This window comes from Streptomyces sp. NPDC037273, from assembly GCF_055603625.1.
The window spans coordinates 170,035-227,705 of the sequence record NZ_JBVJVO010000007.1; the positions used below are offsets into that span (position 1 = coordinate 170,035).

Annotated in this window: 47 protein-coding genes and 2 tRNA genes (1 of these 49 running past the window's edge); 9 read left to right on the top strand and 40 right to left on the bottom strand. The window is 72.2% G+C overall.

From position 1 onward, the window contains the following. Window positions 1-74 precede the first annotated feature (74 nt). Entirely contained in the window at window positions 75-2,951 is a 2,877-nt protein-coding gene (gene leuS / locus ACZ7G1_RS20460) for a leucine--tRNA ligase (protein WP_470873028.1), read from the bottom strand. 411 nt (window positions 2,952-3,362) lie between these two features. After that, a tRNA-Ala gene (locus ACZ7G1_RS20465) sits at window positions 3,363-3,435 on the bottom strand. Window positions 3,436-3,559: 124 nt separating this feature from the next. Here ACZ7G1_RS20465 and ACZ7G1_RS20470 point away from each other — a divergent pair. Beyond that, on the top strand, window positions 3,560-4,828 hold the full coding sequence (locus ACZ7G1_RS20470; protein WP_470873027.1) for a glycosyltransferase 87 family protein: 1,269 nt from the start codon (window positions 3,560-3,562) through the stop codon (window positions 4,826-4,828). 54 nt (window positions 4,829-4,882) lie between these two features. On the opposite strand, the gene ACZ7G1_RS20475 is transcribed toward ACZ7G1_RS20470, so the two are convergent. Together ACZ7G1_RS20475 and ACZ7G1_RS20480 are read right to left on the bottom strand one after the other, a co-directional pair. Further along, on the bottom strand, window positions 4,883-5,116 hold the full coding sequence (locus ACZ7G1_RS20475) for a hypothetical protein (protein WP_017239283.1): 234 nt from the start codon (window positions 5,114-5,116) through the stop codon (window positions 4,883-4,885). Window positions 5,117-5,253: 137 nt separating this feature from the next. Continuing rightward, window positions 5,254-6,690, bottom strand: coding sequence for an MFS transporter (locus ACZ7G1_RS20480; RefSeq protein WP_470873025.1), 1,437 nt, complete (start codon window positions 6,688-6,690; stop codon window positions 5,254-5,256). A gap of 101 nt (window positions 6,691-6,791) precedes the next feature. On the opposite strand from ACZ7G1_RS20480, the gene ACZ7G1_RS20485 reads away from it, so the two are divergent. After that, complete coding sequence (locus ACZ7G1_RS20485; RefSeq protein ID WP_470873023.1) at window positions 6,792-7,658, top strand: helix-turn-helix transcriptional regulator; 867 nt, start codon at window positions 6,792-6,794, stop codon at window positions 7,656-7,658. Window positions 7,659-7,751: 93 nt separating this feature from the next. On the opposite strand, the gene ACZ7G1_RS20490 is transcribed toward ACZ7G1_RS20485, so the two are convergent. The 7 genes from ACZ7G1_RS20490 to ACZ7G1_RS20520 form a co-directional block, all read right to left on the bottom strand. Next, window positions 7,752-7,824, bottom strand: a tRNA-Ala gene (locus ACZ7G1_RS20490). A gap of 104 nt (window positions 7,825-7,928) precedes the next feature. Further along, entirely contained in the window at window positions 7,929-8,582 is a 654-nt protein-coding gene (locus ACZ7G1_RS20495; protein ID WP_470873357.1) for a histidine phosphatase family protein, read from the bottom strand. Beyond that, window positions 8,579-9,046, bottom strand: coding sequence for a ribosome silencing factor (gene rsfS, locus ACZ7G1_RS20500; RefSeq protein ID WP_470873021.1), 468 nt, complete (start codon window positions 9,044-9,046; stop codon window positions 8,579-8,581). The genes ACZ7G1_RS20495 and rsfS overlap by 4 nt, the downstream gene beginning before the upstream one ends. A gap of 83 nt (window positions 9,047-9,129) precedes the next feature. Beyond that, on the bottom strand, window positions 9,130-10,851 hold the full coding sequence (locus ACZ7G1_RS20505) for an LCP family protein (RefSeq protein ID WP_470873020.1): 1,722 nt from the start codon (window positions 10,849-10,851) through the stop codon (window positions 9,130-9,132). Window positions 10,852-10,870: 19 nt separating this feature from the next. Beyond that, window positions 10,871-11,491: a nicotinate-nucleotide adenylyltransferase gene (gene nadD, locus ACZ7G1_RS20510; protein WP_376486072.1), complete on the bottom strand. Its 621-nt coding sequence runs from the start codon at window positions 11,489-11,491 to the stop codon at window positions 10,871-10,873. A 52-nt stretch (window positions 11,492-11,543) separates the two neighbouring features. Then, window positions 11,544-11,708: a hypothetical protein gene (locus ACZ7G1_RS20515; protein WP_470873018.1), complete on the bottom strand. Its 165-nt coding sequence runs from the start codon at window positions 11,706-11,708 to the stop codon at window positions 11,544-11,546. An 83-nt stretch (window positions 11,709-11,791) separates the two neighbouring features. After that, window positions 11,792-12,025: a hypothetical protein gene (locus ACZ7G1_RS20520; RefSeq protein ID WP_470873371.1), complete on the bottom strand. Its 234-nt coding sequence runs from the start codon at window positions 12,023-12,025 to the stop codon at window positions 11,792-11,794. 128 nt (window positions 12,026-12,153) lie between these two features. Here ACZ7G1_RS20520 and ACZ7G1_RS20525 point away from each other — a divergent pair, with 128 nt between their 5' ends. Beyond that, a complete protein-coding gene (locus ACZ7G1_RS20525) occupies window positions 12,154-13,260 on the top strand; it encodes a M48 family metallopeptidase (protein ID WP_470873016.1) in 1,107 nt (368 codons plus the stop codon). Here ACZ7G1_RS20525 and ACZ7G1_RS20530 read toward each other — a convergent pair. The 7 genes from ACZ7G1_RS20530 to ACZ7G1_RS20560 form a co-directional block, all read right to left on the bottom strand. After that, entirely contained in the window at window positions 13,245-14,333 is a 1,089-nt protein-coding gene (locus ACZ7G1_RS20530; protein WP_470873014.1) for an SCO2583 family membrane protein, read from the bottom strand. The genes ACZ7G1_RS20525 and ACZ7G1_RS20530 overlap by 16 nt on opposite strands. Before the next feature lie 95 nt (window positions 14,334-14,428). Next, window positions 14,429-15,025, bottom strand: coding sequence for an SCO2584 family spore wall biosynthesis protein (locus ACZ7G1_RS20535; protein ID WP_470873012.1), 597 nt, complete (start codon window positions 15,023-15,025; stop codon window positions 14,429-14,431). Between the two features lie 86 nt (window positions 15,026-15,111). After that, entirely contained in the window at window positions 15,112-16,395 is a 1,284-nt protein-coding gene (locus ACZ7G1_RS20540) for a glutamate-5-semialdehyde dehydrogenase (RefSeq protein ID WP_470873010.1), read from the bottom strand. Between the two features lie 106 nt (window positions 16,396-16,501). Continuing rightward, window positions 16,502-17,023, bottom strand: coding sequence for a hypothetical protein (locus ACZ7G1_RS20545; protein WP_470873008.1), 522 nt, complete (start codon window positions 17,021-17,023; stop codon window positions 16,502-16,504). A gap of 169 nt (window positions 17,024-17,192) precedes the next feature. After that, on the bottom strand, window positions 17,193-18,296 hold the full coding sequence (proB, locus tag ACZ7G1_RS20550) for a glutamate 5-kinase (protein WP_470873355.1): 1,104 nt from the start codon (window positions 18,294-18,296) through the stop codon (window positions 17,193-17,195). A gap of 124 nt (window positions 18,297-18,420) precedes the next feature. After that, window positions 18,421-18,951, bottom strand: a complete 531-nt coding sequence (locus ACZ7G1_RS20555; RefSeq protein WP_470873006.1) for a GtrA family protein — start codon at window positions 18,949-18,951, stop codon at window positions 18,421-18,423. Next, window positions 18,951-19,946, bottom strand: a complete 996-nt coding sequence (locus tag ACZ7G1_RS20560; protein WP_470873004.1) for a glycosyltransferase family 2 protein — start codon at window positions 19,944-19,946, stop codon at window positions 18,951-18,953. The genes ACZ7G1_RS20555 and ACZ7G1_RS20560 overlap by 1 nt, the downstream gene beginning before the upstream one ends. A 251-nt stretch (window positions 19,947-20,197) precedes the next feature. Here ACZ7G1_RS20560 and ACZ7G1_RS20565 point away from each other — a divergent pair, with 251 nt between their 5' ends. Then, window positions 20,198-21,742 (top strand): hypothetical protein, encoded by a 1,545-nt coding sequence (locus tag ACZ7G1_RS20565; RefSeq protein WP_470873002.1) that lies wholly within the window; start codon window positions 20,198-20,200, stop codon window positions 21,740-21,742. Window positions 21,743-21,822: 80 nt separating this feature from the next. On the opposite strand, the gene galE is transcribed toward ACZ7G1_RS20565, so the two are convergent. The 20 genes from galE to folC all read right to left on the bottom strand — a co-directional run bounded on the left by galE (window position 21,823) and on the right by folC (window position 50,132). Beyond that, window positions 21,823-22,815 carry a UDP-glucose 4-epimerase GalE gene (gene galE, locus ACZ7G1_RS20570; RefSeq protein WP_470873001.1) on the bottom strand — a complete coding sequence of 331 codons (993 nt, stop codon included), beginning with the start codon at window positions 22,813-22,815 and terminating at the stop codon, window positions 21,823-21,825. A gap of 156 nt (window positions 22,816-22,971) precedes the next feature. After that, complete coding sequence (locus ACZ7G1_RS20575) at window positions 22,972-24,129, bottom strand: glycosyltransferase (protein ID WP_470872998.1); 1,158 nt, start codon at window positions 24,127-24,129, stop codon at window positions 22,972-22,974. After that, window positions 24,122-26,905 carry a bifunctional glycosyltransferase/CDP-glycerol:glycerophosphate glycerophosphotransferase gene (locus tag ACZ7G1_RS20580; protein WP_470872995.1) on the bottom strand — a complete coding sequence of 928 codons (2,784 nt, stop codon included), beginning with the start codon at window positions 26,903-26,905 and terminating at the stop codon, window positions 24,122-24,124. Before ACZ7G1_RS20580 ends, ACZ7G1_RS20575 begins: the two co-directional genes overlap by 8 nt. A 206-nt stretch (window positions 26,906-27,111) precedes the next feature. Continuing rightward, window positions 27,112-28,749, bottom strand: coding sequence for a glycosyltransferase family 2 protein (locus tag ACZ7G1_RS20585; RefSeq protein WP_470872993.1), 1,638 nt, complete (start codon window positions 28,747-28,749; stop codon window positions 27,112-27,114). A 146-nt stretch (window positions 28,750-28,895) separates the two neighbouring features. Next, entirely contained in the window at window positions 28,896-30,335 is a 1,440-nt protein-coding gene (gene obgE, locus ACZ7G1_RS20590; RefSeq protein ID WP_470872992.1) for a GTPase ObgE, read from the bottom strand. 107 nt (window positions 30,336-30,442) lie between these two features. Then, window positions 30,443-30,697 (bottom strand): 50S ribosomal protein L27, encoded by a 255-nt coding sequence (gene rpmA, locus ACZ7G1_RS20595; RefSeq protein ID WP_003976205.1) that lies wholly within the window; start codon window positions 30,695-30,697, stop codon window positions 30,443-30,445. Window positions 30,698-30,710: 13 nt separating this feature from the next. After that, window positions 30,711-31,031, bottom strand: a complete 321-nt coding sequence (rplU, locus tag ACZ7G1_RS20600) for a 50S ribosomal protein L21 (protein ID WP_015033583.1) — start codon at window positions 31,029-31,031, stop codon at window positions 30,711-30,713. 243 nt (window positions 31,032-31,274) lie between these two features. Then, window positions 31,275-35,048, bottom strand: coding sequence for an Rne/Rng family ribonuclease (locus ACZ7G1_RS20605; RefSeq protein WP_470872990.1), 3,774 nt, complete (start codon window positions 35,046-35,048; stop codon window positions 31,275-31,277). Between the two features lie 233 nt (window positions 35,049-35,281). Further along, window positions 35,282-36,073: a TIGR03936 family radical SAM-associated protein gene (locus ACZ7G1_RS20610; protein ID WP_470872988.1), complete on the bottom strand. Its 792-nt coding sequence runs from the start codon at window positions 36,071-36,073 to the stop codon at window positions 35,282-35,284. Between the two features lie 123 nt (window positions 36,074-36,196). After that, window positions 36,197-37,699 (bottom strand): hypothetical protein, encoded by a 1,503-nt coding sequence (locus tag ACZ7G1_RS20615; RefSeq protein WP_470872986.1) that lies wholly within the window; start codon window positions 37,697-37,699, stop codon window positions 36,197-36,199. Window positions 37,700-37,774: 75 nt separating this feature from the next. Next, window positions 37,775-39,703: a TIGR03960 family B12-binding radical SAM protein gene (locus ACZ7G1_RS20620; RefSeq protein WP_470872984.1), complete on the bottom strand. Its 1,929-nt coding sequence runs from the start codon at window positions 39,701-39,703 to the stop codon at window positions 37,775-37,777. 52 nt (window positions 39,704-39,755) lie between these two features. After that, entirely contained in the window at window positions 39,756-41,300 is a 1,545-nt protein-coding gene (locus tag ACZ7G1_RS20625; protein WP_470872983.1) for a CYTH and CHAD domain-containing protein, read from the bottom strand. Between the two features lie 18 nt (window positions 41,301-41,318). Beyond that, window positions 41,319-42,518, bottom strand: coding sequence for a rod shape-determining protein RodA (rodA, locus tag ACZ7G1_RS20630; RefSeq protein WP_470872981.1), 1,200 nt, complete (start codon window positions 42,516-42,518; stop codon window positions 41,319-41,321). 14 nt (window positions 42,519-42,532) lie between these two features. After that, a complete protein-coding gene (gene mrdA / locus ACZ7G1_RS20635; protein ID WP_470872979.1) occupies window positions 42,533-44,755 on the bottom strand; it encodes a penicillin-binding protein 2 in 2,223 nt (740 codons plus the stop codon). Window positions 44,756-44,774: 19 nt separating this feature from the next. Continuing rightward, window positions 44,775-45,443, bottom strand: coding sequence for a rod shape-determining protein MreD (gene mreD / locus ACZ7G1_RS20640; RefSeq protein WP_470872977.1), 669 nt, complete (start codon window positions 45,441-45,443; stop codon window positions 44,775-44,777). After that, complete coding sequence (mreC, locus tag ACZ7G1_RS20645; RefSeq protein ID WP_470872975.1) at window positions 45,440-46,429, bottom strand: rod shape-determining protein MreC; 990 nt, start codon at window positions 46,427-46,429, stop codon at window positions 45,440-45,442. The genes mreD and mreC overlap by 4 nt, the downstream gene beginning before the upstream one ends. A gap of 62 nt (window positions 46,430-46,491) precedes the next feature. Next, complete coding sequence (locus ACZ7G1_RS20650; RefSeq protein ID WP_017239313.1) at window positions 46,492-47,511, bottom strand: rod shape-determining protein; 1,020 nt, start codon at window positions 47,509-47,511, stop codon at window positions 46,492-46,494. A gap of 234 nt (window positions 47,512-47,745) precedes the next feature. Beyond that, on the bottom strand, window positions 47,746-48,159 hold the full coding sequence (ndk, locus tag ACZ7G1_RS20655) for a nucleoside-diphosphate kinase (protein WP_470872973.1): 414 nt from the start codon (window positions 48,157-48,159) through the stop codon (window positions 47,746-47,748). Between the two features lie 66 nt (window positions 48,160-48,225). After that, complete coding sequence (locus ACZ7G1_RS20660; protein WP_470872972.1) at window positions 48,226-48,591, bottom strand: DUF4233 domain-containing protein; 366 nt, start codon at window positions 48,589-48,591, stop codon at window positions 48,226-48,228. Between the two features lie 5 nt (window positions 48,592-48,596). Further along, window positions 48,597-50,132 carry a bifunctional tetrahydrofolate synthase/dihydrofolate synthase gene (folC, locus tag ACZ7G1_RS20665; protein WP_470872970.1) on the bottom strand — a complete coding sequence of 512 codons (1,536 nt, stop codon included), beginning with the start codon at window positions 50,130-50,132 and terminating at the stop codon, window positions 48,597-48,599. A 65-nt stretch (window positions 50,133-50,197) separates the two neighbouring features. Here folC and ACZ7G1_RS20670 point away from each other — a divergent pair, with 65 nt between their 5' ends. Further along, window positions 50,198-51,220: a rod shape-determining protein gene (locus ACZ7G1_RS20670; protein WP_470872968.1), complete on the top strand. Its 1,023-nt coding sequence runs from the start codon at window positions 50,198-50,200 to the stop codon at window positions 51,218-51,220. Between the two features lie 47 nt (window positions 51,221-51,267). Here ACZ7G1_RS20670 and ACZ7G1_RS20675 read toward each other — a convergent pair whose 3' ends face one another. Next, the gene (locus tag ACZ7G1_RS20675; protein WP_470872966.1) at window positions 51,268-52,407 is read right to left on the bottom strand and encodes a sensor histidine kinase; all 1,140 of its coding nucleotides are present in this window, start codon (window positions 52,405-52,407) and stop codon (window positions 51,268-51,270) included. 102 nt (window positions 52,408-52,509) lie between these two features. Here ACZ7G1_RS20675 and ACZ7G1_RS20680 point away from each other — a divergent pair, with 102 nt between their 5' ends. The 4 genes from ACZ7G1_RS20680 (at window position 52,510) to ACZ7G1_RS20695 (ending at window position 57,104) form a co-directional block, all read left to right on the top strand. Continuing rightward, window positions 52,510-53,688 carry a PAS domain-containing sensor histidine kinase gene (locus tag ACZ7G1_RS20680; RefSeq protein ID WP_470872964.1) on the top strand — a complete coding sequence of 393 codons (1,179 nt, stop codon included), beginning with the start codon at window positions 52,510-52,512 and terminating at the stop codon, window positions 53,686-53,688. Beyond that, the gene (locus ACZ7G1_RS20685; protein WP_470872962.1) at window positions 53,685-54,416 is read left to right on the top strand and encodes a response regulator transcription factor; all 732 of its coding nucleotides are present in this window, start codon (window positions 53,685-53,687) and stop codon (window positions 54,414-54,416) included. The genes ACZ7G1_RS20680 and ACZ7G1_RS20685 overlap by 4 nt, the downstream gene beginning before the upstream one ends. A gap of 131 nt (window positions 54,417-54,547) precedes the next feature. Next, the gene (gene wecB, locus ACZ7G1_RS20690) at window positions 54,548-55,723 is read left to right on the top strand and encodes a non-hydrolyzing UDP-N-acetylglucosamine 2-epimerase (protein WP_470872960.1); all 1,176 of its coding nucleotides are present in this window, start codon (window positions 54,548-54,550) and stop codon (window positions 55,721-55,723) included. Window positions 55,724-55,763: 40 nt separating this feature from the next. Then, entirely contained in the window at window positions 55,764-57,104 is a 1,341-nt protein-coding gene (locus ACZ7G1_RS20695; RefSeq protein WP_470872959.1) for a glycosyltransferase family 2 protein, read from the top strand. 76 nt (window positions 57,105-57,180) lie between these two features. On the opposite strand, the gene ACZ7G1_RS20700 is transcribed toward ACZ7G1_RS20695, so the two are convergent. Continuing rightward, window positions 57,181-57,671, bottom strand: partial view of a valine--tRNA ligase gene (locus tag ACZ7G1_RS20700; protein ID WP_470872957.1) — the end only. Its footprint extends 2,137 nt past the window's final position; only the last 491 of its 2,628 coding nucleotides appear in the window; its start codon lies beyond the right edge, outside the window; the stop codon is at window positions 57,181-57,183.

Sequence of the window (57,671 nt, forward strand, 5' to 3'; positions counted from 1 at the left end):
GGTAAACGGAACGGGCAGGTTGGGGGTTCCCTTCGGAACCCCCAACCTGCCCGTAGGGGAAACCCCTATGCGCCCTAGCCTGCGACGATGTTGACCAGCTTCGGCGCGCGCACGATCACCTTGCGGATCTCCGCGCCGCCCAGCGCCGCGACGACGTGCGGGTCGGCCAGTGCCAGCGTCTCCAGCTCCGCGTCGGTGATCGACGGGGAGACCTCCAGGCGCGCCTTGACCTTGCCCTTGATCTGCACGACGCAGGTCACGGTCTCGTCGACGACGTACGCCGGGTCGGCGACCGGGAAGTCCTGGTGGACGACCGAGTCGGTGTGACCCAGCCGGCGCCACAGCTCCTCGGAGATGTGCGGGGCCAGCGGGGCGACCAGCAGCACCAGCTGCTCGGCGACCGGCCGGGAGATCGCGCCGCCGGCCTTCGTCAGGTGGTTGTTCAGCTCGGTGATCTTGGCGATGGCGGTGTTGAAGCGCATCGCCGCCATGTCCTGGGCGACGCCGTCGATCGCCTTGTGCAGGGCGCGCAGCGTGTCCTCGTCGGGCGCGTCGTCGACGACGGTGACCTCGCCGGTCGCCTCGTCGACGATGTTGCGCCACAGGCGCTGCAGCAGGCGGTACTGGCCGACCACCGCGCGCGTGTCCCACGGACGCGAGACGTCCAGCGGGCCCATGGCCATCTCGTACAGGCGCAGGGTGTCGGCGCCGTACTCGGAGCAGATCTCGTCCGGGGTGACCGCGTTCTTCAGGGACTTGCCCATCTTGCCCAGGACGCGGCTGACCTTCTCGCCCTGGTACCAGAAGCCGCCGTCGCGCTCCTCGACCTCGGCCGCCGGTACGGCGATCCCGCGCGCGTCCCGGTAGACGAAGGCCTGGATCATGCCCTGGTTGTAGAGCTTGTGGAACGGCTCGGCCGAGGAGATGTGGCCCAGGTCGAACAGCATCTTGGACCAGAAGCGCGCGTACAGCAGGTGCAGCACGGCGTGCTCGGCGCCGCCGACGTACAGGTCGACGCCACCGGTCGGCATGCCCTCGCGCGGGCCCATCCAGTACTGCTCGACGGCGGGGTCGACCAGCTTCTCGGAGTTGTGCGGGTCCAGGTAGCGCAGCTCGTACCAGCAGGAGCCGGCCCAGTTGGGCATGGTGTTGGTCTCGCGGCGGTACGGGCGCGGGCCGGCGCCGTCACCGAGGTCCAGGGTCACGTTGACCCAGTCCTCGTTGCGGGACAGCGGGGTCTCGGGCTGGGTGTCGGCGTCGTCCGGGTCGAAGGTGCGCGGCGAGTAGTCCTCGACCTCGGGCAGCTCCAGCGGCAGCATCGACTCGGGCAGCGAGTGGGCGACGCCGTCCTCGTCGTAGACGATCGGGAAGGGCTCGCCCCAGTACCGCTGGCGGCTGAACAGCCAGTCGCGCAGGCGGAAGTTGACGGTGCCCTCGCCGATGCCGCGGTCGGCCAGCCAGGCGGTGATCTTCGCCTTGGCGTCGACGACGCCCAGGCCGTCCAGGGAGATCTGGTCGTTGGTGGAGTTGACCAGCTTCGCCTCGTACGAGGCGAAGGCGTCGTCCCAGGTCGACGGGTCGGTGCCGCGGTCGTCGCTCGGCTCGACGACACAGCGCATCGGCAGCTCGAAGGCGCGCGCGAAGGCGAAGTCGCGGGTGTCGTGCGCGGGGACGGCCATGATGGCGCCGGTGCCGTAGCCCATCAGGACGTAGTCGGCGATGAAGACGGGGACCTGCTCGCCGCTGACCGGGTTGGTCGCGTACGCGCCGGTGAAGACGCCGGTCTTGTCCTTGGCCTCGGCCTGGCGCTCGACGTCGGACTTGGAGGCGGCCTGCTTGCGGTAGGCGTCGACGGCCTCGGACGGGGTGGCGTGTCCGCCGGTCCACACGTCGTGGGTGCCCTCGGGCCAGGCCGCCGGGACGATCTTCTCGACCAGGTCGTGCTCGGGCGCCAGGACCATGTAAGTGGCGCCGAACAGCGTGTCCTGGCGGGTGGTGAAGACCGTGATCGCGCCGGTGTCGCCGACCTGGAAGTCGACGCGGGCGCCCTCGGAGCGGCCGATCCAGTTCCGCTGCTGCAGCTTGATCGCCTCGGGCCAGTCCAGGCCGTCCAGGTCGTCCAGCAGGCGGTCCGCGTAGGCGGTGATCCGCATGTTCCACTGGCGCAGCTTGGACTTGAAGACGGGGAAGTTGCCGCGCTCGGAGCGACCGTCGGCGGTGACCTCCTCGTTGGCCAGAACCGTGCCCAGGCCGGGGCACCAGTTGACGGGGGCCTCGGAGGCGTACGCCAGGCGGTACTCGCCCAGGACGTCGGAGCGCTCGGCGGCGCTCAGCTCGCTCCACGCGCGCGTGGTGCCCGGGACCTCACGGGTGCCGTTCTCGAACTGCTCGATCAGCTCGGCGATCGGACGGGCCTTCTTGGCCTCGTCGTCGTACCAGGCGTTGAAGATCTGCAGGAAGATCCACTGGGTCCACTTGTAGTACTCCGGGTCGATCGTGGCGAACGACCGGCGCTTGTCGTGGCCCAGGCCCAGCCGGCGCAGCTGGACCTTCATGTTCTCCATGTTGGCCTCGGTGGACACGCGCGGGTGCGTGCCCGTCTGCACGGCGTACTGCTCGGCGGGCAGGCCGAAGGCGTCGAAGCCCAGGGTGTGCAGCACGTTGTGGCCGGTCATGCGCGCGTGGCGGGCGAAGACGTCCGTGGCGATGTAGCCGAGCGGGTGGCCGACGTGCAGGCCCGCACCCGAGGGGTACGGGAACATGTCCATGATGAACTTCTTGGGCCGGGCGGCGACCTCGGGGTCACCCGCCAGGTCACCGGTGGGGTTCGGCGCCTCGTAGGTGCCCTCGGCGTCCCAGAAGTCCTGCCAGCGTGCCTCGATGTCGGCGGCCATGGCTGCCGTGTAGCGATGCGGGGCCGCCGTCTCGGCGGCCGTATTGATCTCGGTCATGGTCCTTGAAGCTCCATCGATCGTCTCTGCCCTCGGCCGCTGGTCAGCCCGAAACGAAAAATCCCCTCGCACAGGAGGGGATGCCGCGCCGACTCCGACGGATTGTCTGTCGTCCGCCGGGACTGGTCAGCGCGGCTCGGTAAGCAGAAGGCGTACGGCACGCATGGCGCCAGGGTACCGCAGGGCCCGGAGGGGCCGCACCGGCGTCCGGGAGGGGGTGACGAAGAAGCGGGGGGCCCGACCCGGGTGGGCCGCTTCTTTTTTTTTTGGGTAAGGAAAAGTGGACGCCTTTTATCCTTCCCTCCCTCCCAATGCTCTCACCAACTGGGCGCCGGGGGGGCCCACCCCGGCCCCGGGGGGGGGGGGAAGAAGAAGCGGCCCACCCGATCCGGGTGCCCCGCTTCTTTTCTGTGGAGCTAAGGAGAATTGAACTCCTGACCTCCTGCATGCCATGCAGGCGCTCTACCAACTGAGCTATAGCCCCTTGCTGTTTTCCGTCTCCGTTTCGGTTTCCCTCGCGGCGACAGACAGAACATTAACCGGCTCCCGGGCAGAACTCCAAATCGGTTCTCGGGACCCCTCTGACCAGCCGGGTAGGGTCGCCGACTGTGTCCGTCTCCGTGCTCTCGAAAACCCGCGCCCGGCCGTCGCCCCTGGCCACCGCCGCGGCGGTCTGTCTGCTCTCGTTCGCGGCCTTCTGGGTGGCGCAACGCCTCGCCCACGTGAACATGCTCGACGTGATGGTCTACCGGGCCGAGGGCGAGACGGTCAGAGCCGGCGGCGATCTCTACGCGATGCGCGCCACCTCGGCGAACCTCGGCATGACCTACCCGCCCTTCGCCGCCCTGCTGTTCGTCCCGCTGACCTGGGTGAGCGTCCCGCTGATGCGGACGCTGAGCACCGCGGGCAACCTGCTCCTGGTCGTCGCCCTGGTCCAGCTCTCGCTCCAGCTGGTCCGCCCGTCCCTGTCCCGCGCGGATCTGTGGCGCAGGACGTTCTGGGTCGCCGCGGCCGTGGTGTGGTGCGAGCCGGTGTGGACGACGCTGCGGTACGGCCAGATCAACCTGCTGATAGCGGTGGCGGTGCTCTGGGACCTCACGCGCCGCGAGGGCAGCCGCTGGGCCGGTCTGGGCATCGGCCTCGCGACCGCGGTGAAGCTCACACCGGGGCTCTTCGTGGTCCTGCTGCTCGCCGCGGGCCTGCTGCTGTGGCGCCGGGACCGGGGGTGGAACCAGTGGCTGCGCACGGCCGTCACGGCGACCGGGGTGTTCCTGGGCACCACGCTCGCGGTGGCGCTGGCCCTGCCGGCGGACTCGAGCAAGTTCTGGACGCAGACCCTGTTCGAGACCGGCCGGGTCGGTTTCGCCGAGGAGACCGGCAACCAGTCCATCCGCGGCGTCCTGGCGCGCCTGATGCACACCGACGACCCGGGCATGTGGTGGGCGGTGACCGCGGCCGTCCTGGGCGGTCTGGCGATGGTCCTCGCGGTACGGGCCGCGGTGCGGGGCGACAAGGCGGTGGCCGTCCTCGTCTGCGCGTTCACGGCGCTGATGATCAGCCCGATCTCGTGGTCCCACCACTGGGTCTGGTGCGTGCCGCTGCTGATCCTGCTCGCGGACCGCGCCACGCGCGCGTGGCTGGTGACCGGGGCGGTCGCCCTGGTGTTCGCGTCGTTCGCGCTGTGGTGGGTTCCGCACGACCCGGGCCGCCCCGAACTGGACCAGAACGCGGGGCAGATGCTGCTCTCGGCGATCTACCCGCTGACGACGACGGCGCTGCTCGCCGGGTACGCGCTGACGCTGCGACGCCAGGAGACGCCGACACTGCCCACGCAGACGCGGACGCGGCAGCCGCGGAAGCAGGCCGTGACGAAGTAGGCCGCGGCGACGGGGACCGCGCCGGAGGAGGAGAACCGTCGCGACGGCGCCGCGTCAGGCCGTCGCGAAGGAGTAGAACCGCTTGAGGGTGCAGTGCTCGTCCAGGAGCCGGCCGTAGATCGGCTCACCCTCGAGCTCGCGGTACGTCTCGATCGGGTCGCCTTTTATGATCAGCGCCCGCGCGCACTCCTCGCACCAGTACTGGAACCCGGTGTTGACGGGGTCCATGTCGCGCACGATGGGCGTGCCGCTGCCGCACCAGTCGCATTTCCGCCTGTGTGCACCCATCGATCAGCTCCAGCCGTGGCCGCAGGCCGTACACCCATTGGACGCCCCGCCGTTGTCGCCGAGCACGTGGGTCACCCTCCCGTCCGGAGCCTCGTCCCCCTCCGGCCGTCCGATTCTGCCATGGCCCCGCAAGAGGGTCAGCGTGCTCGGCGCGGCAGCACCGCCGAGGCCGCGCCCATGACCGAGGCGGCGGCCAGGGCGAGGGTGGTCACCCAGAGCGCGTCGGCGGAACTCTGCGCTCCGGGACCGGCGAGCCGGCCGAGGAAGAGCGTGCCGAAGGTGGCGACGCCGATGAGCTGCCCGAGCTGGGTGACGGTGGCGAGCAGACCGCTGGCGTCGGCCGCGTCCTCGGGCCGTACGGTGGCCAGCGCGCCGGTCAGGGCCGGGCTGAAGGCCAGCGCGATGCCCGCTCCCAGCGCGCCCAGGGCCGGGTAGAGCCCCCAGCCGCCCGAGGTGCCGTCCGCGAGCACCCGGCCGAGGGCGAGGGCGGACACGGCCGCGAGCAGGAATCCGCCCGGGACCAGTGCGCGGTGCAGCGCGGCCGGCCAGCGCCGCCAGGTCAGCCCGACGGCACCGAAGACGACGGCGGCGGGACCGAAGGTGAGTCCGGCGCGCAGGGCGCTGTGTCCGAGCCCGCCCTGCAGGTGCAGGGTGAGGGTGAACAGGAACCCGGCGTTGACGCCCATCGCCACGGTGATCCACAGGGCGGCCCGTCCGATGCCGGGGACGCGCAGGACCCTCGGGGCGATGAGCGGTGCGCCGCCGCGGCGGGCGAGCCGCGACTCGTACGTGCCGAAGGCGGCGAGGAACACCGGCGAGCCGCCGAGCGAGAGCCAGGACCACAGCGGCCAGTCCTGCTCCTGGCCGAGGACCAGGGGGACGGTCAACAGGGACACGGCGGCGGCGAGCAGGAGCAGGCCGGGCACGTCGAGGGCACGCGCACGCGTGGGACCTGTGTGGGCGTCCCCGGGCAGGAACCTGGTGCCGAGGACGAGCAGGGCCAGCCCGATGGGGACGTTGACGAGGAAGACCGGCCGCCAGCCGGTGCCGAACAGGTCGGCGCTCACCAGGACGCCGCCGACGACCTGGCCGGCGGCGGCGCCGGTGGCCAGGACCGCGGAGTAGGCGCCGAGGGCGCGGACCCGGTGTTCGCCGGTGAAGTTGCGCTGGATGAGGCTGAGCACCTGAGGGATCATCAGGGCCGAGCCGGCGCCCTGGACCAGCCGGAAGGCGATCAACTGGCCTGTTCCGGCGGCGAGTCCGCAGGCGAGGGAGGCGGCGGTGAAGAGGGCCAGGCCGCCGAGGTACATGCGGCGGTGCCCGAGCAGGTCGCCGAGGCGGGCTCCGGTGATCAGCAACACCGCGTAGGCGATGGTGTATCCGGCGATGACGAGCTGGAGCGCGGACCCGGACGCGGCGAGTTCGGTGCGGATCGTGGGGGCGGCGACGTTGACGATGAAGACGTCGAGGAGCGCCATGAACTGGGCGGCGAGCACCACTCCGAGCAGTAGTCCGGGGCGGTTGTCGGTGCCACGGTCTTTACTGAGTGCGGGACGTGTCGTGGTCGGGGTCATGCGTCGAGCGTGACGGCGATCCGATACGGGTAACGAGAGCCCGCTGATGCTGGTACTGACAGCACCTGGCAGCGGCGGCACGGGGACTCGACCATGGGGGTGTGACGATTGTGGCAGCAGCACCGACACAGCGGCGCCGACGGCCGGAACTGGCCGCGTTCCTGCGCAGTCGCCGGGCCAGGGTGACACCGGAGGACGTCGGGATGCCACCGGGCCTCCGCCGTCGCACGCCCGGGCTGCGCCGCGAGGAGGTCGCCCATCTCTCCGGGGTCGGCGTGACCTGGTACACCTGGCTGGAACAGGGGCGGCCGATCAACGCCTCGGCGCAGGTGCTCGACGCGGTGGCCCGCACCCTCCGGCTGGACCGGCCCGAGCGCGAGCACCTCTACCACCTCGCCGAAGTGCCGTACGCGCCCGACCGGGCCGCCGAGGACCCCGAGGTGGTCAGCCCCGAGCTCCAGGGCATCCTCGACGCCCTGGTCCCCCACCCCGCGGTGCTCTACAACGCGCGGTACGACGTCCTCGCGACCAACGTCGTGTACGAGCGGCTGCTGATGCAGGACGAGCGGGTGATGGACACCGGCCCGTTCGGCGTGCGCAACGTGCTGTGGGCGCTCTTCAGCGTCCCGGACCCCCGATGTCCGGTGGTCGACCGGAAGCGGGAGCTGCCGCTGATGGTGGCCCAGCTGCGCGGCGCGTACGGACGCCACGTGGGCGAGCCCGCCTGGGAGGAGTTCGTACGGCTCCTCGCCGAGGCCAGTCCGGAGTTCGCCCGGCTCTGGCGGAGCGGCGACGTGGTCCCGCCGGGGACCCGGGTGAAGACCTTCCGTCACGAGCGGGTGGGCGAGGTCCGGTTGACCTCGGTCTCCCTCTCCGTGAACGGGATGCCGGAGTGCCGGATCGTCACCTACACGCCGAACGACGAGGAGAGCCGGCTCAGAATCGAGCGCCTGCGCGCGGAGTCCTGACGGTGGGCGGCGTCACAGCGAGCGGAGCCGTAACGGCAATCGGGGGCACAACGACGAATCCCGCCCCCTGGCGGGGACGGGATTCGGTGACTGTGGAGCTAAGGAGAATTGAACTCCTGACCTCCTGCATGCCATGCAGGCGCTCTACCAACTGAGCTATAGCCCCTCGTGTTCTTCCGTTCTTCGCGCTGCGCGCTCCGAACAAGAAGAACTCTAGCCTGTGACCTGCCGGAAAGTGAAATCCGGGTCCGGCAGGCCCGGCCACGGGTCTCAGTCGTCGTCGCCGAGGACCGGCTCGGGCAGCGTCCCGGCGTTGTGCTCCGTCAGTCGCCAGCCGCGGGCGCCCTCGCCGAGGACGGACCAGCAGCAGTTGGAGAGGCCACCCAGACTCTCCCAGTGCCGCGCCTCGAGGCCGAGGAGCCGGCCGATCGTGGTGCGGATGGTTCCGCCGTGGCTCACCACGACGAGGGTGCCGTCCTCGGGCAGCTTGTCCGCGTGGCCGAGAACCACCGGGGCGGCCCGGTCGGCCACCTCGGTCTCCAGCTCGCCGCCGCCCCGGCGCACGGGCTCGCCGCGCTTCCAGGCCGCGTACTGCTCGCCGTACCGCGCCACGATCTCGTCGTGGGTCAGCCCCTGCCACTCCCCCGCGTACGTCTCGCGCAGCGCGGGGTCGTGGACGACGGCGTGGCCGGTGAGCGTGGCGAGCTCGGCGGCGGTGGCCGCCGCCCGCTTCAGGTCGGAGGCCACGATGGCGTCCGGCTGCAGCGCGGCGAGCAGCCGGGCGGCCCGGCGGGCCTGGGCGACGCCCGCCTCCGTCAGCTCGATGTCGGTCGAGCCCTGGAAGCGGCGCTCCAGATTCCACGAGGTCTGGCCGTGACGCCAGAGGACGATGCGGCGGCCGCTGCCGCCCTTGGTGGTGCTCAGCTCAGCTCACCGTCCACCTCGTCGGGCAGGCCGGCGGCGTGCTGGGAGAGGTCGACACCGGTGAGGGCGGCGTGCTCGGCACCCTTGCCGCGGGTCTTCTCCGCGTCCTCGGGAAGCGGCAGCTCGGGGCAGTCCTTCCACAGCCGCTCCAGGGCGTAGAAGACACGCTCCTCGCTGTGCTGAACGTGGATGACGATGTCGACGTAGTCCAGGAGGATCCAGCGCGCGTCGCGGTCGCCCTCGCGGCGGACCGGCTTGGCGCCGAGGTCCTTGTTCAGGCGCTCCTCGATCTCGTCGACGATCGACTTGACCTGGCGGTCGTTGGGCGCGGAGGCGAGCAGGAAGGCGTCGGTGATCGACAGCACGTCGCTGACGTCGTACGCGATGATGTCGTGCGCGAGCCGGTCTGCGGCCGCCTGGGCGGCAGCGTTGACGAGCTCGATGGAACGGTCCGTGGCGGTCACAAGCAGGCTTTCGTCGGCGGTCCAGTACCCCTCCAGGGTCTCACGGACCGCCGACGCCCCCGCCAACGATTTCCGGAGCGCCGCTACGAGCCCCCGGGGATCTTGTAGTCCTGGCCGAGGATCACGGTGATCGCGGCCGCTCCCACCGGCTTGCCCTTGGTGACCGCGCCGGCCGGCAGGCCGAGGGTCTTGGCCACCTCGACCGCCGTCGCCTTCTGGGCCTCGTCACCGTAGACGACCTGCGACTTCGCCTGGGTTTCCCCGGTGCTGCCGCCCACGAAGGCGTAGCCGCCGTTGATCAGGACGACCCGGGCGGCCTCGGTGGCCTGCTTGCCGGAGCCGTCCCGCACCGAGACGCGGGGCACGTCGCCCGCCTCGGGAGCGGTGACCTTGCCGCCGAGGATGTCCTTCACCACACCCGCACTGGCGCTCTCGGTCAGCGTGCCGTCCTGGCCGACCGGGAGCAGGGCGGTCTTGTAGTCGCCGATCTTGGCGTGTTCGGCGAGCTTGGCGAGGGAGGCCGCGAGGTCCTTCTCGGGCAGCGAGGGGTCGAGGATCTGCTGGAGGGTCTCGACGGTGACCAGGGCGACCTCGGGGTCGGAGGAGATCTTGCGCAGCACGCCGTACAGGACCTGGCCGAAGCGCTGGAGCTGCTTGGCCTCGGCCTCGCCGGGTGCCCGGTAGGTGGCGTAGGCGACGGCGGCGCGGCCGTTCAGCGTCTGCTTCTCGCCCTTCCTGACGAGCGGCTCGGCGCCCTTCTTGGTGTCGGGGACGTCCGTGTCGGTGTCGGTCTCGATGCTGCTGACGGCCTCGACGAGGTTCTCGAGGAACGGGGTGTCCAGCCGCCAGGTGCCGGTGATCTTCGTCCCGAGGAGGTTGTCGATCGCCTCCCGGGTGCCGCCGGAGCCGTCCTCGTCGACCGACTTGCCGAGGGTGGTCGCGGTCCCCTCGTCGTCGGCGACGACGACGGAGTTGGGGAGCAGGATCGTGGTGCCCTGGCGGGTGGTCGTGTTGTCCACCAGGAGGGCGGTGGAGGTGCCGCCGCTCTTGAGGTCGTGGAGGTGGACGACGATCGTGTCCCGCTTCTGCGGACCGGTCGCCGTGTTCCCCTTCTGCTCCGGGGCGGACGTCCCGGGGAGCATGCCCTCGGACCAGAGGTAGCCGACGCCGCCGGCGACGGCGAGCGCGAGGACGACGACGAGCGCGATGACCCGGTTGCGGCCGCGCCGCCTGGCCTCCTCGCGCCGCTCGGAGCGGCTCTCGGTGAACTTGAGCCAGTCGATGACGTCCTCGGAGTCCTCGTCGGGCTCCTCGATGAAGGAGAACTGCTCGGTGCGGTACTCCCGGTCCTCGTCCCCCTGCCGTGCCGGGGCGGGCCGCTGCCCGGGAACGCCGGGCGGGGCCGCGACGGGCGCCGCCGGCTGGGCGGGGGCGACCGGAGCGGCCTGCGCCGGGGCCTGGGCCTGCGCCTGTGCCGGGTCGGCCTGCGCGGCCCACTGCTGCCCGGTGTCATAAGCCGTCGGAGCCATCGGGGCCGTCGGCGCCGCCGGGTAGGCGTAACCCTGCTGCCCGTACGGGTCGTACGACTGCTGCTGGGGCTGCTGAGGCGGCTGCTGTGCCTGCGGCTGCTGCTGATGCTGGGCCTGGGCGTAGGGGTCGTACCCGTACCCCTGCTGCTGCCCGGCGTACGGGTCGTACTGCTGCTGCGCGGGCTGCTGGTACACCGGCTGCCCGTACTCGTCGTAGCCGATGAGCTGCGGCTGCTGCGGATAGTACGGGTCGTACGGATGCTGCTGATCGTTCACCGGTGCCCCTCCCCGAAGCTCACTCGCCGCGGTACAGCTGGCGCTTGTCGATGTAGCGCACCACGCCGTCCGGAACCAGGTACCAGACGGGGTCCCCCTGCGCGACCCTCGCCCGGCAGTCGGTGGAGGAGATGGCGAGCGCGGGGACCTCGACCAGCGAGACCCCGCCCTTGGGCAGTCCGTCGTCGGTGAGGTCGTGACCCGGCCGGGTGACGCCGATGAAGTGGGCGAGCGAGAAGAGTTCCTCGGCGTCGCGCCAGGTGAGGATCTGCGACAGCGCGTCGGCCCCGGTGATGAAGAAGAGGTCCGAGTCGCTGTTGAGAGAGCGCAGGTCCCGCAGGGTGTCGATGGTGTACGTCGCGCCGCCGCGGTCGATGTCGATGCGGCTGACCGAGAACTGCGGGTTGGACGCCGTGGCGATGACGGTCATCAGATACCGGTCCTCGGCCGCCGAGACCACCTTGTGGCTCTTCTGCCACGGCTCCCCGGTCGGTACGAACACCACCTCGTCCAGGTGGAACAGGGCGGCCACCTCGCTCGCCGCCACCAGGTGTCCGTGGTGGATCGGGTCGAAGGTTCCGCCCATCACACCGACTCGGCGCTTCCCGCGCCCGCCAGTAGGCACTTCCTGCTCTCCCATGCGTGCAGAGCCTACTGGCACGGCAGCGGACGCCGGTTCGGTGGTCGCCGGATCAGCGGTCGCGGTTGAAGCGAGTGGTGATCCACAGCAGCAGGAGCAGGGCACCGAAGGCGCCGAAGCCGGTGAGGTAGGGGCTGAGGCTTTCGTGGTTGCCGCCGCCGTGCTCGGAGCCCTCGGCGAGGGTGACCAGGTGGGCGGCGGTGCTGTGGAGGCTCATCTTCGGCAGACCTATCGATCGGGGATGGGAGCGGAGACTTCGCGCACATCGTATGCGGGCCGTCCCGGCCCGCTCACGCCGACTCAGGCGTTGGCGTCACGGTCCGTGTCGCGGTCCGTCCCACCGGCGGGTCCGCCGGCCGTGTCGGCCGTGTCGGCGGTGTCCGTGTCCTCGCTCCGGTAGCCGCGCAGCAGGAACCAGGCGAGCAGGGCGCCGCCCACGAGCGAGACGAGCAGCACGACGCGCAGCGTGTCGCCGAGCCCCTGCGGGGCGGTGCTTGCGAGCAGGGAGGCGGCGGCGTCCACGGTGTCCGGCATGTCGGTCGTGCTCCTAGGTCGTCCTCGGTGCCCGAGTTATCCACAGGCCCCGGCACACGGTAACGCCAGCGCCTAGGCTGGGTTCAGTCAGGGGGACGAGCACCGACTCGTACGAACAGGGGGCATCCATGACCGAGAACGACCAGGGGAACGTGCCGAGCAGGCAGCGCAAGCGGTTCCCGGGCATCTCCTCGCGGGCCTACGAACATCCGGCGGACCGCTCGGCCCTGGTGGCCCTGCGGAAGCTCAGCGGCTTCGACACGGTCTTCAAGGCGCTCAGCGGCCTGCTGCCCGAGCGCAGCCTGCGACTCCTCTTCCTCTCGGACTCCGTCCGGGTGAGCGACGCGCAGTTCGGCCATCTCAACGACATGCTGCGGGACGCCTGTTACATCCTGGACCTGGAGAAGGTCCCGCCGATGTACGTGACGCAGGACCCGAAGCCCAACGCGATGTGCATCGGCCTCGACGAGCCGATCATCGTGCTCACCACCGGCCTGGTGGAGCTCCTCGACGAGGAGGAGATGCGGGCGGTCGTCGGCCACGAGGTCGGCCACGCCCTGTCCGGCCACGCCGTCTACCGCACCATCCTGCTCTTCCTCACGAGTCTCGCGCTCAAGGTCGCCTGGATCCCGCTGGGGAACGTCGCGATCATGGCGATCGTGACGGCGCTGCGCGAGTGGTTCCGCAAGTCGGAGCTCTCCGCGGACCGGGCCGGCCTGCTGGTCGGGCAGGACGTCCAGGCCTCGATGCGCGGCCTGATGAAGATCGCGGGCGGCAACCACCTGCACGAGATGAACGTGGACGCGTTCCTCGCCCAGGCCGACGAGTACGAGAAGTCCGGTGACCTGCGGGACTCGGTCCTGAAGATCCTCAACGTGCTGCCGCGTTCGCACCCCTTCACCACCGTCCGCGCGTCGGAGCTGAAGAAGTGGTCGGAGAGCCGCGACTTCCAGCGGATCATGGACGGGCACTTCCCGAAGCGCTCGGAGGACAAGGACACCTCGGTGACGGACTCCTTCCGCGAGTCGGCCGGGCACTACGCGGAGACCGTGCGGACGAGCAAGGATCCGTTGTTGAAGCTGGTCGGGGACATAGCCGGCGGCGCCGGTGACCTGGCGGGCGACCTGGGCGGCCGGCTGCGCAACCGCTTCGGTTCCGGTCAGGCTCCGAAGAAGCCGGACGCCGGGGACGACAGCGACCCGACCGGAACGCCGGACGGTCAGAGCGAGGGCTGAGCGCTCGGCGCGAGGGCCCCGCAGAGCGCGGGGGCGGCGGGCCGGCTCGTGGCGTACGGGTCGGTGACCGCCGGGCCGCCGCCCGTGGCGGGGACCCGCGCGCCTGCCAGGAGCGGTTTCAGCGAGCCGGTGGTGTCGGCGCCGCACGCCTGGGGGCCGGCCTCCACGGTGCTGGTCAGCAGCTCGGCCCGGTGCGTCCGCAGGTCGTCGCGGTCGAAGCGGAAGTGCACCTGCCGGTGGACGGTGAAGAGCGAGGCCGCGGCGACCGGACCCGCGCCCTGGACGGCCGGCCGGAGGGCGTAGGTGTACGTGTGGTCCGCGGTGACGTCCAGTGTGTCGGGGCCGGTCTCCTCGAAGCGGAGGGTGCCCTGCACGCGGGCGGTGGGATCGGCGAGGACGGCCTGCGTGGGGTCGAAGCGGACGAGCCAGCCGGCGAGGGCGTGACGGCCGTCGTCGGCGGGTGACTCGACGCTCCGGTCGAACTGCTCCAGCTGGTCCGGGTCGAGCAGCAGCCGGGCGGGCCGGACGGTGGCCCCGGACAGGACGTCCGGCTCCAGGGAGGAGGCCACCAGGTAGTCCTTGGCGATGCCGAGGGCGGTGACGACCTGGCTCTCGGCGAAGTGGGAGGTCCGTCCGGCGACGGGCAGGTTGATGCCGGCGGCACCGGAGCGGTACTCGGCGGCCGGGCTGTGGGCGAAGAGACGCGCCGGCTCGCCGCCCGGGACGACGCCCTGGGGGGCGAGCGGGACCACCGTGGTGCGCAGCGGTTCGGCGCGCTGGTCGATGGGGGGCTGGTAGGGGTTGCGGACGCCCAGGTAGATGGCGGTGCCGAAGGCGAGGAGGATCAGCAGGACCAGCAGGGCCGCCTGACGGGAGCCGCTGCGGCTCTCCCAGGCGGAGGGACGGCTCCGGACGGCCCGGGCGTGCTCGCCCATCCGCTCCTGGGCCGAGTACTCCTGGAGGCGGGCAGCACGGACGAACGCCTCGTCGAAGACGACGGCTCGGTACTCGTCCTCACCACCGCCGGGGAACCCCTCGGGCGTCCCCTCAGGCGGGTCGCCACGGCCTGCCATACCTTCAGGGTAGGTCGGCGGGGCCTTCGGTAAACGCCCAGGTACACGACAAGTTCGGAAGAATTCCGCCGTCGGGCCGTACGGGTGGGCGCGGCCTACCTGACCGGGGGCGCCTGGACCACGGGCGAGGGGGCGGCCGGAGCGGGGGCGACGGCCGCGGGGACGGCGGCCGCGGGCGGGGCCGGGAGCGGCTTGGGGGTGTCGACGCCGGTGGTGGCCGGCGGCGGGACCTGGTCCTCGCGGTTGGCGGCGGCGCCCCGGTAGACGGCGCTGAAGGCGAGGGCGACCATGCCGATGCCCATCACGAGGGCGAGGATCCAGGCCACCGGGCGGTGCCAGCGGGCGCTGCCCCGGTAGGGACGCAGGGCCCCGCCGTGGCGCCCGTAGGGGCTGGCGTCGTCGCCGACGTCGTCGGGTTCGTAGGTGAGGCCGACCGGGTCGTGGCCGTCCTCGTAGGGGTCGTCGTCGGCCGCTCCGATCCCGGCGCGGGCACGGGCCGCCTCGGCCTCCGCGCGGGCCTGGGCGGCGGCGAGGAGCCGCTCCACCGCCGTCGGCTCGTGGATCGTGGCGGCCCTGACGAAGTCCTCGTCGAACACCACGGCGGCGTAGACCTCGTCGGCGCCTCCGCGGTCGACACGGTCATCGGGGTCCTGGCCGTCCTGGAACGGCTTGCCCCCCACGTCGTCCGGCACGGATTCAGAGTAGACCCGCGAGGTGGTTTTGGGCAGGGAGAGTGCGAAGCCTCCCCGCCCGTCCCTCCCCGTACCGAAAGGAGGTGTTACCGGACGTGACCGTCACCGGTGACGATGTACTTGGTCGACGTCAGCTCCGGAAGGCCCATGGGGCCCCGGGCGTGCAGCTTCTGGGTGGAGATGCCGATCTCGGCGCCGAAGCCGAACTGTCCGCCGTCCGTGAACCGGGTGGAGGCGTTCACGGCGACCGTGGTCGAGTCGACCAGCTGGGTGAAACGGCGCGCCGCGGCCTGCGAGGTGGTGACGATCGCCTCGGTGTGACCGGAGGACCACATCCGGATGTGCTCGACGGCCTTGTCGAGGGAGTCGACGACGGCGGCGGCGATGTCGTACGAGAGGTACTCGGTCTCCCAGTCCTCGGCGGTGGCCGGGACGACGGTGGCCTTGGAGCCCTCGGAGAGGGCGAGGACGCGCTCGTCGGCGTGGACGGTGACGCCGGCCTCGGCGAGGGCGGCGAGCGCCTTGGGCAGGAAGGCGGCGGCGACGTCCTGGTGGACGAGGAGGGTCTCGGCGGAGTTGCAGACGCTGACCCGGGAGGCCTTGGAGTTGATCAGGATCTCGACGGCCATGTCGAGGTCGGTCTGGGCGTCGACGTAGACGTGGCAGTTGCCGGTGCCGGTCTCGATGACCGGGACGGTGGACTCCTCGACGACCGTCCGGATGAGGGAGGCGCCGCCGCGCGGGATGAGGACGTCGACGAGGCCGCGGGCGCGCATCAGCTCGCGGACCGACTCGCGGGACTCGCCGGGGACCAGCTGGATGGCGTCGGCGGGCAGGCCGGCGCCGCCGACGGCGTCGCGCAGCACGGTCACCAGGGCGGTGTTGGAGGCGTACGCGGAGGAGGAGCCGCGGAGCAGGACGGCGTTTCCGGACTTGAGGCAGAGGGCGGCGGCGTCGACCGTGACGTTGGGCCGGGCCTCGTAGATGATGCCGACGACGCCGAGCGGGACGCGGACCTGGCGCAGGTCGATGCCGTTGGGGAGGGTCGAGCCGCGGACGACCTCGCCGACGGGGTCGGGCAGCGCGGCGACGTCGCGGACGTCGGCGGCGATGGCCCTGACGCGCTCGGGGGTGAGGGTGAGCCGGTCGATGATGGCCTCGCTGGTCCCGGCTTCGCGGGCCTTGGCGATGTCCTCGGCGTTGGCCTCGACGATCTCGGCGGTGCGGACTTCGAGGGCGTCCGCGATCGCCAGCAGGGCGTCGTCCTTGGCCGAGCGCGGGAGTGGCGCGATTTCGGCGGCGGCGCCACGGGCCCGGTAGGCGGCCCGGGCGACCGGGGAGAGGTTGTCGAGGGGCGTGAGCGAGGTCATGCCCGCAGGGTACTGGCACCCCTGCGGACATCCCTCACGTATCCCGCACTCCGAGACGTGCCCCGGCGCGGTTCCGCGGCGGCGCTCCGGGCCCTCCCGGTGCCGCTCAGTAGGGGTGGACGCCGACCGGGGCGGCCGGCGGCGGGCCGTAGCCCTCCGCGATCCGCTGGTGGTAGGTCTCACGGTCGATGACCTCGAGGCCGACGATCTCCCAGGGCGGCAGCTTGGCGGTCTGGCGGTGCTCGCCCCAGAGGCGCAGGGCGACGGCCGCGGCGTCGTGCAGGTCGCGGGCCTCCTCCCAGTACCGGATCTCGGCGTGGTCGTTGGCGTAGCGGCTGGTCAGCAGGAAGGGGTGGTCGTGGGCGAGCTGTTCGAGCCCGCGTCGTACCTCCTTCAGCGGTGACTCCACGCCGGAGACGCTGAGGGTGATGTGCCAGAGCTTGGACTCGGGCTGTTCCTTGGCGCGTGCCTCACGCGTCTCGCGTGCCTCACGTGTCTCGGTGGTGGTCTCGGTCTTCCTGTCCGCTGACCTGTCCCGTACCTCGTCGAAGTCGGCTCCGGCCTCGACACTGGTCAGGGCGCGTTCGGCGGACCCGCGGGGCGGTGCCCCTGGGCGCGCTCGTCTCACCGGCGGCCTCCTGTGTGATGCGTGTGGTGCTGTACCCCGCCTTGTCTTACCCCCGAGACAAAGTTGACCAGCCCGAGGCGGCAGATGGGGCGGTTTTGGTAAACGTCCCTTCCGGATGGCCAGACTTTCAGCCGTTTCGGCGTGGGGCGGTCGACCGGGGGTGCGGCGGTCAGGCGATGACGACCAGGTCGTCGCGGTGCACGACCTCGCGTTCGTACTCGGGTCCGAGATCTCCGGCCAGTTCGCGGGTGGACCGGCCGAGCATCCGGGGGAGTTCCTTGGCGTCGAAGTTGACGAGGCCGCGGGCGACGGCGCGCCCCGCGGTGTCGCGCAGCTCGACGGGGTCGCCGGCCACGAAGTCGCCCTCGACGGCGGCGACACCGGCCGCGAGCAGGGACTTCTTGCCCTCGACCACGGCGCGCACGGCTCCGTCGTCGAGGGTGAGGGAGCCCTGCGGGGTGGAGGCGTGGGCGAGCCAGAGGAGCCGGTCGGCGGAGCGGCGTCCGGTGGCGTGGAAGTACGTGCCGGTGTCCCGGCCGGCGAGGGCGTCGGCGGCGCGGCTCGCGGAGGTGAGGACGACGGGGATGCCCGCGGCGGCGGCGATGCGGGCGGCCTCGACCTTGGTGACCATGCCGCCGGTGCCGACGCCGGCCTTGCCCGCGGAGCCGATCTCGACGTGGGCGATGTCGGCGGGTCCCGCGACCTGCGCGATCCGCGAGGTGCCGGGCTTGGCCGGGTCGCCGTCGTAGAGCCCGTCGACGTCGGAGAGGAGGACGAGCAGGTCGGCGCGGACGAGGTGGGCGACGAGGGCGGCGAGCCGGTCGTTGTCGCCGAAGCGGATCTCGTCGGTGGCGACGGTGTCGTTCTCGTTGACGACGGGCAGCGCGCCCATCGCGAGGAGCTGGTCGAGGGTCCGGTACGCGTTGCGGTAGTGCGCGCGGCGGCTGGTGTCGTCGGTGGTGAGGAGGACCTGGCCGACGCGGACGCCGTAGCGGGCGAAGGAGGCGGTGTAGCGGGCGACGAGCAGGCCCTGGCCGACGCTGGCGGCGGCCTGCTGGCGGGCGAGGTCCTTGGGGCGGCGGGTGAGGCCGAGGGGTGCGAGGCCGGCGGCGATGGCGCCGGAGGAGACCAGGACGATCTCCTTCTCGCCGCCGCTGCGGACCTTGGCGAGCACGTCGACGAGAGCGTCGACGCGGTCGGCGTCGAGGCCCCCGGACGCGGTGGTGAGCGAGGAGGAGCCGACCTTGACGACGATCCTGCGGGCCTCCGTCACGTACTGCCTCGTCACGTCCGTCTGTCCCGTCACCTGCGTTGCCACCTGCGTCGTCCTCACTCGGCCTCACGGCCTCACCCGGCTGTCCACGGCCGCGCGCTCCCCGCCGCGGCTGCCAGGCAATCTACGCGAGCCGGGAGGGCCGCCGCTCGTCCGTTTCGCTCTCCGGACCGGGCGCCGCGGGGGCCGGTCCGGTGCCGCGGGGCACCAGGATGCGCTGGGAGATGAGGTAGGTGAAGGGGATGGCGACGACGGCGGCGACGAGTGGCGCGATCCTGTCGTCCATTCCGGCCCAGGTGACCAGCGCGTACAGACCGACGCTCTGCACCAGGTAGTTGGTGAGGTTGGTGAGCGGGAAGAGGGCGAACTTCTTCCAGGTGGGCCGGGTGCGGTAGGTGAAGTAGGTGTTGAGGAAGAAGGAGCCGATCATGCTGAGGACGAAGGCGAGGGAGTACGCGGCGAAGTACGGCATCCACGGGTGCAGCAGCAGGTAGCAGCCGAAGAACGTGCCGGTGTTGACCCCGCCGACCAGCGCGAACCGGACTATCTGCGCGAGCCGCGCCCGCCCGGAAGACCGCGGAGCCCCCACCGGGTCCGGCTGCGGCCGCGCAGCCCCCGCCGGGTCCGGCCGGGTGCCGTTTCCGGACGCCGCCATCAGCGCTCCCGGTCGGCGGTGACGACGCGGATGCGCTCGGCGGCGGCGCGCTCGGCGGCCGCGCGGCCGAAGGAGCGGTGGGTCTCCTTGACGAGGAAGTGCGGCCGGCGCTTGGTCTCGTAGTAGATGCGCCCGATGTACTCGCCGATCAGTCCCAGCATCACCATCTGCACGCCCCCGAGTCCCACGATGATCGCGACCAGGGTGACGTAACCGGGGGCGGTGACGCCGTGGGTGAGGGCTGCGGCGGTGACCCAGACCGCGTAGAGCACGGCGAGGCCGCTGAGCGTCATCCCGAGCCAGAGGGCGATGCGCAGGGGACGGTTGTTGAAGGAGATCAGCCCGTCCATGCCGTAGTTGAGCAGGGAGCTGAACTTCCACTTCGTCTCGCCGCCCTCGCGCGCGGCGTTCTGGTAGTCGAAGCTGACGGTGTCGAAGCCGATCCAGGAGAACAGCCCCTTGGAGAAGCGGTTGTACTCGGGCAGCGACAGCAGGGCGTCGACGGCGGGCCGGGAGAGCAGCCGGAAGTCCCCCACGCCGTCGGCGAGTTCCACGTCGACCCAGCGGTTCACGGCCCGGTAGTAGACGCGACTGAGCGCCGAGCGGAGCTTCTTGTCGCCTTCCCGGCTCCGCCGCGCGATGACCTGGTCGTGGCCCTGGTGGTAGAGGTCGAGCATCCGGGCGAGCAGCTCGGGCGGGTGCTGGAGGTCGGCGTCCATGATGACGACGGCGTCGCCGGTGGACTTGCGGAGGCCGGCGAGCATGGCGGCCTCCTTGCCGAAGTTGCGGCTGAAGGAGGCGTACTGGGTGCGGTGCGGGTGCCGGGCGGCGATCTCGCGCAGTTTCCCCAGCGTTCCGTCGGAGCTGCCGTCGTCGACGTAACAGATCTCGTAGCCGACCGGGAGGGTGTCGAGCACCTGTCGCATGCGGGCGTCGAACCGCTCGACGACGTCCTCCTCGTTGAAGCAGGGGACGACGACGGAAAGCCTGGTCATGGAACGGTCACTCCAGAGGGATGGGCGAGAGTACGTCCTGAAGGACCGCCACCGAGCTTTCCTTCGAGCAGCTCGGCCACGGTACGGAGAGGCGGTGACGACCGGGCGTCGCCCGAGTGACCGCCCCCGGTCGGCATGTCGTCCATGCAGCAAAGCATGCGGGGAAGATATTGATATACGTGGCATTTTCACCCATTCGTCACCCATTAGGACGACGCGCCACGCATGGTGGCCGGCTGGAGCGATGACCGTTGAGCAGGACCATCTCGGAGCACGGTGACGCACGGACGCGGGAGGACGGCGAGGACACCGACGGCGACGGCGGCTCAGAAGGCGGCGCCCTGCGGCGGGCGGCCTCCGGGGTCGCGCTCCTCGTCGCGGCCGGCGCGGCGGCCCTGCTCGCGGTCGGAGCCTTCCTCGGCCTCTACGTGCGCCCCACCTCCGACGACTGGTGCGCCCTCTGGAAGACCCGCGACATGGGCGTCCTCGGCATCACCGCGGACTTCTACGGCACCCAGAACGGCCGCGTCACCAACGCCTTCCTGACCGGCCTGATCTACACCGACGGCATGCGCGGTCCGAAGCTGCTGCCCGCCGTCCTCGTCGTCGCGCTCGGCTGCGGGCTCTTCTTCCTCGGCCGCGCGGCCCTGCGCGCCCTGCGCCTCCCCCGGCCGCCCGCCGTGCTGCTCGCGGCCGCCTCCGCGCTGCTCTCCGCCCTGCTCTTCTTCGCCGGAACCCGCTCCTACCAGGTGCTGCTCTGGGCTCCGGCGACCATCTCCCACACCCTGCCGAGCGTGATCGCCCTCTGGGTCGTGCTCGCCGCCGTCGGGGCCGCGCGCGGCGGCCCCCGCTGGGCCAGGGGCGCGGCCGTGGGGTCCGCACTGGTGACCGGGGTGGCGCTCGGCATGCTCAGCGAACCGTTCACCCTGGTGGCCGGGCTGCTCGCGGCCACCGCCGGCATCGTCTGTCTGCCCCGGCTCGGCTGGGCCGCCGACCGGTACGTCTCCACCTGGTGCGCGGCCGCCTGCCTCGGCCTCACCGTCGGCCTCGCCCTCCTCTACACCTCCCCCGGCGCCCGCTGGCGGCGCGAGCAGCACCCCCAGGAGCCGCTGTCGATGGCCGGGCTCGGCGACACCTTCCACGACTGGTGGCGGGTCTGGCAGACGATCGGCGGCCAGGGCGCGTACGCCGGAGCCCTCGCCGTCGGCGCGCTCCTCGGCCTCGCCCTCGCCACCACGCACCGGCCCGGGCACAAGCCGGCCGACGCGCCCGGGCTCCCCCCGCGCACGCTCCTCCGGGTCGTGGTGCTCCTCCCGGTCCCGCTGGTCCTCCTGGCGAGCCTGGCCGTCGTGTACGGGCTCCGCACCGGCTACGGCGACACCGGCTGGACCTACGGCCGCACCTGGACGAACTTCCTGCTCCCCCTGCTGCTCGCCCTCTGCGCCTACGGAGCCTGGGGCGGGTACGCGCTCGGCCGGCGCCTCCTGGCCGCCCCGCGCCCCGCCGCACGCGCCGCCGCCCTGGTCGCGGCCGGCGCGGTCGCCCTCGGCAGCGCCGCCGCCCTGGTCCGGCCGGTGCACGAGCTGACCACCACCACGGTCGTGCGGAGCGTGGCCTGGGACCGCCAGAACGCCCGGATCAGGGCCGAGGTCGCGGCCGGCGCCCGCGACGTCGCCTACCGGCCGCTCCTCATCGGCGGCCTCAGCGAACCCCTCTTCGCCTCCACGTACGCGCGTGACTGGGCGGCGCAGTGCACGGCCACCTACTACGGCGTGGACCGGATCCACCGCCCCTGAGGACACGCGGGCACGCCGAAGCGGGGTGCCCCGGAAGGGGACACCCCGCTGGGCCGTCGGATCGGCCGGTGTACGACGCGTCAGCCGGCGGTGCGGGCCGCGCGGTTCGCGCCCCAGCCCTCCCAGGCGGAGGTGATCATGGAGCGGACGTCGTGCTGCGCCTTCCAGCCCAGCTCCGACTCGATGCGCTCGGCCGAGGCGACCACGCGCGCCGGGTCGCCCGGGCGGCGCGGGGTGACCAGGGGCTCGACGGTGTGACCGGTGACCTCGTTGATGAGGTTCACCATCTCGCGTACCGACACGCCCTCGCCGCGACCGATGTTCAGGGTCAGCGTGGCCGTCTCGCCGGCCTCGCCGGCGGCGACGAGCGCGCGGGCGGCGGCCAGGTGGGCGTCCGCGATGTCGGCGACGTGGATGTAGTCGCGGATGCAGGTGCCGTCCGGCGTCGGGTAGTCGTCACCGAAGATGCGCGGGGACTCGCCGGCGTCGAGGCGCTCGAAGACCATCGGCACCAGGTTGAAGACACCGGTGTCGGCGAGCTCGGGGGTGGCCGCGCCGGCCACGTTGAAGTACCGCAGGCAGGCCGTGGAGAGGCCGTGGGCCTGGCCGGTGGCGCGCGCCATCCACTCGCCGACGAGCTTGGTCTCGCCGTACGGGCTGAGCGGCAGGCACTCGGTCTCCTCGGTGACCAGGTCCACGTCGGGCATGCCGTAGACGGAGGCGGAGGAGGAGAAGAGGAAGCTCTTCACACCCGCGGCGACGGCCGCTTCGAGGATGATCTGGAGGCCCGTCACGTTCTCGTGGTAGTAGAACAGCGGCTTCTCGACGGACTCGCCGACCTGCTTCTTGCCGGCCAGGTGGACGATGCCGGTGACCTGGTGCTCGCGCAGCACCCGGTCGAGGAACGCGCGGTCGAGGACCGTGCCCTGCTCCAGGACGATGCCCTCGGGGACGCGCGCGGGGTTGCCGGTGCTGAGGTCGTCGACCACGACGACGCGCTCGCCGCCCTCGGTCATTGCTTTGACGACGTGGGAACCGATGTAACCGGCGCCGCCGGTGATGAGCCAGGTCATTCGGACAGTGTAGCCACAGCTCCGGAACCCCCCGGAGGCCCAGGATCCGGGCCCGGTGCGCCGGTGGACCGCGCGTCCGCACACGCGAAAGCCCCGCCCGGACACGCGGTCCGGGCGGGGCTTCGACGGTGCTTCCACGGGGTTCCCGCGGGCGTTCTAGCGGTCGATCTCGGCGAACGCCGCTTCCCACTGGTCGAGGACGTGCGGCAGGGCCAGGTGCGCGACGTGCTCACGGCCGGCGCTGCCGTACCGCTGCCGCAGCGCGTCGTCGTCCATCAGCTCGCCGAGCGCGGCGGCGAGGCCCGGCACGTCGGCCGGGGGCACCAGGGTGCCGGTGACGCCGTCCGCGACGAGCTCGCGGACACCGCCGGAGACGTCGAAGCTCACGCACGGCACACCGCAGGCGGCGGCCTCGGCCAGCGCCATCGGGCGGCCCTCGCGCTCACTGCTGATCGCGACGATCGACAGCTCGCGGTAGGCGGACGCCATGTCCTTGGCCGTGCCCCGGAAGACGACCTGGTCGGCGACGCCGAAGTCGGCGGCGGCCAGCCGCAGCTCGCCCTCCAGCGGACCCTCGCCGAAGAGGTGCAGCTCCCAGCCCTCGCGGCCCTTGTGGGCCTGCGCGAAGGCCTCGATCATCCGGTCGTACCGCTTGATCGGGTCGAGCCGGCCGACCGCGCCGATCTTGCGGGTGTCGAGCGGGGCCTTCTCGTCCGGGTAGAACGGCAGCGGGTTCGGCATCACCCGCACGTTGGGCACGCGCTGGTTGACGAACTCGACCGCGTCGCCCTCGGAGAGGACCAGCGTCTGCTCCAGCTCCGGGTAGTGACGCCGGATCAGCGACAGGTTGGCGCTGCGCTTGGCCTGCGCGAAGGACTCGTGGTACTGCCCGATGCCCTTCAGGTGGCGCCACTTCAGCGGCATCGTCCAGTCCACCGCCCACGGCGAGCCGAAGACGATGTAGCCGTCCTTCACCTGGGCGAGCTTCCGCTCCAGCTCCGCGCGCGCGTGGTCGCGCTCGGCCCGGGCCCGCCGGGTCTCGGCGCGGCGCGCGAGGCTGAGCCGGTCGCCGACGGTGCGCACCGGCGACTTGGGCTCGACGGGGGCCGGGTAGAGCGTGGTGTGCTCGTACGAACGCTCGGCGTTGTACGGGAAGGGCTCGGGGCTCGGACGGATGCCGATGAGCTCCACCCGGTGACCGCGCTCGCCCATGCCCTGGGCCAGGGTGTGCAGCACCCGCTGGGATCCGCCCATCGAGTCGACGTCGATACCGACGAAGAACACGTTCTTACGGGCAGGGGAGGCCTCAGTCATGGGTGCCGCCTTCGAAAAAAGCGTCGACCACCATCTTGCTGGCGTGGCCGGTCTCGTACGAGCAGAACATTTCCTGGAAGCGCGCGTACCGCTGCGCGTGCCGTTCCTGGACGCCCTCCAGGTCCCGCACGGCGGCCGCGAGGTCCTCGGTGGTCGTCAGCATCGGACCGGGCGCGATCTCTTCGAGGTCGTAGTAGGTGCCGCGGTCGCCGCCGCGGTAGGCCTCGTAGTCGTCCGTGTAGAGCAGGATCGGACGGCCGGTGTTGGCGTAGTCGAACATCAGCGACGAGTAGTCCGTGAGGACCGCGTCCGACAGCAGCATCAGGTCGTTGATGTCGGCGAACGTGGACCCGTCGCGCAGGAAGTGGCCGAGCTCCGGGGCGATCTTGAAGTTGTCGTACGGGTGGGTCCGCACGACGATGACCCACTCGTCGGAGAGGTACGGGGCCAGCGCCTCGAAGTCCACCCGGACCGACTGGCCGGTGCGGCGGGCCGCGTCGCGGAACGTCGGGGCGTACAGCAGCACCTTGCGGTCGTCCGGGATGTGCAGCGCCTCGCGGGCGGCGGCCACCCGGGCCTGCTGCTCGGGCTCGTCCCAGCGCACGAGGACGTCGTTGCGCGGGTAGCCGGAGCGGATCAGGTCGGCCGAGACCTCGAAGGCCGGCACGAAGGTGCGCTCGAACTCGGCGCTCGGGCAGACCAGCGCGTCCCAGCGGGCGACACCCGCGCGGAACTTCTCCTGCTCGGCGGCCGAGGCCTGGCGCAGCGACGGCACGTCGAAGCCCATCGCCTTGAACGTCTGGCCGTGCCAGGTCTGCAGGTACCGGGTGCCCTTCGGCTTCGGGTACAGGTACGGCAGGTTGTGGGAGTCCACCCAGTACGTGGCCCGGGCGAGCGCGCGGCCGTACGCGAAGCTGCCGCGCCTGACGACCGGGACGTCCTTCGGGAAGGAGGAACGGTTGCCGGAGTGCACCCAGACCACGTCGATCGGGAGGTTCCGGCGCTTGAGCTCCTCGTAGATGTAGCGGGGGTTGTCCGCGTAGCCGCGGCCCTCCATCGCCTCGAAGACGGCGAGGCTGCGCTTGCGCGGCAGCTTGGAGACGACGTCGTAGGCGGTGGCCTTGCCCTCGTTGCCGACGAGGATCTTCTTGACCTTGCCGACCTTGGCCTTCGCCTTGCGGGCGTAGGGGCCGAGCGGTTCGAGCGACTTGAGGACGCCGGACCGCTGCCAGGTCACCTCAAGACGCCCGGCACCCTTCTGCTCCGCCTTGACGCGCAGGTAGTGGATGCCGAACTTGTTGTACGTGACGGTGGCGCGGAAGTCCGGCTGGTCGTACTCGGCGAGCAGGACGTCCGTGCGGTGCGAGCCGTCGCGCTCCAGGGCGACGACCGGGTGCCGGCGGGTCGCCACGCCGACCTTGCCGACGGGCACCTTGCGCAGGTCGAGCTCGGCCGAGGACACGTACTGCCCCTCGCCGTCGGCGCGCAGGGTCAGCGGCACGGACAGCGGCTTCTTGTGGGCGGCCAGCTTGACCGTCGCCACGGTGCCTTCGGTGATCAGACCGGCGGGGTCGTACGTACGGATCTCCAGGCACAGGACCGGGCCGCGCATCTTCACGGAGGTCAGCTCGTGGCGGAGGCGGCCGCTGGTGAGGACCTGGCGGCGCATGTGCCACTCGCTGATGTCCAGCTCGGTGCGGCTCGCCTCGTCGGCGGGGGCGACGGCACCCCAGTAGGTGGCCTCGCCCTCCTCGGTCACGAAGCGGGGGGCGAGCTGCGGGCGGCCCAGCTGGCGGGCGGCGACCTGGAGCTCCGCCAGGCGGCCGGTGCGCAGCAGGTGGATGCAGACGCGCTCCTCGCGGGAGAGCCGGGCGAAGGTCTCGTCCGCGATCTCGTCGAGGTACGGGTTGACCACGTCGGCGAACTCGGCGATCCAGTCGAGGTCGCGGAAGACGAGGTCGCCCAGGTACAGGCGGAAGTCGTGGCGGAGGAACTTGTAGTCCTTCTCCGCGCGCAGTCCGGCGCGGCCGGTCTCCTCGAACCAGGCGTCGATGAGACGGGCGACGCCGATGCGGTCCACCACGTTCTGGATCTTGTGGCGGCTGGAGGAGATGGAGACGCTCTCCGGCGCGAGACGCCAGGTGTAGACCGACCACGGGACGACGGCGAAGGACTCCGCGAGCGAGAACGCCTGCGCGGAGAACAGCTGGTCCTCGTAGTGGATGCCCTCGGGGAAGGTGAGGGCGTTGTCCCGGATGAACGCGGTCCGGTAGAGCTTGTTCGTCGACAGGTGGTCGAAGAAGTACTCGGGGCGCTCGGCGATGCCGTTCACGACCCGCCGCTCGGTGAAGAGGTGCGGGTACCAGAGGCCGGTGGTGTTCGTCTCCTCGAAGAGACGGGTCACCTCACCGGTGACGAAGTCGACGCCGGTCTCCTCGGCGACCGCGAGCAGGCTCTTGCAGGCGTGACGGGGCAGCTCGTCGTCGCTGTCGAGGAACATGACGTGCGGGGCGCGCGCGACCTCGATGCCGCGGTTGCGGGGGGCGCTGCAGCCGCCGCTGTTCTGTTCCAGCCGTACGTAGCGCACGCGGGCGTCGGAGGCCTCGAGGGAACGCGCGACGCGCTCGGTGCCATCGGTCGAACAGTCGTCCGCGATGATCACTTCGAGGTTGTTCAGGGTCTGGTCGAGCACCGACCGGACCGCGCGGGGGAGCCGTTCCTCATCGTTGTAGACGATGATGACGACGCTCACATCAGGGACGTCGTTAGTCGGCATCCAAGTCCTCTCACAAGTGCGTGCGGCGAATCCGGCGCCCGGCCTCCTCGCCACGGCGCTGCCCGCGCCCCGGGTCTCGGCGCGTCTCGGCTTCAGGTGGTGTCGGGTGCCGCCCCATCGTGTCCGTACAGCGCCACCCAGCGACCGGCAAGACTACCGGCGGGATGAATTGTTCCATAATTGCTCCGCCGCACCTTCGGTGATGTTCACCGCATCGCAAGGAGCCTCTTGAACCGTCCCGACAGCACCTGGCGGGCACCCACGGCTCCCCCGGCGAGTCGCAGGACCAGCCCGCGCCGGGCCGAGGCCACCACCTGGACGAGCAGCGGCCGCCCGAGCCGTCCGACGACGACACCCCGCCGGCCGGTGAAACCCTGCGGGGCCCGCACCTCGGCCCGTCCGCCGGAACCGTCCTCGTAACGCAGCTCCACGGTCAGCGACCAGGCGGCGAGCCGGCCCGGCCGGAGCAGCTTCGCGGTCGGCACCCGCACGGTCGCGGTCCACCCCCCGGCGGCGGGCACCAGCGGCGCCTCCACCGGCAGCACCGCCGCCGACACCCGCTCGGTGAACTCCACCTTCACGGCGGCCGGCCGCAGCGCCCCGACCCTGCCGTACAGGTCGTGCACCGTCAGCGTCAGCCGGGTCGCCCCGCCGACGGCCACAGCACCGTCCACGGCGACCGGCAGCTCGGCGGGCGCCAGCTCCGCGAGACCGTCCAGGGGTACGTCGGCGGGCGCGGCGGCCAGTACCGGCGTGCCGTCCTCCGCACGCGGATACGGCGGTACGAGCCGGGGACTCGGGGAGGCCAGCTCGACCAGCCGGGACAGTTCCCGCCCCTCGGGCACGGCGGTCAGCGCGGTCAGCGCGGCGTGCAGCCAGCGGGACGGCGCCTGCGCCCGCGCGACCGCCTCCGCCTCGAATCCGCCCAGGTGGGAGCGGGTGGCCGTCCACCAGTCGGCCCGGTAGGCGGCGGTCCGCTGCGGCAGCTCGCGCAGGTACATGGGGAGGTCGTAGTCGAGGAACTTCGTCTGCGCGGCGCGCGCGAGCGCGGGCCGGTCCGCCGCGCGGAAGACGTCGACGACGGCGGCGTGCGCGGCGATCCGGTGCTCCCAGTTGGCGAGCGAGGCGCGGCGCAGCGAGATCGAGAGGGTCGCGGCCTGGCGCCGCACGTGCCACACGTACACCGGCACGTCCGTCACGGCCAGACGCGGGGCGGCGGCCTGGACACGGGCGCTGAAGACGAAGTCCTCGTAGTGGAAGGCGCCGTCGGGAAAGCGGATCGCGTGCGCGTCGAGGAACTCCCGGCGGTACAGCTTGTTCACGGACAGCGTGTCGAGCACGAACTCGGGGTGCTTCTCGATGCCCTCGAGGACGGTGCCCGGGAGCGTCGCCCCCTGGGACACGTCGTACAACGACGGCGCCCACACCGTCTCCCGCCCCTCCGGCAGCTCCCGCCGCACGCACACCCCGGCGACGACGTCCGCGCGCTGCTCGACCGCGACCGCGAGAAGCCCGTCGACGGCACCGGGCACCAGCAGGTCGTCGCTGTCCAGGAACAGCACGTAGGGGTGCACGGCGGCGGCGACCCCGTCGTTCCGGGGGGTTCCGCACCCCCCGCTGTTCTCCGTCCGGATCAGCGGCCGCACCCTCGCCTCACCCGAAAAACCCGCCAGCACCCCGGGCGTGTCGTCCCCCGACGCGTCATCCACCACGATGACCTCGCCGACCGCCTCCCCCTGCGCGAGCGCCGACCGAACCGCGTCACCGACGCGCCCCGCGTCGTTGTACGAGATCACCACGACACTGACCCTGTCCGCGACCTGCGGCGACCCACTCTCACTCACCCATGAATCCTACGGGAGCCCCTCCCCCACCCTCCCCACCCCAGGAAACGACTCGACCCGCCCCCGGCAACACCGGGAACGGGCCGGACCGGCACAGCGCACGGCCCGCCCCCGGAAAGACCGGGGACGGGCCGGGGCGGCGGCTGCTAGAACGCCTCGAACTCGTCGAACTCTCGCTGGGGGTCGTCGCGCTCGGCCTGGCGGTCGCGGCGGCGCTGGGCGGCGGGGCGGGGGGCTTCGAGGCGGTGGTCCTCGCCGCGGCGGCCGAGCATTTCGGCGCCGGCCATCATGGAGGGCTCCCAGTCGAAGACGACGGCGTTGTCTTCGGCGCCGATGGCGACGCCGTCACCGGCGCGGGCGCCGGCCTTGAGGAGCTGGTCCTCGACGCCGAGGCGGTTGAGGCGGTCGGCGAGGTAGCCGACGGCCTCGTCGTTGTTGAAGTCGGTCTGGCGGACCCAGCGCTCGGGCTTCTCGCCGCGCACCCGGTAGACCTCCTCCGCCTCGTCGTACGTGACGGTGAAGCCCGCCTCGTCGACGGCCTTCGGGCGGATGACGATGCGGGTCGCCTCCTCCACGGGCTTGGCCGCGCGCGCCTCGCCGACGATGCCGGCGAGGGCGAAGGAGAGCTCCTTGAGACCCGTGCGGGCCACGGCGGAGACCTCGAACACCTGGTAGCCGCGCTCTTCGAGCTCGGGGCGGATCATGTCCGCGAGGTCCTGGCCGTCGGGGATGTCGATCTTGTTGAGGACGACGATGCGGGGCCGGTCCTCCAGGCCGCCGTACTGCTTGAGCTCCTCCTCGATGATGTCGAGGTCGGTGACCGGGTCGCGGTCGGACTCCAGCGTGGCGGTGTCGAGGACGTGGACGAGGACGGAGCAGCGCTCGACGTGGCGCAGGAACTCCAGGCCGAGGCCGCGGCCCTGGCTGGCGCCGGGGATCAGGCCGGGGACGTCGGCGATCGTGTAGACGGTCGAGCCGGCGGTGACGACGCCCAGGTTCGGGACGAGGGTGGTGAAGGGGTAGTCGGCGATCTTCGGCTTGGCGGCCGAGAGCACGGAGATGAGCGAGGACTTGCCCGCGCTCGGGTAGCCGACGAGCGCGACGTCGGCGACGGTCTTGAGCTCCAGGACGACGTCGCCGGCCTCGCCGGGCTCGCCGAGGAGCGCGAAGCCGGGGGCCTTGCGGCGGGCGGAGGAGAGCGCCGCGTTGCCGAGGCCGCCGCGGCCGCCCTGGCCCGCGATGTAGGTGGTGCCCTGGCCGACCAGGTCGGCGAGGACGTTGCCCTGCTTGTCGAGGACGACGGTGCCGTCGGGCACCGGCAGGACGAGGTCCTGGCCGTCCTTGCCGGAGCGGTTGTCACCGGCGCCGGGCTGGCCGTTGGTGGCCTTGCGGTGCGGCGAGTGGTGGTAGTCGAGCAGCGTCGTGACCGCCTGGTCGACGACCAGGATCACATCGCCGCCACGGCCGCCGTTGCCGCCGTCGGGCCCGCCGAGGGGCTTGAACTTCTCCCGGTGAACGGAGGCGCAGCCGTGGCCTCCGTTACCCGCGGCGACGTGCAGCTCGACGCGGTCCACGAAGGTGGTCATGGGTGTGCCTCCAGAGAATTACGTGCGGAATGTCTATCTAGTAACACGCGAAAGGCGGACCCGCTTCCCGTACGGGAAGTGAGGTCCGCCTCCGCAAAGTGATCCGATCAGGCGACCGGAACGATGTTCACGACCTTGCGGCCACGGTGGGTGCCGAACTGCACCGCACCGGCCTGCAGGGCGAACAGCGTGTCGTCGCCGCCACGGCCGACGCCCGCGCCCGGGTGGAAGTGGGTGCCGCGCTGGCGGACCAGGATCTCACCCGCGTTGACGGCCTGACCGCCGAAGCGCTTCACGCCGAGCCGCTGGGCATTCGAGTCGCGCCCGTTCCGGGTGGACGATGCGCCCTTCTTGTGTGCCATGTCTCAGTCCCTCTTACTTCGCAGCCGCGGGGATACCGGTGACCTTGATCGCCGTGTACTGCTGACGGTGACCCTGGCGACGGCGGTAGCCGGTCTTGTTCTTGTAGCGCAGGATGTCGATCTTGGCGCCCTTGTGGTGGTCCACGACCTCGGCCGTGACCTTGATGCCGGCCAGGACCCACGGGTCGCTGGTCACAGCGTCGCCGTCGACAACGAGCAGGGTCGAGAGCTCGACCGTGTCGCCAACCTTGGCAGTGGAAATCTTGTCAACCTCAACGATGTCGCCGACAGCAACCTTGTGCTGGCGACCACCGCTGCGCACGATGGCGTACACGCGGATCTCTCTCTCACTCGGGATCGAAACCTCTGAAGCCAGCCGCTCACACGGGCCCGGGGGCCCGCGGCGTTCCGGAATCGGACGAGCGGCCTCTCCCGACGAGCGGGAGGGAGGTGCTCAGAGGCGCGGCATGTCGATGAGACACGCCGACGGTCTAGGTTACGGGCGGCTGCCACAAGGGGTCAAATTCGCCCGCACGGGTGCGGGCCGCCCCCGTGGGGACGGCCCGCACCGGGTGGATCAGTCCTGGGCCGGAGCCGCGGTCTTCTCCGCCGCCTTCTTGGCCGGGGCCTTCTTGGCGGTGGTCTTCTTGGCGGCGGTCTTCTTGGTCGCCGCCGTCTTCTTGGTGGCGGCCTTCTTGGCCGTGGCCTTCTTGGCGGTCTTGCGGGCCGCCGTCTTCTTGGCCGGGGCGGCCTCGGGCTCGGCGTCGGCGGGGGCCTCGGCGGTCTCGGCCGGAGCCGTGGTGACCACGACGACGGCCGCCTCGTCGGAGCCCGCGGGCGAACCGGCGGGAGCGGTGGCCTTACGGACCACCCGGCGACGGGCTCGCGGCGCGGCGGCCGCGGGGGCCTCCTCGGCGACGGGCTCGGCGACGGCCTCGACGACCGGCTCGGGCTCCGCGACGGGCGCGGGCTCGACGACCGGCTCGGCGACGACGACCGGCTCGGTGACGACCTCGGCGACCGGCTCCGTGGTGGAGACGACCGGGGAGGTCACCCGGCGGGTCGCGCGGCGACGGCCACGCGGGGCCGGGGCGGCCTCCACGACCGGCTCCGGCTCGACGACCGGCTCGGCGACGACGGCCGGCTCGGGCGCGGCGACGGGCGCCGGCTCGTACACGACGGCGTCGGTCTCGACGACCGGGGCCGGGGCGGCCGGCGCGGACACCCGGCGGGTGGCGCGGCGACGGCCACGACCGCGCGTGGCGGCGGCCTCGGCCTCGGCGGCGGAGCCGTACAGCTCCTCGTCCGCGGCGATCGGCTCCGGCAGGGCGACCGGGGCGGCGAGCTCGGCCGCCACCTCGGCCTCGGTCTCGACCTCGGTGTCGGCCTCCACGGCCTCCACCTGCTCGTGCTGCTCGTGCTCGTGGACGTGCTCGGCACCGCCGCGGCCGCGCTTCTTCGAGCGCTTGCCGCCGCCACCGCCACCGGAGGTGGACGGCTGCTCCATGTGCACGATGACACCGCGGCCGTTGCAGTGGACACAGGTCTCGGAGAAGGACTCCAGGAGACCCTGGCCGACCCGCTTGCGGGTCATCTGCACCAGGCCGAGCGAGGTGACCTCGGCCACCTGGTGCTTGGTCCGGTCACGGCCCAGGCACTCCAGGAGGCGGCGCAGCACCAGGTCGCGGTTGGACTCCAGGACCATGTCGATGAAGTCGATGACGACGATGCCGCCGAGGTCGCGCAGCCGCAGCTGGCGGACGATCTCCTCGGCCGCTTCGAGGTTGTTCCTCGTCACGGTCTCTTCGAGGTTGCCGCCCTGGCCGGTGAACTTGCCGGTGTTGACGTCGACGACGATCATCGCCTCGGTCTTGTCGATGACCAGCGAGCCGCCGGACGGCAGCCAGACCTTGCGGTCCAGCGCCTTCATCAGCTGCTCGTCGATCCGGTAGGTCGCGAAGACGTCGACCTCGCTCGTCCACTTGGACAGGCGGTCGGCCAGGTCGGGCGCGACGTGCGAGACGTACCCGTGGATGGTCTCCCACGCGTCGTCGCCGCTGACGATGACCTTCGAGAAGTCCTCGTTGAAGATGTCGCGGACGACGCGGACGGTCATGTCCGGCTCGCCGTAGAGCAGGCTCGGCGCGGACGTCGAGATCTGGGCGGCCTTCTTCTGGATGTCGGCCCACTGCGCCTGCAGGCGCTCGACGTCACGGCGCAGCTCGTCCTCGCTCGCGCCCTCGGCGGCGGTGCGCACGATGACGCCCGCGTCCTCGGGGACGATCTTCTTGAGGATGGTCTTCAGACGCGCGCGCTCGGTGTCCGGGAGCTTGCGGCTGATGCCGGTCATCGAGCCCTCGGGGACGTACACGAGGTAGCGGCCCGGGAGGGAGACCTGGCTGGTCAGACGGGCGCCCTTGTGACCGATCGGGTCCTTGGTGACCTGGACGAGGACCGACTGGCCGGACTTGAGGGCGGCCTCGATGCGGCGCGGGCCGTTGCCCATGCCGAGCGCCTCGAAGTTGACCTCGCCGGCGTACAGGACGGCGTTGCGGCCCTTGCCGATGTCGACGAAGGCGGCCTCCATGGACGGCAGGACGTTCTGGACCTTGCCCAGGTAGACGTTGCCGACGTACGAGGTGGCCTGCTCCTTGTTGACGTAGTGCTCGACGAGCACGTTGTCTTCCAGGACGCCGATCTGGGTGCGCTCGCCGTTCTGGCGGACGACCATCACGCGCTCGACGGCCTCGCGGCGGGCGAGGAACTCGGCCTCGGTGATGATCGGGACGCGGCGGCGGCCCTGCTCGCGGCCCTCGCGGCGGCGCTGCTTCTTGGCCTCGAGGCGGGTCGAGCCCTTGATGGACTGGACCTCGTCGGACGGCTCGGCCTTCTCGCGCGCCGGGCGGGGCTCGCGGACCTTGACGACCGTACGGACGCCCTCCTCGTCGGCGCCCTCGGTGTCGGCGGCGGCGTCACCGCTGCGGCGGCGACGACGGCGACGGCGACGGGAGCTGCTGGAACCGCCGGCGTAGCCCTCGGCCTCGTCCTGCTCGTCCTCGCGCTCCTCGTGCTCCTCGGCCTCGTCCTCGGCGTGCGGCTCCTCGCCCTCCTCGGCCTCCTCGACCTCGGTGAGCTCACCGCGACGGCGACGGCGGCCGCCACGGCGGCGACGGCGGGACGGGCGGTCCTCGTACTCGTCCGTCTCGTCGGCCTCCTCGGCCTCCTCGACCTCGTCGGCGACGGCCTCGACCTCGGGCTCGTCGGCGACGGTGGCTGGGACGGGCTCGACGGCGACGGGCTCGCCGCGGCGGCGACGGCGACGGCGGGAGCCGGCCTCGCGCTCGGCGGGCTCCGGAGCCTCCACGACCTCGGCCTCGGCCTCGACGACCTCGATCTCCTCGACCGTCTCGTCCTCCTCCGGCTCCGCCACGACGGCGGCGGCGGCCGCGGCGGCGGTCTCCGGGGTCTGGAACATCGGCTCGGTGAAGACCGGGGCCTGGAAAACGGCGACGGACGGGCGCGCGGCGCGGCGCGACTCACGGACCGGGGCCGGCTCGGAGGTGAACTGCGGGGAGGTCGCGCGACGACGGCCGCGGCCACGGGTGGCGGCGGTCTCGGCGGCCGCGACCTCGGCCTCCTCGGCGGCGATCTGCGCGACGGCGTCCGACGGCAGCGACTCGCCGGTGACGGCCTCGGTGGTCACCTCGGGCGAGGTGGCCTTGCGGGTGGCACGGCGACGGGTACGGGCCGGCGGGGCGGCCTCCTCGACGGCTTCGACGGTCTCGACGGCCTCGGCGACGGGCGCGGCGACCGGGGTCTCCTCCGCGACGGCCGGGGCACCGGCCGGTGCGGTGGCCTTACGGGTGGCGCGGCGGCGGGTGCGGGCCGGCGGGGCGGCCTCCTCCGCGGGCTCGGCCACGGGCTCGTCGGCGGCGGCCGGGACGGTCTCCTCGGCGGCGGCCGGGGAGGTCACCGGCGAGGTGGCCTTACGGGTGGCACGGCGACGCGCGGGCCGCGCCGGAGCGGCCTCGGCGGCCTCCTCGACGGCGGGCGCGGGGGCCTCGGCGGCCGGGGTCTCGACGACCGGGGCCGGCGTCTCGACGGCGGCGGTCTCCGCGGCCGGGGCGGTCGCCTTGCGGGTCGCGCGGCGGCGGGTACGGGCCGGCGGGGCGGCCTCGGCCTCGACCGGGGCGGCCTCCGCGGCGGGGGCCTCGGCGACGGCCGTGGTCTCGGTGGATTCGGCGGTGGCGCCCGTCACCGGCGGACCGGCGGGGCGGGAAGCGGCGCGGCGCCTGCGGCGCGGCGGCAGCTTGTCACCGGGGGCGTTGGTGTCTTCGTTGGACTCGAGCATGCGGGGTTCTCCCGTCACGCTCCCGGGCGCCGCGCCTGGTTCCGGTCCGGCGGCACGGTCGCGCCTGAGGCGCGGTGCCGCCGTCCGGGGCGCGGGCGCCGCACGGGAGCTGTATGTCTGGCTCGCCGGTTCCGTACGCCCTGTGCGGACGGCCTGGCGAAAGTCTCCTGGTCAGTGCGCTGCCCGACCCAGGTGGCTCCCGAGTACGAGGGCTGCGCTACAACGACCGCTCCCTACGCGGTACCCGCACCCGGCGCCGTCGCAGAGGCGGTCGCGGCGGCCGTGGTAGAAGCGGCCTTGACTGCCTCGCGGTCGGGCGCGAGCGGGTCGGTCACCGTGCCGGACTCCTCGTCGAAGAGCCCCTGCGCCAGCCTGGTCACCGCAGCGGGGACCGGCGGCGCCAGGTCGGCCACAGCTCGGAGACCGGACAGGACGTCGTCGGGTCGCACGGCAGGTGTCACGTGCCGAACAACCAGGCGCAGTATCGCACAGGCGCTGTCCAGCGGCCTATCACCCTGGGGATCGCCCTGGGGAGCGGCTGCCGTCAGCTCGGTGACCGCCGAGCGGGCGTCGAAGGTGCGGACGCCGTTCTTGGTCTTGCGCTGTACTTCCACCGTCTCGGCCGCGAGAAACGCGGTGACCGCCTTCTCGGCGTCCTCGACCGTGACGCCTTCGAGGCGCAGCTCCCACACGGAGGCGGTGAGCCGGTCGGCGAGACCGGAGGTCCTGGCCTCGACGGCGTCGGTGATGTCGAGCCCCGCCGGCAGGGACTCGTCGAGCAGGGCCCGCAGCGTCTCGGGGTCGCGCGACTGCGTCAGCGCGATCTCCAGGTACTCGGCCTCGGAGCCGGTACCCGTCGGGGCGGCGTTGGCGTACGACACCTTCGGGTGCGGGGTGAAGCCGGCCGAGTACGCCATGGGCACCTCGGCGCGGCGCAGCGCACGCTCGAACGCGCGCTGGAAGTCACGGTGGCTGGTGAACCGGAGGCGGCCGCGCTTGGTGTAGCGCAGTCGGATGCGCTGCACCGCCGGTGCGGGCGGCGGGCCTTCGGGCTGTCGCTTGCCCAGTGGTTCTTCTCCTCGGTGCGGGGCGGCGCGGGTGCGCGCCGTCCACGAGATGTACGGGTTGCCCTGGGGGTCCCGCCCGGTTCACCCCCGCTTCCGCAGGGAGATCTCGGGGGCGGGCGCCGCGCCGGGGACGTTCGTTGTACTACCCAGAGTACGCGCCCGGGCCACCTCCGGTTCCCCGGGCTCGGTCATCCGTGCTCCCCCGACCAGGGCGCGCCAGGCGTCCCGGCGGGCTTCCCGCACGGTCGCGCGGGCCGATCCGAGCGTGTCGCGGACGGCGGCGCGGGTGGCCACGAGCGCCTCCCGGACGGTGGCGCGGGCCGAGGCGAGTGCCTCCCGCGCCACCCGCCCGGTCGCGGCGGCGATCCGGCGGGCCGGGGCCCACACGTGGTCGCGCGCCCACCGCCCCGCGGGCCGGACGACGCGCGTCCAGGCCCAGGCGAAGGGCCGTCCGACCAGGTTCCACGCGACCCACTTGAGGGCCCGGCCGACCGCCCGCGACACGAATCCGGCGACCCGCCAGCACATCGCCAGCGCGTCCCGCACCTCCCGCCCGACGGGCACGAGGACCCGCGTCCAGAGCCACACGACGGGGACCACGATCCCGTACCGGACCAGCGGCACGACCACGTACCGCCACAGCCCCACCCACGGCCACACGAACACGGCCTTGCCGAGCCACAGCGCGGTCACCGCCAGGCCGTTGCCGACACGGGGGAAGAACCACCCGAGGCCCCGCCCGGCCTGCCGGAACGACCAGCCGATCCCCCGGCCCAGCGGGCTCAGCACGTACCGGTCGAGCCAGACGGCGGGTACGGCCACGCCGTACCGGAACAGCGGGACGAGGAGGTACCGGAAGAGCCCGGCGAGGGGGACGAGGACGAGCTTCTCCAGGAGGAACAGCAGCGCGGTGCCGAGCCGGGTGAGGAGCTCCCGGTACAGCCAGGCGGCGGGTACCGCGATCCCGTACCGGCAGACGGGCACGACCACGTACCGCCACAGCCCCACCCACGGCCACACGAACACGGCCTTCCCCAGCCAGACGCCCGTCGCGGACGCCCCGCGCCAGAGCCACCCGGCCCCGGTCGCGAGCCCCCGCCCCAAGGCGGCGAGCCCCCGTCCCACCCGGACGAAGAACCACGCCAGGCCCCGCCCGACCCCCGTGAACACCCACGTCAGGCCACGCCAGAGCCCCGTGAACACCCACGCGAGACCGCGTCCCACCCCTGTGAACACCCAGGCCAGGCCCCGCCAGAGCCCCGTGAACACCCAGGCGAGACCTCGTCCTACCGCCGTGAACACCAGGGCCAGGCCATGCCCCACTCCCGTGAACACCCACGCCAGGCCCCGCCCCGCCGGTGCCAGGAGGTGTCGGTGCAGCCAGCGGGCCGGCAGCGTCAGGGTGTGGTGGGAGAGCCAGGCCAGGCCGCGGCCCGTCGGGCGGAGGAGGGTGCGGTGGAGGAAGTGGGCCGCGGCCGTCAGGGCGTCCCAGGTCATGCGGACGGGGAGGACGATCACCAGGACGATGATCCGGACGGGGATGCGGATCAGCGCGGGCGGCGGCAACGGGTTCTCCATGCTCATGCCGGAAATGACGCGACGGCCCGGCGGAGGGTTTCCCCTCGCGCCGGGCCGTCGCCGGAGCGTTACCCGATCGGTCTACTTCACGACCGTCAGCGGCAGCAGTTTCTTGCCGGTGGGGCCGATCTGGATGTGGGTGTCCATCTGGGGGCAGACGCCGCAGTCGAAGCAGGGGGTCCAGCGGCAGTCCTCGACTTCGGTCTCGTCGAGGGAGTCCTGCCAGTCCTCCCAGAGCCAGTCCTTGTCGAGGCCGGAGTCGAGGTGGTCCCAGGGGAGGACTTCCTCGTAGGTGCGCTCGCGGGTGGTGTACCAGGCGACGTCGACGCCGAGGTCGGGGAGCGTCTTCTCGGCGCAGGACATCCAGCGGTCGTAGGAGAAGTGCTCGCGCCAGCCGTCGAAGCGGCCGCCGTCCTCGTACACGGCGCGGATGACGGCGCCGATGCGGCGGTCGCCGCGGGAGAGGAGGCCCTCGACGATGCCGGGCTTGCCGTCGTGGTAGCGGAAGCCGATGGAGCGGCCGTACTTCTTGTCGCCGCGGATCTTGTCGCGGAGCTTGCGCAGGCGCTCGTCGGTCTCCTCGGCGGAGAGCTGCGGGGCCCACTGGAAGGGGGTGTGCGGCTTGGGGACGAAGCCGCCGATGGAGACGGTGCAGCGGATGTCGTTCTGGCCGGAGACCTTGCGGCCCTCGGCGATCACGTTCATCGCCATGTCGGCGATCTGCAGGACGTCCTCGTCGGTCTCCGTCGGGAGGCCGCACATGAAGTACAGCTTCACCTGGCGCCAGCCGTTGCCGTACGCGGTGGAGACCGTACGGATCAGGTCCTCCTCCGAGACCATCTTGTTGATGACCTTGCGCATGCGCTCGGAGCCGCCCTCGGGGGCGAAGGTGAGACCGGAGCGGCGGCCGTTCCTGGTGAGCTCGTTCGCCAGGTCGACGTTGAACGCGTCGACGCGGGTCGAGGGCAGGGACAGGCCGACCTTGTCGTCCGTGTAGCGGTCCGCGAGGCCCTTCGCGATCTCACCGATCTCGGTGTGGTCGGCGGAGGAGAGGGAGAGGAGGCCGACCTCCTCGAAGCCCGTCGCCTTGAGGCCCTTCTCGACCATCTCGCCGATGCCGGTGATGCTTCGCTCCCGCACGGGGCGCGTGATCATGCCGGCCTGGCAGAAGCGGCAGCCGCGGGTGCAGCCGCGGAAGATCTCGACGGACATGCGCTCGTGGACGGTCTCCGCGAGCGGCACGAGGGGCTGCTTCGGGTACGGCCACTCGTCGAGGTCCATGACGGTGTGCTTGGAGACGCGCCACGGCACGCCGGACTTGTTCGGCACGACACGGCCGATGCGGCCGTCCGGCAGGTACTCGACGTCGTAGAAGCCCGGGATGTAGACCGAGCCGGTCTTCGCGAGGCGGAAGAGGACCTCCTCGCGTCCGCCCGGGCGGCCCTCCGCCTTCCACGCGCGGATGATCTCGGTCATGTCGAGGACGGCCTGCTCGCCGTCGCCGATGATGGCCGCGTCGATGAAGTCCGCGATCGGCTCGGGGTTGAAGGCGGCGTGGCCGCCGGCGAGCACGATCGGGTGGTCGACGGTCCGGTCCTTGGCCTCCAGCGGGATGCCGGCCAGGTCGAGGGCGGTGAGCATGTTCGTGTAGCCGAGCTCGGTGGAGAAGCTCAGGCCGAACACGTCGAAGGCGCTCACCGGGCGGTGCGAGTCGACCGTGAACTGCGGGACGCCGTGCTCGCGCATCAGCTCTTCGAGGTCCGGCCAGACGCTGTAGGTGCGCTCGGCGAGGACGCCCTCGCGCTCGTTGAGCACCTCGTACAGGATCATGACGCCCTGGTTGGGCAGGCCGACCTCGTACGCGTCCGGGTACATCAGCGCCCAGCGGACGTCGGCGGACTCCCAGGGCTTGACCGTGGAGTTCAGCTCTCCACCGACGTACTGAATCGGCTTCTGCACGTGCGGGAGCAGAGCTTCGAGCTGCGGGAAGACAGACTCGGCAGCAGACATCTCGAACCTTCGTGAGCTGGCAGGGGGGCGACTCTCAAGCGTACCCCGGTGCTCAGCGGCTCAGTGCCGACCGGAGTTCCGGGGCGGAGGCCCGGGCCCAGGCGTCGGGCAGTTTCCGTTCGGCCTCGGCGGCCGCGGCCTGTTCGTGGCCGTAGAGAAGTCCCCAGGTGAAGGCGGATTCGCCGACGCCGTGGGCCTGGACGGCGAGCTCGCGCAGGGTGGTGCGGGCGACGACGGCGTCGTGGTGTTCGCCGAGGAGGGTCTGGAGGTCCTTGACGCGGTGTGCGAGGCGTTTGGCGGGTTTGCCGAGGGTGGGGCGGGCGGCGTCGGCGGCGTAGCGGGCGCGTTTGGCGGCCTTGCGGGCCTCGTGGAGGGCGAGGTCGCGCTCGTGGCCGGGGTCCAGGGCGAGGGCGTGCTCGATCCGGGTACGGAGCCGGTCGTGGTCCTTGCGGACGGCGCGGGCGAGGACCTCGCGCGCGTCGCGGCCCGCGGCCTTGCGCAGCGGCGGGTCGGCGAGGAGCGCGTGGAGGGTGTCGAGCAGGGCGAGGTGGCGGGCGGAGTCGAGGGCGGCGAGGACCTGGCGCCTGGCGGCGGTCGCGCGGGCGGCGTCCCTGCGGCGCAGCCGGGCCCGGACCGGTCCGAGGACGAGGGTCCGCGGCAGCCCGGCGACGCGCTCGCGCAGCCGTGCGTCCAGGACTTCCTGGTCGCGGGCGACGCCGAGTTCTCCGGCGAGCCACTTCAGCTCCTCGCCGACGGGGTCGGTGGCCTTCCGGTCGAGGACGCGGCCGTACGTCTTGAGGGCGCTGCGCAGCCGGCGGCAGGCGACCCGGAGCTGGTGCACGGCGTCGGGCAGCTCGCGCCGTACGGCGGGGTCGAGGGCGACGATCGCGTCGGCCTGTTCCCGTGCGTAGGCGAGGACGGCGGCGGCCGCGGTGCCGGGCTCGGCGGGTGCGGCCCGCCGCTCGGGCGGCGCGCCGGTCTCGGCGAGGGCCCTGGCGAGTTTGGACTCGGACGCGGAGGGGTGGATGCCGGCCTTGCCGAGGCGCTTCCCGATGGCGTCGAGGATCGCCGGATCGGGGCCGTCGGAGCCGTCGGAACCGTCTGAGGGGGCGTCCGCGAGTTCGGCCTCGATCTCGGTCCAGGTGGCGCGGGGGCCGGCGGGGAGGCGTTCGGCGTGGACGGTGTCGACGGAGAGTTCGGCGAGGAGGGTGCCGTCAGCGGCGAGGAGGTGGCGGACGTCGCGGGAGGAGCGGAGGCGTACGACGGGGACGACCGTGGCGTTCCTGACCCGGGATCGGATGAGTTCGGCCAGCTCGCCCGGCAGGGTGTCGCGGAGCGGGGCCCCGATCTCGTCGCGGATTCCGGCGGAGACGGGGAACTTGACGTGCCAGCCGGCGTCGCGGCCGCCGGTGCGGCGGCGGAGGGTGACCGAGTCGGCGGCGAGGCGGAAGTCGGGCGTGTCGTAGTAGACGGCGTCGAGTTCCATGACGCCGCGGTCCACGACCCGGGAGACTCCGGGGACCTCGGTGAGGTCCGGCAGTGGAGTCTCCCCGGTGGCTTCGTACTTCTGCTCGATCTCGCGCTTCGTCTCGGCCATGCCTCGAATCTAGACCTGTCAGGCCGTCATCGGGCGTTGTACGCGGATCGACTGCAGCAGACCGATCGCGACCCAGACGGCGAACATCGAGGAGCCGCCGTAGGAGACGAAGGGCAGGGGCAGGCCGGCCACCGGCATGATGCCGAGGGTCATGCCGATGTTCTCGAAGGACTGGAAGGCGAACCAGGCGATGATGCCGGCGGCGACGATCGTGCCGTAGAGCTCGGTGGTCTCGCGGGCGATCCGGCAGGAGCGCCAGAGGATGACGCCGAGCAGGACGAGGATCAGTCCGGCGCCGACGAAGCCGAGTTCCTCGCCGGCGACCGTGAAGACGAAGTCGGTCTGCTGTTCGGGGACGAACTGGCCGGTGGTCTGGGAGCCCTTGAAGAGGCCGGCGCCGAGGAGGCCGCCGGAGCCGATGGCGATGCGGGCCTGGTTGGTGTTGTAGCCGACGCCGGAGGGGTCGAGGTCGGGGTTGGCGAAGGCGGCGAAGCGGTTGATCTGGTACTCGTCGAGCATGCCGAGGGCGGTGACGAGGACCGCGCCGAGGACGCCCGCGCCGATGAGTCCGAGGACCCAGCGGTTGGAGGCGCCGGAGGCGAGGAGGACGCCGAGCACGATCACGGCCATGACCATGACCGAGCCGAGGTCGGGCATCAGCATGACGATGCCCATGGGCAGCGCCGCCAGGGTGAGGGCCTTGGCGACGGTGCGGTGGTCGGGGTGGAGCTGGTCGCCCGCGTCGACCTTGGCGGCCAGCAGCATCGCCATGACCAGGATGATCGTGATCTTCACGAACTCGCTGGGCTGGAGGGAGAAGCCGCCGCCGACGACGATCCACGCGTGGGCGCCGTTGATGGTGGCGCCGAGCGGGGTGAGGACGGCGAGGATCAGCACGATCGAGAGCGTGTAGAGGATCGGCACGGCACCGCGCAGGGTGCGGTGGCCGAGCCAGATCGTGCCGACCATCAGGGCGAGGCCGATGCCGGTGTTGAGCAGGTGCCGGAAGAGGAAGTAGTACGGGTCGCCGTTGTTGAGCTCGGTGCGGCCGCGGGTGGCGGACCAGACGAGCAGGGACCCGATGCCGGAGAGGGCGAGCGCGGAGAGCAGGATCGGCCAGTCGAGCCGGCGCAGCACCGAGTCGCGGGCCGCCAGTTTGGCGAGGGTCCCGCGCTCGGGGGCGTACCGGGAGACGGAGAAGCCGTGGGGTGTGGTCATGGGTACGGTCCTCCTCAGTCCCGGTGCCAGGCGGCGGGCGGGCCCGCGAGCGCCTGGTCGTCGTCGTCCGGCTTCTTCGCCGGAGTGCCGTCAGGGGCCTTCGGGGCGTTCGGGTCGATCTTGCCGACCTCGGGGTCGTACGGCTTGATCTTCGGGGCGTCGATGGAGCCGTCGGCCTCGATCTTCGGCAGGGTCTTCTGCGGCTGCGGCAGCAGGGCCCGCTTGAGGTCCTGGTTGCCCGCGTCGTCGAGTCCGTAGAGCGCGTCGTAGATGTTGCGCACGGCGGGGCCCGAGGCGCCGGAGCCGGTGCCGCCCTGGGCGATCGTCATGATGATCGCGTAGTCCTTGGTGTACGTGGCGAACCAGGAGGTCGTCTGCTTGCCGTAGACCTCGGCGGTACCGGTCTTGGCGTGCATCGCGATCTTGTCCTGCGGCCAGCCGCCGAAGCGCCAGGCGGCGGTGCCGCGGGTGGCGACGCCCGCGAGGGCTTCCTCTATCAACGCCTGGGTCTTGGTGTCCATCGGGAGCTTGCCGTGGGACTTGGGCTTGATCTCGGTGACCTTCTTGCCGTCGGGGCTGACGATCGCCTTGCCGACGGTGGGGTTCCAGAGGGTGCCGCCGTTGGCGATGGCGGCGTAGATGGTGGCCATCTGGATGGGGGTGACGAGGGTGTCGCCCTGGCCGATGGAGTAGTTGACGGAGTCACCGGCGCGCATGAGGTTGCCTTCGAGGCAGTTCTCGTAGGAGAGCTGCTGGACGTAGGTGCCGCCGCGCTTGCCGATCTTGCACCAGTAGTCCTTGTTGGCCGCCCAGAAGTTCTGCTTCCACTTGCGGTCGGGGACGCGGCCGGTGACCTCGTTGGGGAGGTCGATGCCGGTCTCGGCGCCGAGGCCGAACTGGTGGGCCGTCTTGTAGAACCAGTCCTTGGCGTCCTTCTTCGGCTTCATGCCGCCGTCGTTGAGCCACTGCTGGTGGGAGAGGGCGTAGTAGACGGTGTCGCAGGAGACTTCGAGGGCCTGGCCGAGGGTGATGGAGCCGTGGCCCTGGGACTCGAAGTTCTTGAAGACCTGGCCGCCGATGGAGTACGAGGAGGGGCACGGGTAGCGCCCGTTGAACTCGTATCCGGCGTTGACGGCGGCGGTCGTCGGGATGACCTTGAAGATGGAGCCGGGGGCGGCCTGGCCCTGGATGGCCCGGTTGAGGAGCGGGAAGTTGGAGTCCTTGCCGGTGAGGGCCGCGTAGTCCTTGGCGGAGATGCCGCCGACCCAGGCGTTGGGGTCGTAGTCGGGCTGCGAGGCCATGGCGACGATCCGGCCGGTCCTCGTCTCCATGACGACGACGGCGCCGGCGTCGGCCTTGTAGTTCTCGTTGGTGTTCCGGTCGTGGACCTTGCGGGCCTCGACCATCGCGTTGTGCAGCTCCCATTCGGCGACCGCCTGGACGCGGGCGTCGATGGAGGTGACGACGTTGGCGCCGGGGACGGCGGGGTCGCTCTTGGCCTGGCCGATGACGCGGCCGAGGTTGTCGACCTCGTAGCGGGTGACGCCGGCCTTGCCGCGCAGCTCCTTGTCGTAGGTGCGCTCGAGTCCGGAGCGGCCGACCTGGTCGGAGCGGAGGAACGGCGAGTCGGTGTCCTTGGCCTTCTCGATCTCGGCGTCGGTGACGGGCGAGAGGTAGCCGAGGACCTGGGAGGTGCGGGCCTTGCCGGGGGCCGGGTAGCGGCGGACGGCGGTGGGCTCGGCGGTGATGCCGGGGAAGTCCTCGGCGCGCTCCCGGATCTGGAGGGCCTGCTGGGTGGTGGCCTCGTCGGTGACCGGGATCGGCTGGTAGGGGGAACCGTTCCAGCAGGGCTTGGGGGTCTTGGAGTCGCAGAGCCGGATCTTGTTGATGACCTCGTCGGGCTTCATGTCGAGGACGTCGGCGAGCCGGGTCAGGACGGTCCTGCCGCGGTCCTTCATCTTCATCAGCTCGGTGCGGGACGCGGAGACCACGAGCCGGGTCTCGTTGTCGGCGAGCGGGACGCCGCGGGCGTCGAGGAGCGAGCCGCGGACGGCGGGCTGGACGACCTGCTGGACGTGGTTGTTCTTCGCCTCGTCGGTGTACTCCTTGCCGTTGCGGATCTGGAGGTACCAGAGGCGGCCCCCCAGGGTCAGCAGCAGCGAGAAGACCAGGATCTGGATGACGACGAGCCGGATCTGGACCCGGGGGGTCCGTCCGGTCTCGGGGATGTTGCTCATACCGCGGTGGCCCCCTCGGTCACAGTCGCTTGACTCCCTTGATGCGTCCGGCCCGTGAGGCGCGGCCGCGGGCGGCCTTCACGCGCAGGCCGCCGCGCTGGTTGCCGATCCGCAGGCCGGTCCCGGAGGAGAGCCAGCCGGAGGCGACGTCGGCGCCGTTGCCCCCACCGGCGTCGGCGAGCGGATCGTTCTCGGCCCGGCGGGCCAGGGCCATGATGAGCGGCACGGTGAACGGGGCGAGGAGCAGGTCGTACACGGCCGCGGTGAACAGCAGGAACCCGAGGCCGACATGGCGGGCGGCGGTGTCGCCGACGAGGGCGCCGACGCCCGCGTAGAGCAGGGTGGAGCCGATGGCCGCGGCGACGACGACGGCCATGGGGCCGGTCGCGGAGGTGAGCCGGCCGTTGTCGGGGCGGGCGAGGCCGACCAGGTAGCCGATGACGCAGAGCACGAGGGCGTAGCGGCCGGCGGCGTGGTCGGCGGGCGGGGCCAGGTCGGAGAGGAGGCCCGCGGTGAAGCCGATGAGGGAGCCGCTGACCGGGCCGTAGACGAGGGCGAGGCCGACGACGGTGAGCAGGACGAGGTCGGGGACGGCGCCGGGGAGCTGGAGGCGGGCGAGGACCGAGACCTGGACGACGAGGGCGACCACGATCAGCGTGGCGGAGAGGAGGATCCGGTTGAACTTCACGGTGTCGCGTCCCCCTGGTCCTGCTGGTTCTGGTTCGGCTTCTCGCCCTGTCGCGTGCCGTCGGCCGGCTGCTGTCCGTCGGGTGGCGGCGGCGTGACCGTGACGGTGACGGTCGGGGCGGGCTTCGGCTTCTGCGGCAGCACCATGTCGCGGGGGTCGGAGCGCGGGGCCTGGACGACGACGCCGACGATGTCGAGCTTGGTGAAGCCGACGTACGGGCGGACGTAGATGTTGCGGGTGAGGCCGCCGCCCGCGGGGTCGACGCGGACGACCTCGCCGACGGGCACGCCGGGCACGAAGGGCTTGTCGGCGCGCGAGCCGAAGGTGACGAGCCGGTCGCCGGGCTTGACCTTGGCCTTGCCGTTGAGGAGCTGGACCAGGAGGGGGCTGTCGCCCTGCCCGGTGGCGAAGCCGAGTTCGTCGGACTTCTCCATGCGGGTGCCGACGGTGAAGTCGGGGTCGTTGGCGAGCAGGACCGTCGAGGTGGAGGGGCCGACGGTGGTGACGCGGCCGACGAGTCCCGAGCCGTTGAGCACGGTCATGTCCCGCTTGATGCCGTCGCGGGCGCCGACGTCGATGGTGACGGTCCAGGAGAAGCCCTGGGCCGCTCCTATGGCGATGACCTGGGCGCCCTTGATGCCGTACTGGCCGGCTCCGGCGGTCTTGAGCATGGTGTCGAGTTCGCGCAGCCGGTTGCGGTTGCGGTCGTCGCTGCCGAGCTCGGCCTTGAGCTCGGCGTTCTCCTTCTCCAGGGCGGCGATCCGGGTGTGCCGCTCTCCGGAGTCGCGGACCGCGCCTATGGCGTTGCCGATCGGATCGACGGCCGCCGCCACGCCGTTCTCGACGGGCCCGAAGACCGCGGCCGCGGCCTGTCGGGCACCGTCGACGGGTGACTCCTGGCCGCCGCGGATGTCCACCGTGATCAGTGCGAACGCGATGGCGATCAGCAGCACCAGGAGCAGCCGGCTCTCTCGTGTGTCCCTCACGTGCGGCGGCCGTGCCTTTCCTCGTGGTTCGTTGTGCAGATGTACGGGGTGGAGCGGGGTGCCTAGCGGCGCGGCTGGGCGTCCAGGACCTGCTGGAGCGCCTCGAACTCCTCGACGCACTTGCCGGAGCCCAGCGCCACCGAGTCCAGCGGGTCCTCGGCGATGTGGATCGGCATGCCGGTCTCGCGGCGGAGCCGCTCGTCGAGGCCGCGCAGCAGGGCGCCGCCACCGGTGAGAACGATGCCGCGGTCCATGACGTCACCGGAGAGCTCGGGCGGGCACTTGTCGAGGGTGGTCTTCACCGCGTCGACGATGGCGTTGACCGGCTCCTCGATGGCCTTGCGGACCTCGGCGGCGGAGATGACCACGGTCTTGGGCAGGCCGGAGACGAGGTCGCGGCCGCGAATCTCGGTGTGCTCGTCCTTGTCGAGGTCGTAGGCCGAACCGATGGTGATCTTGATCTGCTCGGCGGTGCGCTCACCGAGGAGGAGCGAGTACTCCTTCTTGATGTGCTGGATGATCGCGTTGTCGAGCTCGTCGCCGGCGACCCGGATGGACTGTGCCGTGACGATTCCGCCGAGGGAGATGACGGCGACCTCGGTGGTGCCGCCGCCGATGTCGACGACCATGTTGCCGGTGGCCTCGTGGACGGGGAGGCCGGAGCCGATGGCGGCGGCCATGGGCTCCTCGATGATGTGCACCTGGCGGGCGCCGGCCTGGGTCGAGGCCTCGATGACGGCGCGGCGCTCGACTCCGGTGATGCCGGAGGGCACGCAGACGACGACGCGGGGGCGGGCCAGGTAGCGGCGCTTGTGGATCTTGAGGATGAAGTAGCGGAGCATCCGCTCGGTGATCTCGAAGTCGGCGATGACGCCGTCCTTGAGCGGGCGGACGGCGACGATGTTGCCGGGCGTCCGGCCGATCATCTTCTTCGCCTCGGCGCCCACCGCGAGGATGCCGCCGGTGTTGGTGTTGATCGCGACGACGGACGGCTCGTTCAGAACGATGCCCCGACCCCTGACGTACACCAGCGTGTTGGCGGTCCCGAGGTCGACAGCCATGTCACGGCCGATGAACGACATTGAGTTCCCCTTGATTTCCCATGGCTGAGAATGGTGCGGCGATGGAGTTTTCCATCGTAGTGCCGCCCGCGCGGATGCCGCGCGTTGGTTCCATCTCTGTACCTGGTGACGGCAGGACGCGGCGATCCGTTCCCGGGATTGGCGTTCATATGCCTGGGGGCGACCGAAATTCCTTCGGTCGCCCCACAGGGTGCTTCGTTTGGCTGACTGCAAGTCAGATCGGAGCTGTCCGGATCAGACCAGGCCCGGGAAGAAGATCTTCAGCTCGCGGACCGCCGACTCCTCGGAGTCCGAGGCGTGGATCAGGTTCTCGCGGACGATGGTGCCGAAGTCGCCGCGGATGGAACCGGGGGCGGCGGCGATCGGGTCGGTCGGACCGGCGAGCTGGCGGACGCCCTCGATGACCCGCTCGCCCTCGACGACGAGCGCGACGACCGGGCCGGAGGACATGAAGCCCATCAGCGGCTCGTAGAACGGCTTGCCCTTGTGCTCGCCGTAGTGCAGCTCCAGGGTCTCCTGGTCCAGCTCGCGCAGCTCCAGGGCCGCCAGGGTCCAGCCGGCCTTGCGCTCGATACGGCCGATGATCTCGCCGATCAGGCCACGGCGGACGGCGTCGGGCTTCAGCAGGACGAGCGTGCGCTGGCTCACGGGGTGACTCCTTCGGAAAAGCGGTGTGCGGGACCTCCGAGGCTACAGGTCCCGCACGTGCTCCGATTACGCAGCGTCAGGCCCTGCCGAGCTCTGGGCGGCCTGGTGCGTGGCCCAGCTCGCCTTGATGCCGTCGATCCGTCGCCCGTAGTGAACGGAGGCCCACCACAGGCCGGCGAAGACCGCGCCGAGGAAGAACATGGTCGGCACGACGAAGCCGCTGAGGATCAGGCCGACCTGCAGGGCCCAGCCGAGCTGCACGCCGCCGGGGCGGGTGACCATGCCGCAGAGCAGCACCGAGAGGACCATCGCGACGCCGCAGACCCACCAGACGGTGGACAGGGCGAGGCTGTCGTCCTTCATGGCGACGAGCCCGGCGAAGCCGATGACGAAGAACTCGCCGATGAGGGTCGAGGAACAGAGCGTACGCATGGGATTCAGCGCCTCCGCAGCAGCAGCCGGGCGTCGCCGACCGTGAAGATCGAACCGGTGACGAGGACGCCCGCGCCGCCGTACTCCGCCTCTTCCTCCGCCAGGGTGATGGCGGCCTCGATGGCGTCGTCGAGGCGCGGCTCGACGACGACCCGGTCCTCGCCGAAGACCTCGACCGCGGTCGCGGCCAGCGCGTCCACGTCGGTGGCCCGCGGGTTGGAGTTCGCGGTGACCACGACCTCCGCGAAGATCGGCTCGAAGGCTTCGAGGAGCCCCCTGGCGTCCTTGTCGCCGCTGGTGGAGACCACGCCGATGAGCCGCGAGAAGCCGAAGGCCTCGCTGATGCCCTCCGCCGTGGCCAGGGCGCCGTGCGGGTTGTGCGCGGCGTCCAGGATGACCGTCGGGGAGGAGCGGACGACCTCGAGGCGGCCCGGCGATGCCACCTGGGCGAAGGCCCGGCGGACGGTGTCCACGTCGAGGGTCCTGGCGTGCTCGGCGCCGATCCCGAAGAAGGCCTCGACCGCGGCGAGCGCCACCACCGCGTTGTGCGCCTGGTAGGCGCCGTGCAGCGGCAGGAAGACGTTGTCGTACTCGCCGCCCAGGCCGCGCAGGGTGAGGAGCTGGCCGCCGACCGCGACCTCGCGGGAGACCAGGCCGAACTCCATGCCCTCGCGGGCCACCGTGGCGTCCGCCTCGACGGCCTTCTTGAGCAGGACCTGGGCCGCGTCCACCGGCTGCTGGGCCAGGATCACGGTCGCGCCCTGCTTGATGATCCCGGACTTCTCGCCGGCGATCTCGCCGGTCGTCCCGCCGAGCCGGTCGGTGTGGTCGAGGCCGATCGGGGTGACGACGGCGACGGAGCCGTCGATGACGTTCGTCGCGTCCCAGGTGCCGCCCATGCCGACCTCGACGACGGCCACGTCGACCGGGGCGTCCGCGAAGGCCGCGTACGCCATGCCGGTGAGGACCTCGAAGAAGGAGAGGCGGTACTCCTCGCGGGCGTCGACCAGCTCCACGTACGGCTTGACGTCCTGGTACGTCTCGATGAACCGCTCGGCGGAGATCGGGGCGCCGTCCAGGCTGATCCGCTCGGTGATGGTCTGCACGTGCGGCGAGGTGTACCGCCCGGTGCGCAGCTCGAAGGCGCCGAGCAGGGCCTCGATCATGCGGGCCGTGGACGTCTTGCCGTTGGTGCCGGTGATGTGGATCGAGGGGTACGCGCGCTGCGGCTCGCCCAGGACGTCCATCAGGGCCGCGATCCGGGCGACCGAGGGGTCGAGCTTGGTCTCGCCCCAGCGGGTGGACAGCTCGGTCTCGACCTCGCGGAGCGCCTTGTCGAGCTCCGGGTCCTCGGGACGGCTGGGCACGGGGTCGCCCTGCGGCGGGCCGCCCTGCGTCCGCAGCGTACGGCTGCCGGCCTCGATCACCGCGAGGTCGGGGTCTCTGTCTGTCTCGGCGTCGACGATGTCGTCGAACTGGTCATTCGGGTCGCTCGGCTCGCTCACGGGGCCCAGTCTACGGAGCGGCACCGACAGGACCATGGACCCACCCCTTTCGGGACTTTCGGCCCACCGTCCGCGGCAGCGGCCCGGCAAACTTGGCGATCATGGACATAGGGATCGACCTCGGCACGGCCAACACACTCCTCTACGCACGGGGCCAGGGCATCGTGCTCAACGAGCCGTCCGTGGTGGCGGTGCAGGAGGGCTCCCGGCAGGCGCTGGCGGTGGGCGCGGAGGCGAAGGAGACCATCGGCCGCACGCCGGGCTCGATCACCGCGATCCGCCCCCTGCGCGACGGCGTGATCAGCGACTACGAGGCGGCCGAGGAGATGATCCGGCACTTCGTCCGCAAGGCCGTGCCGGGCCGTCGGCGGCCCCGCACCCGGATGGTGGTCTGCGTGCCCAGCGGGGTCACCCAGGTCGAGCGGCGGGCGATCGTGCACGCCTCCCTCTCGGCGGGCGCCCGCGCGGTGCATCTGATCGAGGAGCCGATGGCGGCGGCGATCGGGGCCGGGCTGCCGGTCTCCGACCCGCGCGGCTCGATGGTGGTGGACATCGGCGGCGGTACGACCGAGGTGGCGGTGATCTCGCTCGGCGGGATCGTCACCGCCCAGTCGCTGCGCGTCGGCGGCGACCGGCTCGACACGGCCATCACCGACTTCGTGCGCAAGGAGCACTCGCTGCTGATCGGCGAGCGGACCGCCGAGGACGTCAAGGTCGCGATCGGCACGGCGTGGCCGGTGCCGGGCGGCGAGGAGCTGGAGCGCCGGACGTTCACCGTGCGCGGCCGGGAGAAGGTCAGCGGGCTGCCCCGGACGGTGGAACTGACGGTGCCCGAGATCAGGACGGCGCTCGACGAGCCGGTCGAGGCGATCATCGCGGCCGTCCGGGTGACCCTGGAGGAGTGCCCGCCGGAGCTCTCCGGCGACGTGATGGAGCACGGCATCGTGCTCACCGGCGGCGGGGCGCTGCTGCCCGGCCTCGACCTGCGGATGGCCTCCTCGACGGGCATCCCGGTCTTCGTCGCCGACCGCCCGCTGGACTGCGTGGCCCTCGGCTCGGGCCGGTGCGTGGAGGACTTCGACAGCCTCCAGCGCGTGATGGGGAAGGCGGAGACGGTCCGCTGAGCGGGGGTCTCGGGGGGGCCTCCGCCGCCGGGGGCCGAGGGGGCCCGCTACCGCCCGAGGCCCGTGGGGAGCAGGGCCGTCACCAGGTAGGAGCCGTCCTCGCGGCGGGCGTTCAGGGTGCCGCCCATGCTGGTGACGCGCTCCTCCATGGAGAGCAGGCCGGTGCCGGTGGAGACGGGGGCGGGGTCGGGCGGGGCGGTGGGCAGCGGGTTGCGGACCTCGATCCGCAGATCGGGGCCGGCCACGGTGATGGCGACGGCCACCGGGAGGCCGGGCGCGTGCTTGGCGGCGTTGGTGAGGCACTCCTGGACGACCCGGTGGACGGCGGCCTGGCGGAGCGGGGACAGCGCCTTGGCCTCCTCGGCGACCGTCAGCTCGACGGCGCCGCCCATCCGTTCGCTCTCCCGGGCGAGCGCGGCGAGCCCTTCGAGGCCGGGGGTGGCGGTGTCCCGGTCGGCGCGGCGCACGATGGTCTCGTTGAGCATGAGGTGGGCGCGCCGGGCGGTGTCCGCGAGTTCCTCGAAGTCCTTCTGGTGGGCCTCGCCCCTGGACCGTACGGCGAGCACCTCGGCCCGCACCGCGAGGACGGTGAGCTCGCGGCCGACGAGGTCGTGGACGTCGCGGCCGACGGAGATCCGCTCCTCCTGGACGGCCTCCCGGGCGACGGCGGCGCGGCGCTGGACCTCCAGGGCTCGGACGAGGTCCTGCCGGTAGGCGGCGATGCCGACGCCCGCCGCGAGGACGCCGATGGGGATGACGAGGCTGAGGAAGTCGCTGAGGGTCTCGCCGTGTTCGGCGGGCCAGCCGGGCGTCAGGAAGAGCCCGTACGCCACGGCGACGTACAGCAGGGTGGCGGCGACGGCGGCGCGGCGGCCGCGGAACCGGCCGATCGAGTACAGCGCGAACTGGATCATGGTGAGTTCGTGCAGCCAGCCCATCAGGCCGAGCGCCACCGCGTACGGCAGCCACGGCAGCCGTCGTCTGAGCACGAGGGTGGCCGCGCCGGCCGCGAGGACCAGGGTCGCGGTGACGCCGGTCAGGGAGTTGTCGGCGCGGGCGAGCCCCGGCACGTCGAGGACCATCAGGCCGAAGGCGCTGAGCGCGGCGACGACGTCGAGGGCGCGGGGCGAGACCGCCCACCGGTCCACGCAACGGCGGAGCGCGGGGACGGTGGGGAGGCGGAGCATGCCTTCCATCATCCAGGGTCTTTCGTCCCGGCGCCGTGGACCCGAAGTCCCATCTGGTGTGAGATCGGGCACTTCGCCCACATTGCTGTTTGACTCTGAAATGTGCACGAAGCATCCCAGGAGCAGCTGTCCTTCGCCGCCGCCCTCCTCGACTCCCTCCCGCAGGCGGCCCTCCTCCTCGACCGGGACCTGCGGGTCGTCCGCGTCAACCGGCGCCTCACCGCGCTCCTGCGGCTCGACGGCATCGACCTCTCCCCCGGGACGACCAGGGACGAGGTCGTGGACCGGCTCGCCGCGCTCCTCGACCGCCCGGAGGAGCGGGAGCGGCTCCTTGCGGAGAGCCGGACGTACGGGCCCGTCACCCACACGACCGACTACCACCTGCGGGACGGCCGGGTGCTGCGCCGCCGCCGCTCCCCCGTCCGCAAGGACGCCGACGACGAACACCACAGCCACCGGCACGGCGACGGCGGCCTCTACGGCCATCTGTGGCTGATCGAGGACGTCACCCGCCGGTGCGAGGCCGAGGACGGCCTGTACGAGCAGGTGCGGAAGCTCGCCGCGCTCGCCGACGAGCGGGCCGCCTTCGCCGGCCGGACCCTGCACGAGCTGCGGACCCCGCTCGCCACCGTCGAGAGCTTCGCCGAACTGCTCCTCGACCCGGTCGGCGGCCGGCTCGACCCGGAGCAGACCTCGTACGTGGACGCCATCCGCCGCAACGCGCTGCGCATGCGGTCGGTGACCGAGAACCTGCCCAAGGCGGCCGCAGGGGAGCCGCCCGCCGGGCCCCGGCTCGGCCGGGTCCACGTCCACGAACTCGTCGAGCGGGTGATCCTCGAAGCGCTCCAGCGGGCCGAGGGCCGGGGCCCGTACCTCGTCGCCGAGTGCCCGGCCGACGGCCCGGCGCTCGTCGCCGACGCCGGGCTGCTCACCGGCGCCCTGGAGGAGCTCCTCGGCAACGCGCTGCGCTTCACCCCGGAGGACGGCCGGGTCGAGCTGACCGCCATCCCGTTCGCCGACCACTGGACGATCCAGGTCAGGGACACCGGCATCGGCGTCCCCCTGGAGTACCACGAGGAGATCTTCACCCCGTTCGTCCGCGCGCCCAACGCCCGCCGCCAGGGCTTCCCCGGCACCGGCCTCGGCCTCGCGGGCGCCCTCGACGCCGTACGGCTCCACGGCGGGACCATCACCGTCCGCGACCGGCAGGGGCGGCCGGGCGCGGTCTTCACCGTGCGGCTGCCGACCGGCGGCCGCCGCCGCACCGGGGACGACGCGTGACCAGGCTGCTCGTCGTGGAGGACGACCCCGACCTCTGTCTGGCCCTGCGGATCCTGCTCGGCCGGCGCGGATACGAGGTGTCGGTGGCCGCCGACGGCCGCGAAGGGCTCCGGCTGCTCTTCGCCGAACGCCCGGCGCTGATGGTCCTCGACCTGCTGCTGCCCGAGCTCGACGGCTGGGAGGTCCTCGACCGCACCCGGGACATGTCCGACGTGCCGGTCCTCGTCCTGTCCGGGCTCGGCGCCGTCGACGACCGGGTGCGGGCGCTGCGCTCCGGCGCCGACGACTACCTCGTCAAGCCCTTCGCCAACCCTGAGCTCCTGGCCCGCGTCGAGGCCCTGCTCCGCAGGTCGGGGCCCCGGCGCTGGGCGGGCGAACCGGTCGAGGAGGACCTGCGGCTGGTCCCGGAGCGGCGGGCCGCGCTCTGGCAGGGCGGCGAGATCCGGCTCAGCGACATCGAGTACCGGCTGCTCCAGCTCCTGGTCCGCAACCGGGGCCGGGTCGTCACCACCGAGCAGCTCCTCGACCAGGTCTGGGACGACACCTCGGCCATCGGCCGCGACCGGGTGAAGTTCGCCGTGCTGCGCCTCCGCCGCAAGCTCCGGGCCGCCGGCGGCCCCTCCGCCCGCGACCCCCTGGAGGCCGTACGCGGCCTCGGCTACCGCTACGAGAGCACGGACCGTCCGGCCTCCCGCGGCGGCCCCCGCCGCGACCGGGCCTCCCGGTGACGGGCCTCACCCGGTAGTCGGGACGAAGGTCCCGGCCGGAGGTCCCGAGTGGGGTCCGGCGCGGCCACGGCTACCGTCGGGCAACCGTGCGCCACCGGAGCGCGCGACCGTGCCGGGTCACCGTCGACGGCATGAACACACTTCCGGCCCGCAGTGTCGCCGTCGTCCTCGGTACCCGCCCCGAACTGGTCAAGCTCGCCGAGCTGATCCGGGCCCTCGGCCCGGCCGCCCGGGTCGTCCACACCGGCCAGCACTACGACGACGCGCTCTCCGGCAGCTTCCTCGACGAGCTGGGGCTGCCCGAGCCCGAGTACCTCACCGGGGTCGGCGGGCAGCCCAGGGCCGTGCAGATCGCCGCCGCGCTCAGCGGCCTGGACGAGCGCTTCGCGGCCGAGCCGCCGCTCGCCGTCGTCGTCCAGGGCGACACCAACGCCGCCCTCTCCGGCGCCCTCGCCGCCAACGCCCGCTCGCTGCCGCTCGTCCACGTCGAGGCGGGCCTGCGCAGCCACGACCGGGCCATGCCCGAGGAGCACAACCGGGTGCTCATCGACCGGCTCGCCGACGTCCTGTGCGCCGCCACCCCCGACAACCGCGCGCTGCTGCTCGCCGAGGGGATCGCGGACGAGCGGATCGCCGTCACCGGCAACACCGTCGTCGAGGCCGTCCACGACCACCTCCCGCCGGCCGAGGAGCGGGCCCGGCTGCTCGCCGTCAGCGGCCTCGCCCCCGACGGTTACGTCCTGGCGACCGTGCACCGCCCGGAGAACACCGACGACCCGGCCCGCCTCGCCGCCGTCCTGGAGGAGCTGGCCGCGCTGGCCCGCGAACTCCCCGTCGTCCTCCCCCTCCACCCCCGCACCCGCGCCCGGATCGAGGCCGCCGGTCTGCTGCCGCTGCTGGACGGCCTGACCGTGCTGCCGCCGGCCGGCTACGGCACCTTCCTCGCCCTCGCCCGGCACGCGGCGCTGATCGTCTCCGACTCCGGCGGCATCCAGGAGGAGACGACGGTACTCGGCCGCCCCCTGGTGGTCGTCCGCCGTTCCACCGAACGCCCCGAGTCCCTCGCCGACTTCGCCGAGCTCGTCGAGCCGGGCCCGGCCATCGGCGAGGCGGCCCGCCGCCGGCTCGCGGAGGGCCCGCTCGGACTGCGCCGCCTGGCCGCGCTCCCCAGCCCGTACGGCGACGGCACCGCGTCCCACCGCATCGCGGAGCTCCTCGCGGACCTGGTAGCCGAGCGCGGCGCCCGCCCCTCGCCGCCGACCCCGCGCACCGCCGCGCCCGCCCCGGCGCACGCCACCGCGGCCTGAGCGCGCCCCACCTGCCCCACCCCGACTTCCGGAGACCCCGATGAGCTTCCTCCTCTACGTCTTCCCGTTCCTGCTGCTCGGCGGCTTCCTCGTCTACTGGGCGGGCGCACGGCACGCCTACGCCCGCCGCCGCCCGAACGAGCCCGGCGACCCGTCGGCGTACGACTGGCACTTCTTCGTCCCCTGCCGCGACGAGGAGGCCGTGATCGCGACGACGGTCACCCGGCTCCGCGCGGACTTCCCGGCCGCCCACGTCTGGGTCATCGACGACGCGAGCGACGACCTCACCGGCCCGATCGTCGCCTCGCTCGCCGGACGCGACCCGGCCGTCCACCTCGTCTCGCGCCACCGCCCCGACGCCCGCGTCGGCAAGGGCGCGGCCCTCAACGCCGCCTACGCGGCCCTGGACCGCCACCTCGACGAAGACGCCGACCGCTCGCGGGTGATCGTCTGTGTCGTCGACGCCGACGGCCAGGTCTCCCCCGACGCCCTGGCGCACGTCAGCGGCCCGGACGCGTTCGGCGACCCGGAGACGGGCGGCGTGCAGATAGGCGTGCGGATGCGGAACGTCGAGGACGAGCGCCCGCTCGCGCACCGGGGCCGGCCGGCGAACGCGTACGCCCGGCTCCTGATCCGCATGCAGGACGCCGAGTTCGCCGTCTCCAACACCGGCATGCAGCTGCTCCGCCGCCGGACCGGCTCGGTCGGCCTGGGCGGCAACGGCCAGTTCACCCGGCTCACCGCCCTGGACCGGATCGCGGCCGCCGAGCGCCGGCCGTGGCAGCGCGACGCGCTCCTCGAGGACTACGAGCTCGGCCTGCACATGCGCCTCGCCGGCTACCAGGTCACCCACGTCGCCGACACCTGGGTCAGCCAGGAGGCGCTGCCCTACACCCGCCGCTTCCTCACCCAGCGCACCCGCTGGGCCCAGGGCAACATCCAGTGCGTGCGCTACTCGGGCCGCATCGTCGGCTCCCGCCACTACAAGGCCGCCGGTGTCCTGGAATCGCTGTACACCTTCTTCCAGCCGATCGCCCATCTGGCGACGCTGGTCCTGACCGTGCTCATGCTGGCCGCCCTCGTCCTCGGCGGCACCACGGCCGACGTCCTGCTCTCCGCCTGGCCGCTGGCGCTCGCCCTGGGGATCGTCTCGGTCGTCCCCTTCCTCCTCTGGGGCCCCGTCTACCGCCGCGAGTTCGCCCCCGACCGCTCCCGCCTGACGGGCCTCCTGTGGGGCCTCGCGCTCTGGCTGTACGCGTACCACCTGTTCATCGTCTCGGCCCGCGGCTTCGTCCGGCTCCTCCGCGGCCGCACGGGCTGGGCGAAGACCCGCAGGAACGCCGAGACGGCGGGGGTGGGCCCGGTCGCCGTGGAGGCGTGAGAAGTACAGGGGCACGTACAGGGGTACGGGAAAGGGCCCGGAACCGTGATCGGTTCCGGGCCCTTCCGCGTACGGGCTACGCCGCCGGCAGGTTCGCCAACTGGCTCTGGATGCGGGCGATGTCCTCGTCCGCCTTGGCCAGACGGCCCTTGATCTTGTCCACGACGTTGTCCGGGGCCTTGGCGAGGAAGGCCTCGTTGCCGAGCTTGGCCTCGGCCTGCGCCTTCTCCTTCTCGGCGGCCGCGAGGTCCTTCGCGAGACGCTTCCGCTCGGCGGCCACGTCGATCGTGCCCGACAGGTCGAGCGCGACGGTCGCGCCGACGATCGGCAGCGAGGCGGTGGCCGAGAAGCCCTCGCCCTCCGGCTGGAGGCGCAGGATCTGGCGGATGGCCGCCTCGTGCGCGACGAGCGCGGTGCCGTCGAGCGTCAGACGGGCCGGGACCTTCTGGGCGTCCTGCAGGCCCTGCTCCTTGCGGAAGCGGCGGACCTCGGTGACGACCCGCTGGACCAGCTCGATCTCCTGCTCCGCGGCCTTGTCGCGGAAGCCCGAGTCCTTCGGCCAGTCGG

Bases quoted from the DNA above. Each gene is read 5' to 3' on its own strand.
- obgE (WP_470872992.1), bottom strand. From the start codon at position 30,335: ATGACCACCTTCGTGGACCGCGTCGAGCTGCACGTCGCCGCGGGTAAC.
- ACZ7G1_RS20520 (WP_470873371.1), bottom strand. From the start codon at position 12,025: ATGCCGGACACCGTGGACGCCGCCGCCTCCCTGCTCGCAAGCACCGCC.
- ACZ7G1_RS20475 (WP_017239283.1), bottom strand. From the start codon at position 5,116: ATGGGTGCACACAGGCGGAAATGCGACTGGTGCGGCAGCGGCACGCCC.
- ACZ7G1_RS20560 (WP_470873004.1), bottom strand. From the start codon at position 19,946: ATGACCAGGCTTTCCGTCGTCGTCCCCTGCTTCAACGAGGAGGACGTC.
- folC (WP_470872970.1), bottom strand. From the start codon at position 50,132: ATGGTCCTGTCGGTGCCGCTCCGTAGACTGGGCCCCGTGAGCGAGCCG.
- ACZ7G1_RS20515 (WP_470873018.1), bottom strand. From the start codon at position 11,708: ATGAGCCTCCACAGCACCGCCGCCCACCTGGTCACCCTCGCCGAGGGC.
- ACZ7G1_RS20480 (WP_470873025.1), bottom strand. From the start codon at position 6,690: ATGACCCCGACCACGACACGTCCCGCACTCAGTAAAGACCGTGGCACC.
- ACZ7G1_RS20540 (WP_470873010.1), bottom strand. From the start codon at position 16,395: ATGACCTCGCTCACGCCCCTCGACAACCTCTCCCCGGTCGCCCGGGCC.
- ACZ7G1_RS20650 (WP_017239313.1), bottom strand. From the start codon at position 47,511: ATGTCGTTCATCGGCCGTGACATGGCTGTCGACCTCGGGACCGCCAAC.
- ACZ7G1_RS20525 (WP_470873016.1), top strand. From the start codon at position 12,154: ATGACCGAGAACGACCAGGGGAACGTGCCGAGCAGGCAGCGCAAGCGG.
- ACZ7G1_RS20605 (WP_470872990.1), bottom strand. From the start codon at position 35,048: ATGCTCGAGTCCAACGAAGACACCAACGCCCCCGGTGACAAGCTGCCG.
- rpmA (WP_003976205.1), bottom strand. From the start codon at position 30,697: ATGGCACACAAGAAGGGCGCATCGTCCACCCGGAACGGGCGCGACTCG.
- ACZ7G1_RS20530 (WP_470873014.1), bottom strand. From the start codon at position 14,333: ATGGCAGGCCGTGGCGACCCGCCTGAGGGGACGCCCGAGGGGTTCCCC.
- ACZ7G1_RS20670 (WP_470872968.1), top strand. From the start codon at position 50,198: ATGGACATAGGGATCGACCTCGGCACGGCCAACACACTCCTCTACGCA.
- ACZ7G1_RS20660 (WP_470872972.1), bottom strand. From the start codon at position 48,591: ATGCGTACGCTCTGTTCCTCGACCCTCATCGGCGAGTTCTTCGTCATC.
- ACZ7G1_RS20695 (WP_470872959.1), top strand. From the start codon at position 55,764: ATGAGCTTCCTCCTCTACGTCTTCCCGTTCCTGCTGCTCGGCGGCTTC.
- galE (WP_470873001.1), bottom strand. From the start codon at position 22,815: ATGACCTGGCTCATCACCGGCGGCGCCGGTTACATCGGTTCCCACGTC.
- ACZ7G1_RS20620 (WP_470872984.1), bottom strand. From the start codon at position 39,703: ATGTCTGCTGCCGAGTCTGTCTTCCCGCAGCTCGAAGCTCTGCTCCCG.
- ACZ7G1_RS20625 (WP_470872983.1), bottom strand. From the start codon at position 41,300: ATGGCCGAGACGAAGCGCGAGATCGAGCAGAAGTACGAAGCCACCGGG.
- wecB (WP_470872960.1), top strand. From the start codon at position 54,548: ATGAACACACTTCCGGCCCGCAGTGTCGCCGTCGTCCTCGGTACCCGC.
- ACZ7G1_RS20580 (WP_470872995.1), bottom strand. From the start codon at position 26,905: ATGCCGACTAACGACGTCCCTGATGTGAGCGTCGTCATCATCGTCTAC.
- leuS (WP_470873028.1), bottom strand. From the start codon at position 2,951: ATGACCGAGATCAATACGGCCGCCGAGACGGCGGCCCCGCATCGCTAC.
- rodA (WP_470872981.1), bottom strand. From the start codon at position 42,518: ATGACCACACCCCACGGCTTCTCCGTCTCCCGGTACGCCCCCGAGCGC.
- ACZ7G1_RS20615 (WP_470872986.1), bottom strand. From the start codon at position 37,699: ATGAGCATGGAGAACCCGTTGCCGCCGCCCGCGCTGATCCGCATCCCC.
- mrdA (WP_470872979.1), bottom strand. From the start codon at position 44,755: ATGAGCAACATCCCCGAGACCGGACGGACCCCCCGGGTCCAGATCCGG.
- ACZ7G1_RS20575 (WP_470872998.1), bottom strand. From the start codon at position 24,129: ATGACTGAGGCCTCCCCTGCCCGTAAGAACGTGTTCTTCGTCGGTATC.
- nadD (WP_376486072.1), bottom strand. From the start codon at position 11,491: ATGGGAGAGCAGGAAGTGCCTACTGGCGGGCGCGGGAAGCGCCGAGTC.
- ACZ7G1_RS20555 (WP_470873006.1), bottom strand. From the start codon at position 18,951: ATGGCGGCGTCCGGAAACGGCACCCGGCCGGACCCGGCGGGGGCTGCG.
- ACZ7G1_RS20675 (WP_470872966.1), bottom strand. From the start codon at position 52,407: ATGCTCCGCCTCCCCACCGTCCCCGCGCTCCGCCGTTGCGTGGACCGG.